Source organism: Actinophytocola sp., assembly GCF_050699935.1.
Lineage (GTDB): Bacteria > Actinomycetota > Actinomycetes > Mycobacteriales > Pseudonocardiaceae > Actinophytocola.
Genome location: NZ_JBOHGB010000009.1, coordinates 1 through 57671, shown reverse-complemented (window position 1 = coordinate 57671; position 57671 = coordinate 1). Strand labels below are relative to the sequence as shown.

At 69.0% G+C, this 57671-nt stretch carries 51 protein-coding genes and 1 pseudogene (1 of these 52 running past the window's edge); 31 read left to right on the top strand and 21 right to left on the bottom strand.

The genetic code is table 11. The features are described 5' to 3' along the window. A protein-coding gene (locus ACRDTB_RS05980; protein ID WP_431428947.1) for a phytoene desaturase family protein crosses the window boundary here: on the top strand, positions 1-610 show its end. Its footprint begins 911 nt before the window's first position; the window shows 610 of its 1521 coding nt (coding positions 912-1521); the start codon falls outside the window, past its left edge; the stop codon is at positions 608-610. A gap of 252 nt (positions 611-862) precedes the next feature. Here the strand turns inward: ACRDTB_RS05980 and ACRDTB_RS05975 are convergent, their stop codons facing one another. Both ACRDTB_RS05975 and ACRDTB_RS05970 read right to left on the bottom strand, forming a co-directional pair. Next, entirely contained in the window at positions 863-1114 is a 252-nt protein-coding gene (locus tag ACRDTB_RS05975) for a mycoredoxin (RefSeq protein ID WP_431428946.1), read from the bottom strand. A gap of 81 nt (positions 1115-1195) precedes the next feature. Further along, a complete protein-coding gene (locus tag ACRDTB_RS05970; protein ID WP_431428945.1) occupies positions 1196-2176 on the bottom strand; it encodes a hypothetical protein in 981 nt (326 codons plus the stop codon). Between the two features lie 156 nt (positions 2177-2332). Here ACRDTB_RS05970 and ACRDTB_RS05965 point away from each other — a divergent pair, with 156 nt between their 5' ends. Genes ACRDTB_RS05965 through ACRDTB_RS05955 form a run of 3 tightly spaced genes read left to right on the top strand, consistent with a single transcriptional unit; the run spans position 2333 to position 6785 of the window. Continuing rightward, positions 2333-4963: a valine--tRNA ligase gene (locus tag ACRDTB_RS05965; protein ID WP_431428944.1), complete on the top strand. Its 2631-nt coding sequence runs from the start codon at positions 2333-2335 to the stop codon at positions 4961-4963. After that, entirely contained in the window at positions 4964-6325 is a 1362-nt protein-coding gene (folC, locus tag ACRDTB_RS05960; protein ID WP_431428943.1) for a bifunctional tetrahydrofolate synthase/dihydrofolate synthase, read from the top strand. Positions 6326-6359: 34 nt separating this feature from the next. Next, positions 6360-6785 carry a DUF4233 domain-containing protein gene (locus ACRDTB_RS05955; RefSeq protein WP_431428942.1) on the top strand — a complete coding sequence of 142 codons (426 nt, stop codon included), beginning with the start codon at positions 6360-6362 and terminating at the stop codon, positions 6783-6785. Between the two features lie 412 nt (positions 6786-7197). On the opposite strand, the gene ACRDTB_RS05950 is transcribed toward ACRDTB_RS05955, so the two are convergent. Further along, positions 7198-7560, bottom strand: coding sequence for a GntR family transcriptional regulator (locus tag ACRDTB_RS05950; protein ID WP_431428941.1), 363 nt, complete (start codon positions 7558-7560; stop codon positions 7198-7200). Between the two features lie 71 nt (positions 7561-7631). On the opposite strand from ACRDTB_RS05950, the gene ndk reads away from it, so the two are divergent. The 7 genes and pseudogenes from ndk (at position 7632) to fxsT (ACRDTB_RS05915) (ending at position 17182) form a co-directional block, all read left to right on the top strand. Beyond that, positions 7632-8039 (top strand): nucleoside-diphosphate kinase, encoded by a 408-nt coding sequence (ndk, locus tag ACRDTB_RS05945; RefSeq protein WP_431428940.1) that lies wholly within the window; start codon positions 7632-7634, stop codon positions 8037-8039. Positions 8040-8247: 208 nt separating this feature from the next. Beyond that, positions 8248-10200 (top strand): FxSxx-COOH system tetratricopeptide repeat protein, encoded by a 1953-nt coding sequence (fxsT, locus tag ACRDTB_RS05940; protein ID WP_431428939.1) that lies wholly within the window; start codon positions 8248-8250, stop codon positions 10198-10200. 14 nt (positions 10201-10214) lie between these two features. Beyond that, a complete protein-coding gene (locus ACRDTB_RS05935) occupies positions 10215-11009 on the top strand; it encodes a tetratricopeptide repeat protein (protein ID WP_431428938.1) in 795 nt (264 codons plus the stop codon). A gap of 350 nt (positions 11010-11359) precedes the next feature. Next, positions 11360-12241 (top strand): hypothetical protein, encoded by an 882-nt coding sequence (locus ACRDTB_RS05930; protein ID WP_431428937.1) that lies wholly within the window; start codon positions 11360-11362, stop codon positions 12239-12241. A gap of 71 nt (positions 12242-12312) precedes the next feature. Beyond that, a pseudogene (locus ACRDTB_RS05925) lies at positions 12313-13188 on the top strand (tetratricopeptide repeat protein); the annotation flags it as partial. Positions 13189-13300: 112 nt separating this feature from the next. Next, the gene (locus ACRDTB_RS05920; protein ID WP_431428936.1) at positions 13301-13585 is read left to right on the top strand and encodes a tetratricopeptide repeat protein; all 285 of its coding nucleotides are present in this window, start codon (positions 13301-13303) and stop codon (positions 13583-13585) included. Positions 13586-13744: 159 nt separating this feature from the next. After that, on the top strand, positions 13745-17182 hold the full coding sequence (gene fxsT / locus ACRDTB_RS05915; protein ID WP_431428935.1) for an FxSxx-COOH system tetratricopeptide repeat protein: 3438 nt from the start codon (positions 13745-13747) through the stop codon (positions 17180-17182). A 24-nt stretch (positions 17183-17206) separates the two neighbouring features. On the opposite strand, the gene ACRDTB_RS05910 is transcribed toward fxsT (ACRDTB_RS05915), so the two are convergent. Both ACRDTB_RS05910 and ACRDTB_RS05905 read right to left on the bottom strand, forming a co-directional pair. After that, the gene (locus tag ACRDTB_RS05910; RefSeq protein ID WP_431428934.1) at positions 17207-19042 is read right to left on the bottom strand and encodes an HEXXH motif domain-containing protein; all 1836 of its coding nucleotides are present in this window, start codon (positions 19040-19042) and stop codon (positions 17207-17209) included. 41 nt (positions 19043-19083) lie between these two features. Beyond that, a complete protein-coding gene (locus ACRDTB_RS05905; protein ID WP_431428933.1) occupies positions 19084-19278 on the bottom strand; it encodes a hypothetical protein in 195 nt (64 codons plus the stop codon). 142 nt (positions 19279-19420) lie between these two features. Here ACRDTB_RS05905 and ACRDTB_RS05900 point away from each other — a divergent pair, with 142 nt between their 5' ends. From ACRDTB_RS05900 to ACRDTB_RS05890, 3 genes are read left to right on the top strand one after another with little or no spacing between them, the layout of a single operon-like run. After that, positions 19421-20347 carry an ABC transporter ATP-binding protein gene (locus ACRDTB_RS05900; protein ID WP_431428932.1) on the top strand — a complete coding sequence of 309 codons (927 nt, stop codon included), beginning with the start codon at positions 19421-19423 and terminating at the stop codon, positions 20345-20347. After that, positions 20347-21174 carry an ABC transporter permease gene (locus ACRDTB_RS05895; RefSeq protein WP_431428931.1) on the top strand — a complete coding sequence of 276 codons (828 nt, stop codon included), beginning with the start codon at positions 20347-20349 and terminating at the stop codon, positions 21172-21174. Before ACRDTB_RS05900 ends, ACRDTB_RS05895 begins: the two co-directional genes overlap by 1 nt. A 26-nt stretch (positions 21175-21200) precedes the next feature. Continuing rightward, entirely contained in the window at positions 21201-22049 is an 849-nt protein-coding gene (locus ACRDTB_RS05890; protein ID WP_431428930.1) for an ABC transporter permease, read from the top strand. Positions 22050-22158: 109 nt separating this feature from the next. On the opposite strand, the gene ACRDTB_RS05885 is transcribed toward ACRDTB_RS05890, so the two are convergent. Next, on the bottom strand, positions 22159-22569 hold the full coding sequence (locus ACRDTB_RS05885; protein ID WP_431428929.1) for a DoxX family protein: 411 nt from the start codon (positions 22567-22569) through the stop codon (positions 22159-22161). A 108-nt stretch (positions 22570-22677) separates the two neighbouring features. Here ACRDTB_RS05885 and ACRDTB_RS05880 point away from each other — a divergent pair, with 108 nt between their 5' ends. Next, entirely contained in the window at positions 22678-24594 is a 1917-nt protein-coding gene (locus ACRDTB_RS05880; RefSeq protein WP_431428928.1) for a TIGR03960 family B12-binding radical SAM protein, read from the top strand. A 13-nt stretch (positions 24595-24607) separates the two neighbouring features. Here ACRDTB_RS05880 and ACRDTB_RS05875 read toward each other — a convergent pair whose 3' ends face one another. After that, positions 24608-26146 (bottom strand): S8 family peptidase, encoded by a 1539-nt coding sequence (locus ACRDTB_RS05875; RefSeq protein WP_431428927.1) that lies wholly within the window; start codon positions 26144-26146, stop codon positions 24608-24610. Positions 26147-26424: 278 nt separating this feature from the next. Between ACRDTB_RS05875 and ACRDTB_RS05870 the strand changes: the two genes are divergently transcribed. The 6 genes from ACRDTB_RS05870 (at position 26425) to proB (ending at position 33683) form a co-directional block, all read left to right on the top strand. After that, positions 26425-27120, top strand: coding sequence for a TIGR03936 family radical SAM-associated protein (locus ACRDTB_RS05870; protein ID WP_431428926.1), 696 nt, complete (start codon positions 26425-26427; stop codon positions 27118-27120). Between the two features lie 259 nt (positions 27121-27379). Further along, positions 27380-30301: a translation initiation factor IF-2 N-terminal domain-containing protein gene (locus tag ACRDTB_RS05865; protein WP_431428925.1), complete on the top strand. Its 2922-nt coding sequence runs from the start codon at positions 27380-27382 to the stop codon at positions 30299-30301. A gap of 136 nt (positions 30302-30437) precedes the next feature. Then, the gene (rplU, locus tag ACRDTB_RS05860) at positions 30438-30749 is read left to right on the top strand and encodes a 50S ribosomal protein L21 (protein WP_431428924.1); all 312 of its coding nucleotides are present in this window, start codon (positions 30438-30440) and stop codon (positions 30747-30749) included. A 12-nt stretch (positions 30750-30761) separates the two neighbouring features. Beyond that, positions 30762-31019, top strand: coding sequence for a 50S ribosomal protein L27 (gene rpmA / locus ACRDTB_RS05855; RefSeq protein WP_075126399.1), 258 nt, complete (start codon positions 30762-30764; stop codon positions 31017-31019). 82 nt (positions 31020-31101) lie between these two features. After that, the gene (obgE, locus tag ACRDTB_RS05850) at positions 31102-32556 is read left to right on the top strand and encodes a GTPase ObgE (RefSeq protein ID WP_431428923.1); all 1455 of its coding nucleotides are present in this window, start codon (positions 31102-31104) and stop codon (positions 32554-32556) included. A gap of 17 nt (positions 32557-32573) precedes the next feature. Then, on the top strand, positions 32574-33683 hold the full coding sequence (gene proB, locus ACRDTB_RS05845; RefSeq protein ID WP_431428988.1) for a glutamate 5-kinase: 1110 nt from the start codon (positions 32574-32576) through the stop codon (positions 33681-33683). A 293-nt stretch (positions 33684-33976) separates the two neighbouring features. On the opposite strand, the gene ACRDTB_RS05840 is transcribed toward proB, so the two are convergent. Then, positions 33977-34606: a TetR/AcrR family transcriptional regulator gene (locus ACRDTB_RS05840; RefSeq protein ID WP_431428922.1), complete on the bottom strand. Its 630-nt coding sequence runs from the start codon at positions 34604-34606 to the stop codon at positions 33977-33979. Between the two features lie 116 nt (positions 34607-34722). Between ACRDTB_RS05840 and ACRDTB_RS05835 the strand changes: the two genes are divergently transcribed. Then, positions 34723-36045 carry an FAD-dependent oxidoreductase gene (locus ACRDTB_RS05835; protein WP_431428921.1) on the top strand — a complete coding sequence of 441 codons (1323 nt, stop codon included), beginning with the start codon at positions 34723-34725 and terminating at the stop codon, positions 36043-36045. A 200-nt stretch (positions 36046-36245) separates the two neighbouring features. Here ACRDTB_RS05835 and ACRDTB_RS05830 read toward each other — a convergent pair whose 3' ends face one another. From ACRDTB_RS05830 to ACRDTB_RS05780, 11 genes are all read right to left on the bottom strand, one after another. Then, complete coding sequence (locus ACRDTB_RS05830) at positions 36246-38351, bottom strand: RecQ family ATP-dependent DNA helicase (RefSeq protein WP_431428920.1); 2106 nt, start codon at positions 38349-38351, stop codon at positions 36246-36248. A gap of 149 nt (positions 38352-38500) precedes the next feature. Next, positions 38501-39790, bottom strand: coding sequence for a tyrosine-type recombinase/integrase (locus ACRDTB_RS05825; RefSeq protein WP_431428918.1), 1290 nt, complete (start codon positions 39788-39790; stop codon positions 38501-38503). Positions 39791-39805: 15 nt separating this feature from the next. Beyond that, entirely contained in the window at positions 39806-40006 is a 201-nt protein-coding gene (locus tag ACRDTB_RS05820; RefSeq protein WP_431428916.1) for a helix-turn-helix domain-containing protein, read from the bottom strand. Positions 40007-40018: 12 nt separating this feature from the next. Continuing rightward, on the bottom strand, positions 40019-41623 hold the full coding sequence (locus tag ACRDTB_RS05815; protein ID WP_431428915.1) for a replication initiator: 1605 nt from the start codon (positions 41621-41623) through the stop codon (positions 40019-40021). Next, positions 41624-42055 (bottom strand): hypothetical protein, encoded by a 432-nt coding sequence (locus tag ACRDTB_RS05810; protein WP_431428914.1) that lies wholly within the window; start codon positions 42053-42055, stop codon positions 41624-41626. A 26-nt stretch (positions 42056-42081) separates the two neighbouring features. Further along, positions 42082-43668 carry a cell division protein FtsK gene (locus tag ACRDTB_RS05805; protein WP_431428912.1) on the bottom strand — a complete coding sequence of 529 codons (1587 nt, stop codon included), beginning with the start codon at positions 43666-43668 and terminating at the stop codon, positions 42082-42084. 318 nt (positions 43669-43986) lie between these two features. After that, a complete protein-coding gene (locus ACRDTB_RS05800) occupies positions 43987-44241 on the bottom strand; it encodes a hypothetical protein (protein ID WP_431428911.1) in 255 nt (84 codons plus the stop codon). Next, positions 44229-44876 (bottom strand): hypothetical protein, encoded by a 648-nt coding sequence (locus ACRDTB_RS05795; protein WP_431428910.1) that lies wholly within the window; start codon positions 44874-44876, stop codon positions 44229-44231. Before ACRDTB_RS05795 ends, ACRDTB_RS05800 begins: the two co-directional genes overlap by 13 nt. Further along, positions 44869-45135: an AMED_5909 family protein gene (locus tag ACRDTB_RS05790; protein WP_431428909.1), complete on the bottom strand. Its 267-nt coding sequence runs from the start codon at positions 45133-45135 to the stop codon at positions 44869-44871. Before ACRDTB_RS05790 ends, ACRDTB_RS05795 begins: the two co-directional genes overlap by 8 nt. Then, positions 45132-45455, bottom strand: a complete 324-nt coding sequence (locus ACRDTB_RS05785; RefSeq protein ID WP_431428908.1) for a hypothetical protein — start codon at positions 45453-45455, stop codon at positions 45132-45134. Before ACRDTB_RS05785 ends, ACRDTB_RS05790 begins: the two co-directional genes overlap by 4 nt. A gap of 147 nt (positions 45456-45602) precedes the next feature. Further along, the gene (locus ACRDTB_RS05780) at positions 45603-46070 is read right to left on the bottom strand and encodes a hypothetical protein (protein WP_431428907.1); all 468 of its coding nucleotides are present in this window, start codon (positions 46068-46070) and stop codon (positions 45603-45605) included. A gap of 159 nt (positions 46071-46229) precedes the next feature. Here ACRDTB_RS05780 and ACRDTB_RS05775 point away from each other — a divergent pair, with 159 nt between their 5' ends. After that, positions 46230-47006, top strand: a complete 777-nt coding sequence (locus ACRDTB_RS05775) for a hypothetical protein (protein ID WP_431428906.1) — start codon at positions 46230-46232, stop codon at positions 47004-47006. Continuing rightward, positions 47003-47404: a VOC family protein gene (locus ACRDTB_RS05770; RefSeq protein ID WP_431428905.1), complete on the top strand. Its 402-nt coding sequence runs from the start codon at positions 47003-47005 to the stop codon at positions 47402-47404. Before ACRDTB_RS05775 ends, ACRDTB_RS05770 begins: the two co-directional genes overlap by 4 nt. 105 nt (positions 47405-47509) lie before the next feature. Here ACRDTB_RS05770 and ACRDTB_RS05765 read toward each other — a convergent pair whose 3' ends face one another. Further along, the gene (locus ACRDTB_RS05765; protein WP_431428904.1) at positions 47510-49024 is read right to left on the bottom strand and encodes an ABC transporter substrate-binding protein; all 1515 of its coding nucleotides are present in this window, start codon (positions 49022-49024) and stop codon (positions 47510-47512) included. A gap of 26 nt (positions 49025-49050) precedes the next feature. Further along, a complete protein-coding gene (locus ACRDTB_RS05760) occupies positions 49051-50862 on the bottom strand; it encodes an AAA family ATPase (protein WP_431428903.1) in 1812 nt (603 codons plus the stop codon). 1352 nt (positions 50863-52214) lie between these two features. Between ACRDTB_RS05760 and nadD the strand changes: the two genes are divergently transcribed. From nadD to ACRDTB_RS05725, 7 genes are all read left to right on the top strand, one after another. After that, positions 52215-52802 carry a nicotinate-nucleotide adenylyltransferase gene (gene nadD, locus ACRDTB_RS05755; RefSeq protein ID WP_431428902.1) on the top strand — a complete coding sequence of 196 codons (588 nt, stop codon included), beginning with the start codon at positions 52215-52217 and terminating at the stop codon, positions 52800-52802. Positions 52803-52866: 64 nt separating this feature from the next. Beyond that, complete coding sequence (gene rsfS / locus ACRDTB_RS05750; protein WP_431428901.1) at positions 52867-53268, top strand: ribosome silencing factor; 402 nt, start codon at positions 52867-52869, stop codon at positions 53266-53268. Further along, positions 53265-53879 carry a histidine phosphatase family protein gene (locus tag ACRDTB_RS05745; RefSeq protein ID WP_431428900.1) on the top strand — a complete coding sequence of 205 codons (615 nt, stop codon included), beginning with the start codon at positions 53265-53267 and terminating at the stop codon, positions 53877-53879. The genes rsfS and ACRDTB_RS05745 overlap by 4 nt, the downstream gene beginning before the upstream one ends. Positions 53880-53883: 4 nt before the next feature. Further along, entirely contained in the window at positions 53884-54627 is a 744-nt protein-coding gene (gene octT, locus ACRDTB_RS05740; RefSeq protein ID WP_431428899.1) for a diglucosylglycerate octanoyltransferase, read from the top strand. A gap of 6 nt (positions 54628-54633) precedes the next feature. Continuing rightward, positions 54634-55491 carry a DegV family protein gene (locus ACRDTB_RS05735; protein WP_431428898.1) on the top strand — a complete coding sequence of 286 codons (858 nt, stop codon included), beginning with the start codon at positions 54634-54636 and terminating at the stop codon, positions 55489-55491. Positions 55492-55632: 141 nt separating this feature from the next. Next, positions 55633-56613, top strand: coding sequence for a helix-hairpin-helix domain-containing protein (locus ACRDTB_RS05730; RefSeq protein ID WP_431428897.1), 981 nt, complete (start codon positions 55633-55635; stop codon positions 56611-56613). After that, positions 56610-57671: ComEC/Rec2 family competence protein (locus ACRDTB_RS05725; RefSeq protein ID WP_431428896.1), on the top strand; the 1062-nt coding region annotated here is incomplete at its 3' end. The genes ACRDTB_RS05730 and ACRDTB_RS05725, both read left to right, overlap by 4 nt.

Here is a 57671-nt window from a genome sequence, read left to right as displayed (position 1 = left end):
GGACGGCGCCCAGTTGAAGATCAACGTGCTGTTGCGCCGGTTGCCGCGGCTGCGCAGCGGCGTCGACCCACGTGCGGCCTTCGCGGGCACGTTCCACGTCGATGAGTCCTATGTAGAGCTCGAGGACGCCTACCGCGTGAGCGCCGCCGGTTCGATCCCGGATCCCTTGCCGGGTGAGATGTACTGCCACACCCTGACCGATGAGTCCATTGTGGACAAGGGCCTGCACACGCTCACGCTGTTCGGCCTGCACCTGCCCGGCGCGCTGTTCGCCGCCGACAACGCGGGCCTGCGGGATGCGTTGGTGGCTCGGTACATCGCCGCCCTGAACCGCCACCTGGCCGACCCGCTGGAGGAGTGCGTGGCGACGGACGCGGACGGCCGACCGTGCATCGAGGCGCGCACTCCGCTGGACCTGGAGGAGGAGCTGGCCATGCCCGGCGGCCACATCTTCCACGGCGACCTGGCGTGGCCATACCGCGCCGACGCGGGCCCCTGGGGTGTGGCGACGGAGGTGCCGAACATCCTCGTGTGCGGCAGCGGCGCCCAACGCGGCGGCGGCGTGAGCGGCATCGCCGGCCACAACGCCGCGATGGCCCTCCTCACCTGACCGACCACTCCCTGACCGACACAAGCGCCACTCGCGGCCCCAAGCTGTCCACAGCCCGGCCAACCCCCTTTGACCAGCCCACATCTCCGATAGACTGGCTGCGAGGGGTGCCCCCGGAGAGGGTGGGGGCCGCGGATCACGGGCTGGCTCACTAGGCCGGCTCGTCGGCAAGGCGCGGCGTGTCGGCGGGGCTCGGGGTCGGGTGGCGGCGGGACCCTTGTCGCGGCGGGACTTCGGGCGCGTGGCGAGAAGTCAGGCGGCGAGCTGGTCCTTCACCTGGGCGAGGGTCGGATTGGTCAGGGCGGTCCCGTCCGGGAAGTGGACGGTCGGCACGGTCTGGTTGCCGCCGTTCACGCTCATCACGAACTCCGCCGCGCCCGGCGTCCGCTCGATGTCCACCTCGGCGTATTCGATGCCTTCGCGGTCCAGCTGCGACTTCAGCCTGCGGCAGTAGCCGCACCACGTGGTCGAGTACATCGTCAGCCTGTTCGGAGTCTTGGTCATCGCACGCTCCCGAGGGTGGCAGGGTCCACCGTTCATAACGCGCGCAGGCGCCCGGACATGCCCGGGCCTATGTGAGCACGGTCACTGTGGACAGCCGCTCGTGGACGGGAGCGGGCTCGCCGGGTCGAAGTACCTCGCGGGCTTGCGGTTCGGGCTCGAGGTCACCGTGCGCTCCGTGACGGCCGGCGCCAGGTAGCCCTTGCGGTAGGCGTCGCAGCCGATCGAGTACGCGTACCCCGTCGCGTCGCCGTACCACAGGCCACGGCTGCCCGGCGTCCACCGATCGCCGGAGCGCAGCACGTAGTCGACGTCCGCGCGCACCACGACCAGCACGTTCATCGCGTCCACCAGGCGTGTCGGCCCCTCCGGCTCGAAGGCGTACACGAACACGTAGTTGGTCCGTACCACGAGCTCTCCGGCCTCCCCGGCCAGCACGGACATCTCGCCGTCGACCTTCGGCTCCACCGCCAGCAGCACGTTCCCCTTCGCGATCATGCTGACGAGCGACTGGATCTCCGGCTCCCGCCCGCCGGTGAACAGCGGCGCGAGCTGCCGGCGCGCGTCCGGCGCGAGCTTGGCGAGGAACCCCTCCGGGTCGTGGTCGATGAGCATCCGGCGGTCGAGCCGGCTCGCCACGAGCACGTCGCGCACCAGCTCCGTCGCGGTGGCGACCTCGTCGGCGGTGAACCCGTTGACCGCTTCGGCGGCCGGCGTGGCGATCCCATCGGCGCCGTTCGCCCAGTCGGCGGCCGGGGTCGACTCGAACGGGTGCGCGACGTCGAGCATCGGCCCCGGGCTCGCCGCGGCCGGGGGGTCGGCGTCCGGCTTCGCCGCCGGCTCGTCGCCGAGGAGGCGGTCCATGGTGCCGGTCTGGACCAGCAGCAGGAGCCCCGTACCCAGCGCGACGACGACCATCCCCACCGCCAGCAAGCGGGCGTGCCGGCGCCGCCGCGCGCTGCGCAGCAGCTGCCGCACGTCGGCGTTGGCCGTCGCACGTCGCGCGGCGCCGGTCCACGCGGCATCGTCGGCAGCCGGATCAGCTGCTGGCGGGCGAGGGTTCACCTGCTCCCCAAGTGTGCCGTTGTTGAGTCGTCAACCAGGAAAAACAAGGTCTCTCAGACAATCAGCACATCGATTCGACCGTTCGCGGCGTTAACAACCACCGTCGGGGGGAACTCGAGTGCACGCCGGTCAGCGCGGTTCGTAGACTCTGCGAGCGTGACTGAAACCTCATCGCGACGGACCACCGACCTACCTCCGGCCTGGGAGCCGGCGGCGGTAGAGGCGGACCTGTACCAGCGATGGGTGGACGCCGGCTACTTCGGCGCGGACCCGCACGGCGAGAGGCCCGCGTTCTGCATCGTCATCCCGCCGCCGAACGTCACCGGCAGCCTCCACATGGGACATGCGCTCGAGCACAGCCTCATGGACGCGCTGACCCGCCGCCGCCGCATGCAGGGCTACGAGACGCTGTGGCTCCCCGGCATGGACCACGCCGGCATCGCCACCCAGAACGTCGTCGAGCGCGAGCTCGCCGGCGAGGGCAAGTCCCGCCACGACCTGGGCCGGGAGGCGTTCGTCGACCGGGTCTGGGAGTGGAAGGCCCAGTCCGGCGGACAGATCCTCAACCAGATGCGCCGGATGGGCGACGGCGTCGACTGGAGCCGCGAGCGGTTCACCATGGACGACGTCCTGTCCCGGGCCGTGCTGACGATCTTCAAGCGGCTGTTCGAGGACGGACTGATCTACCGGGCCGAGCGGATCATCAACTGGTGTCCGCGCTGCCACACGGCGTTGTCGGACATCGAGGTCGAGCACTCCGACGACGAGGGCGAGCTCATCTCCATCCGCTACGGGGACGGCGACCGCTCGATCGTCGTGGCCACCACGCGCGCCGAGACCATGCTCGGCGACACCGCGGTCGCGGTGCACCCCGACGACGGGCGCTACCGGCACCTGATCGGCACCGAGGTCGAGCTGCCACTGACCGGCCGGATGATCCCGGTCGTCGCGGACGAGCACGTCGACCCGGAGTTCGGCACCGGTGCGGTGAAGGTCACCCCGGCACACGACCCGAACGACTTCGAGATCGGCCAGCGCCACCAGCTGCCCGCGCTCACGATCATGGACGAGCGCGCGGTGATCACCGTGCACGGCCCGTTCGAAGGCCTGGACCGGTTCGAGGCGCGGCCCGCCGTCGTCGCGGCGTTGCGCTCGCAGGGCCGCATCGTCGCGGAGAAGCGGCCCTACGTCCACGCGGTCGGGCACTGCACCCGCTGCGGCACGGTGGTCGAGCCGCGGCTGTCGCTGCAGTGGTTCGTCAAGGTCGAGCCGCTCGCGAAGGCCGCCGGGGACGCGGTGCGGGACGGCCGGACCACGATCCACCCGCCGGAGCTCGCCAAGCGCTACTTCGACTGGGTCGACAACATGCACGACTGGTGCATCTCGCGCCAGCTGTGGTGGGGCCACCGCATCCCGGTCTGGTACGGCCCCGACGACAAGGTCGTCTGCGTCGGGCCGGACGAACAGCCGCCCGAGGGCGAGGGCTGGCAACAGGACCCCGACGTGCTGGACACGTGGTTCTCCTCGGCACTGTTCCCGTTCTCGACGCTGGGCTGGCCGGACCACACCGCGGACCTCGAGCGGTTCTACCCGAACCACCTGCTGGTCACCGGGTACGACATCCTGTTCTTCTGGGTCGCCCGGATGATGATGTTCGGCCTGTACGCGATGGACGGCGTGCAACCGTTCGACCACGTGTTCCTGCACGGTCTGGTGCGCGACGCCACGGGTAAGAAGATGTCCAAGTCGCGGGGCAACGTCATCGACCCGCTCGACTGGCTCGACCGCTTCGGCGCGGACGCCACGCGGTTCACCCTCGCCCGCGGCGCCAACCCGGGGGCGGACATGGCGATCTCCGAGGAGTGGGCGGGCGGCTCACGCAACTTCGGCAACAAGCTGTGGAACGCCACCAGGTTCGCGCTCATGCAGGGCGCGACCGTGGCCGGCGAGTTGCCGGCGCGCGCGGCGCTCACCGACGCCGACCGCTGGATCCTCGACCGCACGGACGCCGTCGTGTCCGAAGTGGACGATCTGTTCGAGGGCTACCAGTTCGCCAAGCTGTGCGACGCGCTCTACCACTTCACCTGGGACGAGCTGTGCGACTGGTACCTCGAGGTGGCCAAGGTCCAGATGGCCGACGGCGGCGAGCGGGCCGAGGCGACGCGCGCCGTGCTGGGCCACGTGTTCGACATCGTGCTGCGCCTGCTGCACCCGCTGATCCCGTTCGTCACCGAGCGGCTCTGGACCACGCTGACCGGCCGCGAGTCCCTCGTCGTGGCGACCTGGCCGACGGCCGACCGGCACCCGGCGGACCACGACGCGGCGCGCCGGATCGCCGGGGTCCAGAAGCTCGTCACCGAGATCCGCCGGTTCCGGTCCGACCAGGGGCTCAAGCCCGGCCAGCGGGTGCCGGCCCGACTGTCCGGTGTGGACGCCGCGGGCCTTTCCGCGTTGGCGCCGGCGGTGGCCGCGCTCGCCCGGCTGGAGGAGCCCGGCGAGGGTTTCACGACGAGCACGTCGCTCGAGGTGGCGCTGGCCGACGGTACCGTGCACGTGGAGCTGGACCTGTCCGGCACCGTCGACGTCACCGCCGAACGCAAGCGGCTCACGAAGGATCTGGCGGCGGCGGAGAAGGAGCTCGCCGGCACCGACGCGAAGCTCAACAACCCCAACTTCACGGGCAAGGCGCCGGCCGAGGTGGTCGCGAAGATCAAGGCACGACGCGAGCTCGCCGCCGCCGAGATCGATCGGATCACCGCGCGCCTCGACCTGCTGCCCGGGGCCTGAGTGTCTACAGTGGATGATTCCGGCTGGGACGATCTCCGGCAGGTCGAGGCGGAGCTCAACACCCGCTGGCCCGAGTCGAAGATCGAGCCGTCGCTGACCCGGATCGCGGCGCTCGTCGACCTGCTCGGCGACCCGCACCGGACCTACCCCGTGCTGCACGTCGCCGGTACCAACGGCAAGACGTCGGTGGCCCGGATGATCGACGCGCTGCTCACCCGGATCGGCCTGCGGGTCGGCCGGTTCACCAGCCCGCACCTGCAGCTGGTGACCGAGCGGATCGCGGTCGACTCCGCGCCGATCGCGCCGGAACGCTACGTCGAGGTCTACCGGGACGTCGAGCCGTACGTGGAGATGATCGACCGCGGCGCCGAGGTGCGACTGTCGAAGTTCGAGGTGCTCACCGGCATGGCGTTCGCGGCGTTCGCCGACGCGCCGGTCGACGCGGCGGTGCTCGAGGTCGGCCTCGGCGGGACCTGGGACGCGACCAACGTGGCGGACGCCCGGGTCGCGGTCGTCGGCCCGGTGGGGGTGGACCACGTCGAGTACCTCGGCACGGATGTCGTCGGCATCGCGCGGGAGAAGGCCGGGGTCATCAAGGCGGGCTCGATCGCGCTGCTCGCCGAGCAGGCCCCGGAGGTCGCGACTGTCCTGTTGGAACGGTGCGCCGAGGTGGACGCCACCGTGGCGCGGGCGGGCATGGAGTTCGGCGTGCTGCGCCGCGACGTGGCGGTCGGCGGGCAGCTGCTGAAGCTGCAGGGGCTCGGCGGTGCGTACGACGAGATCTTCCTGCCGCTGCACGGCCCGCACCAGGCGGCCAACGCGGCGCTCGCCCTCGCGGCCGTGGAGGCGTTCTTCGGTGCCGGCGCGCAGCGTTCGCTGGACGCCGAGGCGGTCCGCGAGGGCTTCGCGTCGGTGACCGCGCCCGGCCGGCTGGAGCGGGTGCGCTCGGCGCCGAGCGTGTTCGTCGACGCCGCGCACAACCCGCACGGCGCCCGCGCGCTCGCCGACGCGCTCGAGTCCGACTTCGCGTTCCGCAAGCTCGTCGGCGTCGTGGGTGTCATGCGGGACAAGGACGCTGCGGGCATCCTGTCCGCGCTCGAGCCGGTGCTGGCGGAGGTCGTGATCACGACGAACTCCTCGGAGCGCGCGATGGACCCGACCGGGCTGGCGGACGTCGCTACCGAGGTGTTCGGCGTGGACCGGGTGAGCGTGTACCCGCGGCTGGACGATGCCGTCGAGGCGGCGATCGGGCTGGCCGAGGAGGACGCGGAGGAGCCGCTGTCCGGCGTCGGTGTCGTGATCACGGGCTCGGTGGTCACCGCCGGCGAGGCGCGGGCGCTGTTCGGCAAGGAGCCCGCGTGAGCCCAGGGAGGTCAGCGGCGGAGTGGAGCGGGCGATGAGCGCGGCGAGGGAGAAGGCCGATCCGCTGAAGTCCTTCGCCGGAGTCATGGCGATGACGCTGCTGCTCGAGATGATCGCGGTGCTGCTGTCGATCCCGGTGGTGGCGAACCTGGGCAGCGGCATGGACACGTGGCAGGGTGTGCTGGTCGGCGCGCTGGCGCTGCTCCTGCTGCTGACGTGCGCCGTAGTGCGCAAGCCGTGGGGAATATGGGTCGCGGTGGGCCTGCAGGTGGTGATGATCGTCTGCTGGGTGGCGCTGCCCGCACTGGGTGTCCTCGGGCTGATATTTGGTCTCGTGTGGACGATCCTGCTTTGGATGCGTTGGGACGTGGCCAAACGCATGGCCGAAGGTCGCCTCCCCAGCCAGCGGCCCACGGAGTCGGACGAGTCCGCGAAATCCGCTGAGTCCACAGAAGACTGATCGACGGCTCCCGCCGTCCACAGGCAAGATCGCCACCGGCCCGAAAATGTCCGCCCCCGCCGGTACAGTGGAAACAGGGGGACCCCCTGAGGTTGTCCACAATGCCAGCGGGTGTCCACAGATCCATGTCAGCTCCCGGAATCGTCAGTGCTCGCCGGTAGGCTGGAAAGCAGGGGACCCCCTTGCGGTTGTCCACAATGTCGACGGGTGTCCACAGATTTGTGTGAGCGCGTCGGGATTGTCGGTGCCTGCCGGTAAGTTGGATGTTGGGGGCCCGGCCTTCGCCAACCGGTGGCCATACACGGGCTGACGTGACGCGCCCGCCACCGGGCAATGGGCGCCCGCTCTGCGTCGGCGTCGACCCGCAACACCCGCGATCGGCCACGAGGCGCCGGCGACGGGTGCCGGCGGCTCAGTGGAGTGCGGCGCGGACCGCCTCGAGGGCCTCGCCGGGGTCGATGCCCAACGCGTGTGCGGTGGCCGCGTACTCGGCGGCCGCCTGCCTCAGCGCCACCCGGCTGCGCGAGCCGAGTGCGCTGACGAACGTCCCGGCCCGGCCGCGGGTCTCGACCAGCCCGGCCTCCTCGAGCTCCCGGTACGCCCGGGCGACGGTGTTCGCGGCCAGGCCCAGGTCCGTGGCGAGCCCGCGGACCGTCGGCAGCCGGGTGCCGACGGCCAGCGTGCGGTCGCTGATCTGGCGGGCCAGTTGGGAACGCACCTGCTCGAACGGAGGTTGCGGCGAGTCGGTGTCGATCGTGATCAGGGCGGCTGGCACGGCCATCACGGTAACGGTTCTGGGCCGGACGCTAGGCTGCGGCCGTACCACGGTTTCAATGAAGGAGTGTCGTGAGCGAGCGTACGTTGGTCCTGGTCAAGCCGGACGGTGTCAGCCGTGGGCTGGTCGGCGAGGTCATCTCCCGAATCGAGCGCAAGGGCCTGACGCTGGCCGCCCTGGAACTGCGCAACGTCGAGCGCGCGGTGGCCGAGCAGCACTACGCCGAGCACGCCGGCAAGCCGTTCTACGAGTCGCTGCTCGAGTTCATCACCGGTGGCCCACTGGTCGCGATGGTCGTCGAGGGCGAGAACGCGATCGCGGCGTTCCGGCAGCTGGCCGGCGCCACCAACCCGGTCCAGGCGAACACCGGCAGCATCCGCGGCGACTACGCGGTCGAGGTGCAGTACAACATCGTGCACGGCTCGGACTCGGCGGAGTCGGCCAAGCGCGAGATCGACCTGTGGTTCCCCGGCCTCTGACGTGACCAAGGCGGCGGGCCGGAGACGATCGGCCCGCCCGCCGTGGTAGCCGTCCAAGGAGCGACATATCCGGGCGACGTCGTGCCTTGGCACGGTTTCGTGCCAGAAGTGTCCGCCCTTTGACCACTGTCCCACCGGCCGAAGTCGTGATGAAATCTACTGGTCTGTGGTCCGGTCGACCGCGACATCGGAGGGGAGGGGATGGCCAGTGCCGGAGCTGCCGCTGCACCGGACAATCGTCGTCGTCGATATCGCGGGGTTCACCAATCCCGCGCGCACGTCGACGCACCAGGACGAGATGCACGACAGCCTGTACCGGATGCTGGCGCAGGCATTCGTCGAGGCCGGCGTCAACCTCAGGGCGGACGATTGTGTCGTCGCGGACCGGGGTGACGGTGTTCTGGTCCTGCTACCACCGGATATTCCCAAACGGCTGCTTGCCGATCGACTGCCGGACAGGCTGGAGGCGGGGCTCAAGAGGCACAACGCGATTCACTCCGAGGCCGCGGTCGTGCAACTCCGCGTGGGGCTGCACGACGGCGAGGTCCGGTTCAACGAGCACGGCGCGGTGAGCCCCGCGGTCAATTTCACGTTCCGCATCGTGGAGGCCGAGGAGGCCAAGAACGCGTTGCGCAGGTCGAACGCGACGCTGGCGATAATCGCCTCCGACCACTTCTACGACGAGGTGATCCGCCAGGACCCGGGAGCCAACCCCGACCAGTACACGCGGATCGCGGTCGACGTGAAGGAAACCAGTTCCTCCGCGTGGCTCCTGTTGCGCGGCCACCGGATGACCGGCCCATTGCGGTCCCCGGGACCGGATGGACTGGAACAGCAGCAGAAGGTCTTCACCAGAATCGACATTCAGCGCCTGCTCGTCACGGTGTCGGAGATCGACGGTCGCTTTCGCGACGTGGAACCGGGTGACCCGCTCGTGCTGCGTGCCGCCGACGGCGCCCGGCCGCCGATTCCGACCGCGGTGCCCGGCACCACCGGCGGCGACGTCGAGCCCGCGGAACCGCGTCTCCCGGACGTATGGCCCGCTGGCGACGAGACGACCACGTTGTCAATCTCGCCACCGACCCCCGGCGAGCAGCTGCTGACCCAGGCCCGGGACGAGCGGGTACCGGTGGTCTGGGGTGAGATTCCGACCAGGAACCTGCTCTTCACCGGACGGGCCGAGCTCCTCGACCGGCTCAACCAGCGGCTGTCCGAAGGCGGGACCACGGCGGTGCTTCCCGCCGCGCTGCACGGAATGGGCGGGATCGGCAAGACGCAGATCGCGGTCGAGTACATCTACCGGCACCTCGACGACTACGACGTGGTGTGGTGGATCCAGGCCGCCCAGATGTCCCAGGTGCGCAAGGCGCTCGCCGAGCTGGCCCAGCAACTCGGCCTGCCCGGCTCGTCCGAGGTGCACACCGCCGTGCCCGCCGTCCGCGAGGCACTGCGCCTGGGCGAGCCGTACTCGCGGTGGCTCCTCGTCTTCGACGCCGCGGAAAGCGTCGACGTCATTCGCGAGTACTTCCCGGCCAACGGCCCCGGTCAGATCCTCATCACCTCACGCAACCCGGAATGGGCCACGGTCGCCAGCCCGCTCGAGATCAGCGTGTTCCGGCGTGAGGAGAGCATCGCCCTGTTGCGCAAGCGCGGGCCGGACATCACCGACAGCGAGGCCGACGAGCTCGCCGAGAAGCTGGGTGACCTGCCCCTGGCCGTCGAGCAGGCAGCGGCGTGGCGGTTCGAGACCGGAATGCCCGTCAGCGAATACCTGAGACTGTTCGACGAGAAGGTCGCCGAGATTCTCAGCACGTCGGCGCCGATGGGGTACGAGATGCCCGTGGCCGCCGCCTGGAACGTGTCGTTCGACGTGCTGGAGCAGCGAAACCCGGCAGCACACCAGCTACTCCAGGTGTGCGCGTTCTTCGCACCCGAACCGATCACCCGTACCCTCTTCAACGGGGTTCGCGGCATTCGGATGTCGCCGGAGCTGGAGGCCGCACTCCGCGATCCCATGCACCTCGGCCGGGCCATTCGCGCCATCCACCAGTACAGCCTCGCCAAGATCGACCACCGGACGAACACGCTGCAACTGCACAGGCTCGTGCAAGTGGTGCTCAGGAACCGGATGAGCGAGCAGATGACAGCGTCGACACGCTGAACACCCAGAGCGGGATGTACATCGACCGCCGCGAGCTCGGCGACTACAAGCATGCTCGCGACGAGCACGAGCGAATGGCGCGGCGAGTGCGTGAGCTGCTCGGCGAGGACAAGTTGGACACCCTGCGCCGACTCGGTTATCTCACCGTGGCACGACGAAAGGCCGGCGACCACGGTGGCGCCATCGAGCTGTCGAGGCACGTGATCGAGTTGTTCCGGCGCCGCTACGGGGACGACCACCCGAGTGCCATGGCGTGTGCGGTCGGGTATTCGATCGACCTGCGGCACGCGGGGGAGCTGGACGCGGCGCGCAAGTTGGGGGAGCAGACCTACGAGCGGTATCGCGTCAACCTCGGTGAGCGTCACCCGCACACCATGGCCGCGGCGGTCGATCTCGCGGTGGTGCTGCGGTCGCGCGGCGACGCGGCCGGCGCGCGGCAGCTCGACGAGCGGTCGCTGGAGGAGCTGCGGATCGCTCTCGGCCCGGATCACCCGTACGCCATCGTGTGCGCGATCAACCTGGCCAGTGATCTCGCCGAGCTGAACGACCACGAGGCGGCGCTCTCCGTCGGAGTCGAGGCGTTGGAAAGGGCCCGGAGGGTGCTCGGCAACGATCACCCCACTGCACTGGCGGCAAGCCTCAACGTCGCGCTCGACCTGATGTCGGTGGGCCGTGAGGCGGAAGCCGCGAGCCAGTATGCGGGAACGGTCGAACAATACCGGCGTGCGCTCGGGGAGGAGCATCTCGCGACGGTCGATGCGACCCGGCAAATTCGAGCCAACTGCGATATCGATCCACTGCCCACCTGATCGGTCTCCATTGTCGAAAACCGCGACCGCGGAATTCGATGCCAGCCCTTCCGGTCGCGGGGCCGGCACGGGCCGCGGTTGTGTCCCTGTGGGACGCTCGCACGCCTGCGCTCAGCCTTCTGTGTGACAGGCTGACACGCTGACCGCCGGCATCTGTCACATAGTCTGGTCGCGGGGATCCCTGATGCTGCAATCACCTTGTACACCAGGTGATCTCGAGTACGATTTGAGCACGACATGCGACGCTGGTCGACCGTATTGATCGTGTGAGCCCAGGGCACTAGGCCGCGCGGCGCTGGGGCGCGCGTTCGACGCTCCAAACGAGACGCGTCTGGTCAGAAGGGATCGCTGTGCCCAAGCAGTCGCCGGCAACGGATTACGCGATCGCGTTGTTGCATGTTGCCAATTCTACCGGCGGGGCGAATTCCCCGGACGAGAGCCGGGAAATAGCGCCCGCCGTCATCGACCACGTGCTGCGACCGGCTTTGGCCGACTCGGAGATCGACTGGACGCGATGCACGGCGATGGTTCAGGGCGACCGGATATCGATTCTCGCTTCGCCGGACGTGCCGAAGACGGCATTCGTCGAAGTGCTGCCGAACCGGTTGACGGCGGCCTTGCACCGGTATGCCGAGACCGTCGAAATCGGTCCGGCCACGCGATTTCGCCTCATGCTCGATACCGGCGACGTGTCGGGCGAGTCGTCGGGCGCCGACTCGGCCGTGGATTCCGCGTCCCGGCTTCTGGACGCCGTCGCGGCGGAGCCGGAATCGGCGCGGTCCGCGGGCGGGCTCGACGTCGTGCTGAGCAGCCGCCTTTACCACGAGGTCGTCGCCGGGGATTCCGGTGTCGAGTCGTATCGCAAGGTCACGGTGTCGGACGGTGACGGCTCAGTGGAGGTCTGGGTACGCAGTGCGGACGCGGCGGACGCCTCGTTGGCCTGGCTCGACGCGCTGCCGACCGAACACCCGGCGATCCACGAGTTCCTCCAGCGGTGCGCCTTCTTCGGCTCGGCGCCGATCGTGCTCGCCTGGTTCGCCGGCACCGGGACCGCCGCACCGACTCCCGCGGAGCTGAGCGCCGCGCTGCGGGCGGGGATCGAGCGGGGCCTGGTGACCGTCGACGACCCGGCCGGTGCGGTCCGGATCCATCCACTAGTGCGTGCGGTGCTCCGTGGCCGGATGACCGCCGAGCAACGGGAAGGCGCCCGCCTCGACGATGCCGGCTGCTGACCGGTCTCGACCCGCGTGACCCGACCTCCCCCGGGTCCTGGCCGCGCTACCGGGAGCTCCTGCCCCACGTCGTGGTGCCGCACCTGGCAGACGTCGACGCACACGCCGGCCGTGCGCTCGTGGTGAACCTGGCTCGCTACCTGTACGTCAGCGGTCGCCAGCAGGAGGCCGCCGATCTCGCGGCGCGCGCGTGGGAGGCGTGGGGCCGGGCCGACGAGACCGGTCCGCACAGCCTCGACCTGGCCAGCTACCGACGTCTGTTCCTGCGGGCACTCGGCCGTTACGAGGACGCGGCCGAGATCAACCAGCGCACGCTCGCCGTGCGCCGCGAGGTGTCCGGTGAGGGGGCACCGGAGACCATCCTGGCGCGGTTACGGGTCGCGGTGGACATGCGGACCCGAGGCGACTTCCGCGCCGCCCGCGACCTCAACGTCGCGATCCACGAAGAGACCGGCCGGTTGTTCGCCGAGGACGACCCGATCAGGCTGCAGACGGCACACGACCGCGCCGTCGTCACCCGGCTGTGTGGCGACTACCGGGCCGCGCTCGACCTGGACACCACCACGTGGCAGCAGCGGTCCGCCGTGCTCGGCGAGCGAAGCACGGACACGCTCAACACCCGCAGCGGCATGTTCATGGACCGCCGGGAGCTCGGTGAGTACGAAGCGGCGCTCGACGGGCACCGGAAGGTCGCCGGCCTGCTTCTCGACCTGACCGGCGACGCCGCACCGGGCACGCTGCTGCGGCAGGCCTACCTCGCCGTGGTGCTGCGCAAGGCGGGCGACCACCCGCGCGCGCTCCGCCTGTCCGGCCGGACGTACGAGCTGCTGGCCCGGGCGTACGAGGCCGACCACCCCGGCACGCTGGCCTGTGCCGTCGGCCACGCGACGGACCTCCGGCACGCGGAGCGGCTCGAGGAGTCACACGAGCTCGGGAAACGCGCCTGCGACGGGTACCGGCGCGCGCTCCGCGAGGGCCACCCGCTGATCTCGGTGGCGGATGCCAACGCGGCGGTGACGCTGCGCTCGCGCGGCGACGCGGCGGCCGCTCGGGAGCTCAATGAGCATACGCTCGAGCAGCTGCACACCTCCCTCGTCCCTCGGCGAGGACCACCCCCACGCGATCGCCTGTGCGATCAACCTCGCGAGCGACCTGTCGGACCTGGGCGACCTCGACGCCGCCGTGAGCACGGGCACCGACGCACACGAGCGGGCCGAGCAGACCCTCGGGGCGGACCATCCGATCACCCTCGCCGCCCGGCTCAACCTCACGACCGACCGCGCGCGGGCAGGCACTCGGGTTGACTGCGACCTCGATCCCCTGCCCATGTTCGGGTGCGGCTAGCTTGCGGGCCGTGAACGGTGCGGCCCGCAAGCACCGTTCCGGAAGGCAATTCATCACGCCTGTCTGCCACCTTGACCGCTGTCCAGCCGGCCGAAGTCATGATGAAATTAGTGACTGCCGGTGCGCGCCGACCACGAGGTCGGACGGGAGGGATGGCCAATGATGGAGCTGCCGTTGCACCGGACGATCATCGTGGTCGATATCGCGGGGTTCACCAGTTCCGCGCGCACGTCGACGCACCAGGATGAGATGCACGGCAGCCTGTACCGGATGTTGGCGCAGGCATTCGTCGAGGCCGGTATCGACCTGACGGCGGACGATTGTGTCGTCGCGGACCGGGGTGATGGTGTTCTGGTCCTGTTATCACCTGATATTCCCAAGCGGCTGGTGGCCGATCGACTGCCGGACAGGTTGGAGGCGGGGCTCAAGAGGCACAACGCGATTCACTCCGAGGCCGCGGTCGTGCAACTCCGCGTGGCGCTGCACGACGGTGAGGTCCAAATCAACGAGCACGGCGTGGTGAGCCCTGCGGTCAATTTCACCTTCCGCATCGTGGATGCCGAGGACGCCAAGAACGCGTTGCGCAGGTCGAACGCGACGCTGGCCATCATCGCGTCCGACCGCTTCTATCAAGAGGTGATTCGCCAGGATCCGGCAGCCAACCCCGACCAGTACACGCGGATCGCGGTCGAGGTAAAGGAAACCAGCTCGTCCGCATGGCTCCTTCTGCGCGGGCAGCGCGGGACCGGCCCGCTGGTTTCGGATGGCTTGGCACACCGACCCAGGACCTTCACTCGAGTCGACACTCAGCGTCTGCTGGTCACGGTCACGGAGAATGATGGTTTTGCCGGCGAGGTGGAACCGGGCTATCCCGATCCAGACTCACTCGTGCTGGGCGATGGCCACCGGCCCGCGACCGGCGATCGGACACAGCCGGCGATACCGGCGAGTAAGAACAGCACCTCGGTTGAAGAGGTCGGGCCGGCGCGGGTGTCGCACCCGGAGCCTCGCCACCCCGGCGGCACGCCGGCTACGCTGCCCATCCCATCGCCGGTCCACGGCGAGCAGTTCCAGGCCCAGACTCGTGATGAGCGGGTACCGGCGTTCTGGGGCGACGTGCCACCCAGGAACATTCTCTTCACCGGGCGGATCGAACTCCTTGACCGGCTCAGGGAGCGCCTGTCGGCCGGCCGTACGACGGCTGTGCTTCCCGCCGCGCTACACGAAATGGGCGGTATCGGGAAGACGCAGGTCGCGGTCGAGTACGTCTACCGGCATCTGGACGACTACGACATCGTCTGGTGGATCCAGGCCGCACAGATGTCCCAGGTGCGAAAGGCACTCGCCGAGCTGGCGCGACAACTCGACCTGCCCGGTTCGTCGGAGGTGCACACGGCGGTCCCCGCCGTTCGGGAGGCACTGCGCTCGGGCGAGCCGTACTCGCGGTGGCTGCTGGTCTTCGACGCCGCGGAAAGCGTCGACGTCATTCGCGAGTATTTCCCGACGAACGGTCCCGGCCAAATACTCATCACCTCACGCAACCCGGAATGGGCCAGGGTCGCCGATCCGCTCGAAGTAACTGTCTTCCGTCGCGAGGAGAGCGTCGCCCTACTGCGCAAGCGTGGGCCCGACATCTACACCCGCGACGCCGACGAGCTCGCGGAGAAGCTGGGTGACCTGCCCCTGGCCGTCGCGCAGGCTGCGGCGTGGCGGGCCGCGACAGGGATGCCGGTCAGCGAATACCTGAAACTGTTCGACGAGAAAGTCGTCGAGATTTCCAGTAGGCCGGCGCCGGCGGTGTACGAGATACCCGTGTCGGCCGCTTGGGACGTGTCGTCCGACGTTCTGGAGAAACGAAACCCGGCTGCCCACCAGCTTCTCCAGGTGTGTGCGTTCTTCGCGCCCGAACCGATCACTCGTACCCTCTTCAACGGGGTTCGCGGCATTCGGATGTCGCCGGAGCTGGAGGCTGCACTTCGCGATCCCATGCACCTCGGCCGGGCCATTCGCGACATCAACCGGTACAGCCTCGCCAAGATCGACCATCGGACGAACACGCTGCAGCTGCACAGGCTCGTGCAGGTGGTGCTCAGGAATCGGATGAGCGAGGAGATGCGCCACGATCGGCAGCACGTCGCGCATGTGTTGCTGGCCAACCTGGACCCCAACGAGCCGAGGTCGTCCAAGTGGTGGCCGCGGTACCAGGACATCTGGCCGCACGTCTACTCCTCCGACCTAGTCCAGTGCGACGATGCGTGGGTCCGGCAGCTCGTCATCAACCTGATGCAGTTCCTCTACTTCTGGGGCGATCACTCGGAGGCCGCGGAGCTCGCCGCCCGCGCGCTTGAGCGGTGGCGGGTGGCGCTCGGTGACACCGATCTCCAGGTGCTCGAGGCCAGCAGTTATCTGGGCCTGTACCTGTGGGCCCTAGGACGGTACTCCGAAGCAGCGGAGCTGAACTTGCGCACCCTGGAGGCGCGCATGAGGGTGTCCGGGCAGGACAGTGAGGAAACGATCATCGCCGAGCTGCGGGTCGCCGTGGACGTGCGCACGGCCGGTGATTTCCTGCGTGCCAGAGAGCTCAACGAGCGTATATATGAAAAGGCCCACGCGCTGTACGGTGGCGACGATCCCGTCACGCTGCAGACGGCGCATGACCTCGCGGTCAGCATCCGCTTGTGTGGTGACTACCGCAGGGCGTACGAGCTTGACCGGAAGACGAGCGAGCGCCGCGCCGAGGTCCTCGGATATGACAGCGTGGACACGCTGAACACTCAGAGCGGAATGTATATCGACCTTCGCGAGCTCGGCGACTACAAGCGTGCCCGCGACGAGCACGAGAAATTCACGGAACGGGTGCGTGAGCTACTCGGTGAGAACAGGTGGCGGCAGCGGGACAAGGCTGACACCCTTCGCAGGCTCGTCTACCTCGCCGTGGCGCGGCGGAAAGCGGGCGATCACCACGGTGCGATCGAGCTGTCGAAGCACGTGATCGAGTTGCTCCGGAACCGATACGGGGACGACCATCCGAACACGATGGCGTGTGCGCTCGCGTATTCGATCGACCTGCGGCATGCGGGCGACCTGGACGAGGCGCAGTCGTTCGGGGAGGGGACCCACGGGCGGTATCGCGACAACCTCGGCGAGCGGCATCCGCACACCATGGCCGCGGCGATCGATCTCGCGGTGACGTTCCGGATGCGCGGAGACGCGGTCGGGGCTCAGCAGGTCGACGAGCGATGCCTAGAGGAGTTGCGGATCGTGCTCGGCCCGGACCATCCGTACGCCATGGCATGCGCGATCAACTTGGCCAGTGATCTCGCCGCATTGAAGAATCGGGAGGCAGCACTCTCGCTCGGTGTCGAGGCGCTGGAGAGGGCCAGGCGCGTGCTCGGCAGCGATCACCCCACGGCACTGGCGGCAGGACTCAACGTCGCCCTCGACCTGAAGTCGGTGGGTCGTGAGGCGGAAGCCAGGAGTCAGCACGCGGCAACGATCGAGCGGTACCGATATGCGCTTGGCGAAGAGCATCCCGCGACAATCGGTGCCGATCAGCAAATACGGGCCAATTGCGAAATCGATCCGCTACCCAGCTGATCGGGCATCCTGGCTTGGTGAGAGTCAGCAGCCGGACCTGCCGATCCAGTCCGCCAGCTCCTCGGGTGCCGGTGGCGTTCCGGTTCGGCTCCTGATGCTGCGGTGCACCGCTCGGACCAGCTCCGGACACCGCAAGAGCGCCCGCGCGGCGTCCGCGCCCGGTTCGCGTGCCGACAGCGCGAGGCCGAGGCCGACCCAGGAATCGGGCCGATTGCCGTCCTCGGCCAGTTCACTTCGGTAGCCATGGATGGCTCGGTCGTTGTGGCCTGACACGTAGGCCACGTCCGCCCGTGTGGCATCGGGGACCATCAAGGTGATCTCCTCGGGATCCGGCTCGGCCACGGCGAGGCCGGCGCGGATCAGGTCGGTGCGCGCACCGCACCACGAGCCGTCCGGGATCGGCGTTGGCGTCAGTCGTCCGTCGGGCTCCGTGAGGCTCGGACGTTGCCGCCCGACCACCCACGCGTCGGTGTAGCTTTGCACGGTCCGGGCCGGTGGTCGCAGGTGCCGGATCCGCCACCCGGCATGATGATCCGCCGCCGCGGCACCAGCCAGCTCGGCCATGCCGGCCGGCACCGGCTCGTCCAGCCATGGCCGCAGTCGTGCGGTGATGCTGTCGAGGAACCGTTGCCCCGCCTCGGTGAGGTGTGGGTCACCGGACAACGACCGCAGCACACGCCAGGTCCCGTCGCGCCAGTAGGCGTACTCGAAACCGGCCCTGCGCTCGGCCTCGCCCGGGTCGTCTCGGCCCAACGCTCGCCAGAAGGCGGTGACGCCGAAGAACGCGTGGATGCCGCTCAGCACTCCGGCGATGGGCCGGGGGTCGTCCCGCCACAATGTGTAGAACCGCTCGGCGGGATCGTGCTCGTACAGAGGGATCATGTGCAGCAGTCCGCCGAGCAGGTTGTGGTGGAACTCGTGGACCAGCGTCGCGGCGAGCGTGGCGGCGTCGGCAGGCTGGGCGATGATTGCGCTGCCAAACGCTTCACCGGTCGACGCGCTCAGAGTTCGCAACGGGACTGCTGGGCGTGGGACCAGCGAGTGGAGACCAGTGGCGAAACCGGCCGCGAGATCCGGCAGGCAGCGGCTCACGATGTGCCACGCTTCGTTGAGCACGTGCTGCCAGCCATCGACGTCCGCACGCGCGATTCGTTGTGGCGGAACCGGTTCGTAGAGTCCTCGGTAGGGGTCGAGGTCGTCCAGCCGTACCGAGAGGGCGAGGTGTCCGGAGCGGGTTGCCAGCGTGCGCATGCCCCACCAGTTCGTAGCGTCCCCGGCGTGGTCGCGTGGGAGGCGCACGGTGGTCGCGGCGTTGCTGATCTCCACGACGTCGCGGTCGACGTGCACGTCGGCGACCGAGTACGGCGTATCGGCGGCCAGGCGCGCCATGCCCACGGTGGGGATGATGGCCCCGCCGTCCCACACCGGTACACGGAGGGCGAACGAGAGCCCGCCCCGGATCGCGACGGCCGCGGCGAGCGCATGCAGGTGGCCCACGTGCATCCACAGCGGGCACACACCGGTGATCTTGTCGCGTAGCAGCCTGGTGACGTAGCCCGCCCAGGCACCGGTGTACGGGTGTGCGAGCAGCAGGTCCATTGCCTCCGGTACGACGCGCTCGGCTCTCGCGAGCAACTCCCACACGTCGTCCGGCGCCGTCAGCGGGCCGACCAGCGTGGGGTCCTTCGTCAGCTTCTCGTCCAGAGCCCGCAGTAACAGCAGCCGCCGGCTGCGTTCCGCCTGTTGAAGTTGCTGGATCACGGTGGGCTGGGCAGAGCCACTGGCCAGATCGTCGATCGCGGACCGGGAGAGGTGATACGAGGCGAACCCGCAACCTTCGTGGTGCTCATCGGTAGGCACGGCTGCACCCTCGGCCATGCTATGTCAGGACCACGTCGGGATCAGTCGATCCCGTGGGCTTGGGAACAACCAGCGATCGACTTGGTTGGTCGGCCGGTCTGCTGCACGACACGATCCAAGGCTACCCGAACCTGCGCGCTGTCCAGTTTGCGCAAGGTTCCCAGCGACACCGCGCCGAGATCGATCAAATCAGAGGTGAAGCTCGTTTCGACAGGTTCGGGAGAGTTCGTGTTCACGGAATCCCCCTCCTCTCCTGTGGTTCGAGCTGGCGAGTCCAATCATGTCTCATGACGCACAGTGAGAGGAAGGGGCCTCCCCACCGCCGGGTGAGGAGACAAGTGTTCGGGAGTTGTCAGGGCCCAGACGTAGCCTGCAGGCGTGGGAGATGAAGGTGCGCTGGTGCAGGCGCGGGGGCTGGTCAAGCGCTTCGGCGAATTCGTCGCGGTGCGGGGGATCGACGTCGAGGTGCGGCGCGGCGAGGCGTTCGGGTTCCTGGGGCCCAACGGTGCCGGGAAGTCCTCGACGATGCGGATGGTCGGCTGCGTGTCCCCGCGCTCGGACGGCGAGCTGCGGGTGCTGGGCATGGACCCCGACCGCGACGGGCCGCGGATCCGGGCGCGGCTGGGTGTCGTGCCGCAGCAGGACAACCTCGACTCCGAGCTGACGGTCCGGCAGAACCTGCACGTGTACGGCCGCTACTTCGGCCTGTCGAAGTCCCACCTCCGCGCGAAGGCGGCCGAGCTGCTCGACTTCGCCCAGCTCACCGAGCGGGCCGAGGACGAGGTGGAGCCGCTGTCGGGTGGCATGAAGCGCCGGCTCACGATCGCGCGCTCGCTGATCAACGACCCCGAGCTGATGCTGCTCGACGAGCCGACCACCGGCCTCGACCCGCAGGCCCGTCACCTGCTGTGGGACCGGCTGTTCCGGCTCAAGCAGAACGGCGTCACGCTGATCGTCACCACCCATTACATGGACGAGGCCGAGCAGCTCTGCGACCGCCTGGTCGTGATGGACGGCGGCCGCATCGTCGCCGAGGGCAGCCCGGCCGAGCTGATCGGCCGGTACTCCACCCGCGAGGTCCTCGAGCTGCGCTTCCCGCCCGGTGACACGGCCGAGCACCCGCTCGACGGGCTGGCCGACCGCACCGAGGTGCTGCCCGACCGGATCCTGCTCTACGCCGGGGACGGGGAGGCTGTCCTGGCGGCCGCCCACGCCCGCGGGGTGCGGCCGGTGTCGAGTCTGGTGCGGCGCAGCACCCTGGAGGACGTGTTCCTGCGGCTGACCGGAAGGACGCTGGTGGACTGATGACCCGAACGTCCGAAGTGGACACGATGTCGCGGAGCACGGGCCGGGCGCTGGGTACGGTGCGTGCCGCGCTGATCGTCGTCGAGGGCCTGTGGACGTGGTACAAGCGCAACTGGCGGGCCACCGTGGTGTCCAGCGTCGTGCAGCCGGTGCTGTTCCTGCTGGCGCTGGGGTTCGGGCTGGGCTCACAGGTGGAGCCAGGCGAGGCCACGGGCGGCCTGCGCTACGTCGTGTACCTCGCGCCGGCGCTGCTCGTCGCCACCTCCGTGCAGATCGCGGCGTTCGAGTCCACCTACCCGGTGCTCTCCGCGTTCAAGTGGCAGCAGACCTACCTGGCGATCGCGGCGTCGCCGATCTCGCCGGCGCAGATCCTGGCCGGCCAGCTGAGCTGGATCGCCATCCGGCTGGTCACCTCCGGTGCGGCCTATCTCGTGGTGGCGGCCGCGTTGGGCACGCTGACCGGGCCGGGGGTGCTGCTCACCCTGGTGGTCGCGGTGCTCACCGGGATGTCGTTCGCGGCACCCGTGGTCGCGTACGCGGCCACGCTGGAGTCCGAGGGCCAGCAGTTCAACGCGCTGTTTCGGTTCGTCGTGATGCCGATGACGCTGTTCGCCGGCGCGTTCTTCCCGGTCGAGCAGCTGCCGGCGTGGCTGCGCCCGCTCGCCTGGGTCACGCCGATCTGGCACGGCACCGAGGTCGGCCGCGACGCCGCGTTCGGCACGCTGGCCTGGCTGCCCGCGCTCGGCCACGTCACGTTCCTCGTGGCCGTGACCGGTGCCGGCGTCTGGTACGCCGTCCGCAGCTTCCGCCGGAGGCTGGCGCTGTGAGCGGGAGCGGAGGAGCGGGGCGCACCATGAACCCCGCGACCGGCACGCCGCACGACGTCGAGGCTCCGCCACGGGCCGGCCTGCTGCTGCGGGTGCTGCCGACGGGCCTGTACGCGGGCCGGGCGCGGGTACTGGTCGAGCGCTCGCTGCTGGTCAACCGCCGCGCGTGGCTCGCGGTGGTGTCGGGCTTCTGCGAGCCGTTGTTCTACCTGTTCGCGATGGGCGTCGGCTTCGGCCAGCTGGTCGGGGACGTGGTCGGCCCGGGCGGCGAGCCGATCGGCTACGTCGCCTACGTGGCGCCGGCGCTGCTGGCGGCGTCGGCGATGAACGGTGCGGTGTACGACGCCACGTTCAACATCTTCTTCAAGTTCAAGTACGCCAAGCTCTACGACGCGATGCTGGCCACGCCGCTGGGCCCGCTGGACGTGGCTATCGGTGAGATCGCGTGGGCGTTGCTGCGTGGCGGGATGTACGCGTTCGGCTTCCTCGTCGTGATGCTGTCGATGGGCCTGATCGCGTCGCCGTGGGCGGTGCTCGCGCTGCCCGCGTCGCTGCTGATCGCGTTCTCGTTCGCGGCGATCGGCATGGCGTGCACGACGTTCATGCGCTCGTGGCAGGACTTCGACCTGGTGCAGCTGGCGTTGATGCCGATGTTCCTGTTCTCGACGACGTTCTTCCCGCTGACGGTCTACCCGGGTCTGGTGCAGGTCGGCGTCCAGTGCCTGCCGCTGTACCACGCGATCGAGATCATGCGCGGCCTGAGCACGGGCCACGTCGACGGCTCGATCCTCGGCCACCTCCTGTACTTCGCGGTGATGGCCGTAATCGGCGTCGTGGTGGCGTCCCGCCGGCTGGGCGTGCTGCTGCTGCGTTGACCCCACCGAGTCTGGGTCGGCGCGGCGGCGGGCCGAGCACTATTCAAAACAGGCCCGCAGCGTGCCCGGGCGCTGCTGATAAGGAGTGTTCTGAATAGTGCTCGTCGACTCAGAACAGGGGGCCGGTGATCGTGACGCCCATGTCCGCCCCGTACCCGGCGTAGAGCGCCATGATGAGCAGCGCCGCGCCGGCCAGGCCCATGTCCTTGAGGAACTGGACCATTTCCATCTGCTTGGCCTGCGCGTCGGTCTCCTTCCAGAACGGGTGCATCAGGACCGCGGTCGAGACGAGGAAGACGACCAGCAGGAGCGCGCCGAGGTCCAGCCACAGCCCCAGCAACACCATCAGCCCACCAACGATGATCAGCACGCCACTCGCCTGCACGGCGAGCTTGGCCTGCGGCACGCCCTTGCTCGTCGCGTACCCCGCCATGGCCTGTGCCTGGGTGAGGTGGCCGAAGCCGGAACCGAGGAAGAGTGCGACGAACAGGATGCGTCCGATGAGGGCGACGATGTCCACGGTGACCTCCACGAGTCAGGGACAGATGGTCGACTGTTCAACTATCTCGCTTCGCGATCACCGGCGCAACCGAGCCGCGCCGGACCGCGAGTTAGGCTTGCGGGCACTATGGAGTCCGTCTTTTCCAGGCTCGAGCCGTTGTTGCCCAGGGTGTCCAAGCCGGTGCAGTACGTCGGCGGGGAGCTCAACGCCACCGTCAAGGACTGGGACACCGCCGCCGTGCGCTGGGCGCTGATGTACCCGGACGCGTACGAGGTCGGCCTGCCCAACCAGGGTGTCATGATCCTCTACGAGCTGCTCAACGAGCAGCCCGACGTCCTGGCCGAGCGGACGTACGCGGTGTGGCCCGACCTCGAGGCGCTGATGCGCGAGCACGGCGTGCCCCAGTTCACCGTCGACGCGCACCGGCCGGTCGGCGCCTTCGACCTGCTCGGGGTCAGCTTCGCGACCGAGCTCGGCTACACGAACCTGCTCACCGCCCTCGACCTCGCCGGCATCCCACCGCACGCCGCCGACCGCACAGACGACCACCCGATCGTCATCGCCGGCGGGCACGCCGCGTTCAACCCCGAGCCGATCGCCGACTTCCTCGACGCCGCCGTGCTCGGCGACGGCGAGGAGGCCGTCCTCGAGATCACGGACCTGGTTCGCCGCTGGAAGCGGGAGGGTTCGCCCGGCGGCCGGGACGAGCTGCTCACCCGGCTGGCCGAGACCGGCGGCGTCTACGTGCCGCGGTTCTACGACGTCAGCTATGCCGCCGGCGGTGTGCTGAACCCGGTCACGCCCAACCGCGAGCGCGTCCCCGCGACCGTCGCCAAGCGCACCACGATGGACCTCGACGCGTGGCCCTACCCCAAGCAGCCGCTGGTGCCGCTCGCGGAAAGCGTGCACGAGCGGATGAGCGTGGAGATCTTCCGCGGCTGTACCCGGGGCTGCCGTTTCTGCCAGGCCGGCATGATCACCCGGCCGGTGCGTGAGCGGTCCATCGAGGGCATCGGTGAGATGGTCCACCGCGGGCTCGAGACGAGCGGCTTCGAGGAGGTCGGCCTGCTCTCCCTGTCCAGCGCGGACCACTCGGAGATCGCCGAGATCACCAAGGGGCTCGCCGACCGGTACGAGGGCACCCAGACCGGCCTGTCGCTGCCGTCCACCCGGGTCGACGCGTTCAACATCGACCTCGCGAACGAGCTGTCCCGCAACGGAAGGCGCTCGGGCCTGACGTTCGCGCCCGAGGGCGGCAGCGAGCGGATCCGCCGTGTCATCAACAAGATGGTGTCCGAGGAGGATCTCATCCGGACGGTCAGCGCGGCGTACGCGGCCGGCTGGCGGCAGGTGAAGCTGTACTTCATGTGCGGCCTGCCGACCGAGACCGACGACGACGTCCTGCAGATCGCCGCGATGGCCCAGGAGGTCATCAGGGCGGGTCGAGAGGCCAGTGGCCGCAAGGACATCCGCGCCACGATCTCCATCGGCGGGTTCGTGCCCAAGCCGCACACGCCGTTCCAGTGGGCCGCCCAGTGCGATCCGGACACAGTGGACGACCGGCTACGCAAGCTGCGTGCGGCGGTGAACTCCGACCGCGGCCTGGGCCGCAACATCGGCATGCGCTATCACGACGGCAAGCCGAGCCTCATCGAGGGCCTGCTCTCCCGGGGCGACCGCCGCGTCGGCAGGGTCATCGAACGCGTCTGGCGCGAGGGCGGCCGCTTCGACGGTTGGAGCGAGCACTTCTCCTACGAGCGCTGGACGTCCGCGGCCGCCGCGGAGCTCGAGCCGCTGGGCGTGAGCCTGGCCTGGTTCACCACCCGCGAGCGCACGGAGGACGAGGTGCTGCCGTGGGACCACCTCGACTCGGGCCTGGACAAGACCTGGCTGTGGGAGGACTGGCAGGACTCCCTGGACGCGCGGGAGCTGGAGGACTGCCGCTGGACCCCGTGCTTCGACTGCGGCGTCTGCCCGTCGATGGGCACGGACATCGAGGTCGGCCCCTCCGGCAAGAAGCTGCTGCCGCTCACCCCGGTCTGACTCGGACCAGGGCCTAACTCTCGCCCGGGCCGGGCTCGCTGACCGCGGGCTCGATCAGTGGGAGGTCGGTCGCCGGGCGTTCGGTCACCGCCGCCTCGGCGTCCACCATGCCGTGGCCGTAGAACCCGTTGTACGGCGCGTACCCGTCGCAGTAGGCGTCCTGGGCCCCGGTGTCGTCCAGGTCGTAGTCGGCCGGGCAGGGCACCGACTCAGCCTGGTCGGTCAGCATCCGCGACAGCTCGGACGGGGAGGCCTCCGGGTGCGAGCTGGCCAGCAGCGCCGCCACCCCGGTCACGTGCGGCGTGGCCATCGAGGTCCCGCAGTACCGGTCGTACCCGTCCGGCACCGTGGACAGCACGCACGACGCCTTCGCGGAGTCGGCCGAGGCGGACGCCGCCGGCGGCGAGGACGACGAGCGCGGCTCGCCACCCGGCGCGGTCACGTCGATCACCCCGAGGCCGTAGGAGCTGTAGCCCGCCTTGAGCTTGTCCGAGCCGGTCGCCGACACCGCCACCACGTCGCGCAGCCCCGCCGGAAGCACCTTGCAGCCGCTGTCCAGCGTCCGCCGGTCCACACCGGACGCGCCCGACGGGCCGTCCGCCGTCTGTCCACCCGGGTCGGACAGGTCCGCGCTCTCGTTGGTGGCCGCGGCGACCGTGAGCGTGCCCTGCCGCGTCGCGTAGTCCACCGCGCGCCGCACCGCCTCGAACACCACGTGCTCGCTGTCCCGGTTGCACGTCATCAGCCACGGGTCGACGAAGTAGCTGTTGTTCGTGACCGCCATCTTGTTGGTGGTGGCCCACATCAGCCCGCACACCGCGTACTCGGGGAAGATGAAGCCGGCGTCGTCGACCACCTTCACCGACGCGACCCGAACGCCCGGCGCCACCCCCACGATGCCGCGACCGTCGTCGGCGGCCGCGATGGTGCCCGCGACGTGCGTGCCGTGCGGCGACGCCGTCGGAACCCACGCCTTCCTTGCGGTGTCGGGGATCCCGGACAGGCAGCCCGCCGACAGCGCGGGGTCCAGCGCCGCCCGCAGGTCCGGGTGGTTGGGGTCCACACCGGAGTCGAGCACGCCGACCACGACGTTCCTGTTGCCCTGGTGGATCAGCCGCGAGCGGTCCGCGTGGATCAGGTCCATGTCCCACTGCGCGGACGTGAGGTCCACGGTGGACACCGCCGCCGGGTCCGCGGTCACCTGCGCCCGCGTCGACTCCGTCTCGTCGGCCTTGCGCGGGCCATGCTGCGGGCGCATCACCCGCTGCGCGCTGAACGCGCGGTCCGGGCCCATCCGGGTGGCGAACCGGGCGTCGGGGGAGGTGGCCACCGCGACGCCGATCTGGGGGTAGTACCCGGTCAGCGCGCCGCACGCGGCGGTGATCTCCCGGGCCGCGGCCGGTCGGGTGGTTCCGGTGCCGAACAGCACCAGATACCGCAACTCCGGCAGCGTGTCGGTGCACGCGGGCGGTTCGTCGGGTGGTTGTGCGTTCGCCACGACGCCGGTCGTGACCAGGTTCGTGGCGAGTACCACGGCTGTTACCGCTGCCACCGGTAGACGGCGCAGCAGAGGCACGGTGACCTCCATATGTTGGGGCGGCCGGCCCGGGACACCGGCTGTCCAATGCCCGGACGGTAGCCACTGGGCCCTGACCAGACAAGCTCATCGCCGGAATTGAACCTGGGGGTACCGTGCCAGCAGGGGCGCTCTGGCACCACCGGAGTAGCCACATCCCACCAGAAGGAGTAACGCTGACCAGGCAGGACCGGCCCAATCCCTCCGCCCCGGCGGTACGGAAGCTGCGGCTGCGCTACGCCAGGCGTGGCAGGTTGCGGTTCACCTCCCATCGCGACGTCGCCCGCGCCTTCGAGCGGGCGCTGCGCCGGGCGCGGGTGCCCATGGCGTACTCGCAGGGCTTCAACCCGCATCCGAAGATCTCCTGGCTCGGCGCGGCGCCGACCGGGGTGGCGAGCGAGGCCGAGTACGTGGAGATCCAGCTGGTCGAGGTCGTCGAGCCGGCCGACCTGGTCGCGACGCTGGACGGCGCCATGCCGGCCGGCCTGGACGTGCTCGAGGCCGTGGTAGCCGTGGGCGGGGACTCGCTGGCCGACCGGCTGGAGGCGAGCTGCTGGCGGATCGAGCTGTCCGGGGTGCCCGCGGCGGACCTGCGCGACGCCGCCGAGCGGACGCTGGCCGCGCCGGCCGTCGACGTAGAGCGCCTGACCAAGCACGGTATGCGCACGATCGACGTACGCGCCGCGATGGTGTCCGCGACCGTGCATGACGAGGCCCACGCGTCGGACCCGCCACCGCCCGGCGTGCCGTGTGGGATACTCGACGTGGTCGTGCGACAGACAACACCTGTTGTTCGACCGGACGACGTGCTGAGCGCGCTTCGCGTCGTCGCCGCTCTGGAACCGCCGGTGCCCGCGAAGGCGACCCGGATGGCCCAGGGACGGCTCGACGACAGCGGAGGCCTGTCCGACCCGTTGGCCCCGGACCGGGCGGTACACCCGGCGGGCTGACAGCTCGGCGGACGCTCGGGGAGCGAGCCCCGCTCGGAGCGACGTTGTGACTGACCTGCCGTGACCGGCCGGCGAGCGAGTGCTCGGCGGCCACATGGCGAGAGGCGAGGATTCCCGCCGCCCAGCGGCGGAACGACAACACGCTTCACCGAAGGAGCACGGTGGAGCTGGACGACGAGGCCCCCGTGCGGCCGCGTCCGCGAGGGTCGGTGCCCAGGCGCCGGCCACCTGCGGACGCGCCCGGGGGCGAAGGAGCTACATGTCGGATACGACGAAACCTGCCGGGAAGACCGGCGGGGATACCACCACAACCATCTCCGCCGCGCTGGCCGACCTGCCCGCCCGGATCCGCATCCACGCGCTGGCCAAGCTGCTCGGCCGCAACAGCCGGGAGGTCCTGGCCGTGGTCACCGAGGCCGGGGTGACCGGTCGCAGCGTGCAGTCGAGCATCGACAAGGAGGTCGCGCTCAAGGTCGCCGAGTCGTTCGGCGTCCCGGCCGAATCCGGCGAGCCGGTCACCGAACAGCGGGCCGAGGCGCCCGGTCAGCCGCCCGCCCGCCAGGTGCCGCCGACGCCGGTGTTCGCGTCCGCCGCGCCGGTGTTCCGCCCGCCAGAGCAGGTCGCCCCGCCGTCCCGGCGGGAGCCGGAGCCGGCGGACGTCGAAGCCGAGGAGACCTCGGACGAGGGGCCCGACACCGACGAGGACACCGGTGACGACTCGCGGCCGCGCCGCCGGCGGGGCCGCCGTGGTCGCGGCCGGGGCAAGGGCGGCCAGGGCGAGGACGGTGCGGACGGCGAGGACCGGTCTGACGAGGACAGGGCGGACCAGCCGGGCAAGGACGACAAGCCGGCCGACAAGCCGGAGAAGTCCGACCGGCGCCGCGGCAAGGCCAAGGCCGACGACGCCGACGCGGAGGACGACGCGGACGACGCCGACGAGACCGAGTCCGCGAGCCGGCGCCGCCGTCGTCGCCGGCGGCGCAAGAGCGGCACGGACGACGAGAACGGCCCGACCGAGGACGATCCGCCGAACACGGTGGTGCACGTCCGCGAGTCGCGCGGCGGCGAGGACAAGGCCGACTCCGACGGCCGCGACGAGGTACGCAGCGTGCGCGGCTCGACCCGGCTGGAGGCCAAGCGCCAGCGACGCCGTGACGGCCGGGAGGCGGGCCGGCGGCGCGCGCCGATCCTGTCCGAGGCCGAGTTCCTGGCCCGGCGCGAGTCGGTCGACCGGGCGATGGTGGTCCGCGAGCGCGGCGACCGGATCCAGATCGGCGTGCTGGAGGACGGCGTGCTGGTCGAGCACTTCGTCACGTCGTCGGGCAGCGGCTCGCTGGTCGGCAACGTGTACCTCGGCCGCGTGCAGAACGTGCTGCCCTCGATGGAGGCGGCGTTCGTCGACATCGGACGCGGCCGCAACGCCGTGCTCTACGCCGGCGAGGTCGACTGGGACGCGGCCGGCCTCGAGGGCAAGGCCCGCAAGATCGAGCAGGCGCTGTCCACCGGTGACAGCGTGCTGGTGCAGGTCACCAAGGACCCGGTCGGTCACAAGGGCGCCCGGCTGACCACGCAGATCTCCCTGCCCGGCAGGTTCCTGGTCTACGTGCCGGCCGGCGGCGCCACCGGGATCTCGCGCAAGCTGCCGGAGAACGAGCGGCGGCGGCTCAAGGACGTGCTCAAGCGGGTCGTGCCGGAGGACGCGGGCGTGATCATCCGCACCGCGTCGGAGGGCATCAGCGAGGAGGAGCTGGCCCGCGACGTGCGCCGGCTGCAGGCGCAGTGGCAGGTCATCCGGGACCGGACCCGGGGCGCGAACGGCACCAAGAAGGTCACCGCGCCCGCGCTGGTCTACGAGGAGCCCGACCTGCTGGTCAAGGTCGTGCGTGACCTGTTCACCGAGGACTTCTCCGCGCTGGTCATCGAGGGCACGAACGCGTGGGAGACCGTCGACGCCTACGTCCGGCACGTGGCGCCGGAGCTCGCCGACCGGGTTCGCAAGCACGTCGGCAGGAACGACGTGTTCGCCGAGTACCGCATCGAGGAGCAGCTGCTCAAGGCGCTCGACCGGAAGGTCTGGCTGCCCTCCGGCGGGTACCTGGTGATCGACCGCACCGAGGCGATGACCGTCATCGACGTCAACACCGGCAAGTTCACCGGGTCCGGCGGCAACCTCGAGGAGACGGTCACCCGCAACAACCTGGAGTCGGCCGAGGAGATCGTGCGCCAGCTGCGGCTGCGCGACATCGGCGGCATCATCGTGATCGACTTCATCGACATGGTGCTGGAGTCCAACCGCGACCTCGTGCTGCGCCGGCTCACCGAGTGCCTCGGCCGGGACCGCACCCGCCACCAGGTCGCCGAGGTGACCTCGCTGGGCCTGGTGCAGATGACGCGCAAGCGGGTCGGCACCGGCCTGCTGGAGGCGTTCGGCACCACGTGCGAGCACTGCAAGGGCCGCGGCGTGCTGGTGTCCACCGAGCCGGTGGGCAAGCCGGCCGGACCCAACGGCACCGGCCAGCAGGGCGGGCGCCGCTCCCGCGGCCGCGGCGAGGACCGGGAGGCCGCCAAGGAGGCCAAGGAGGCGGCCGCCAAGGAAGCCGCGGCCAAGGAGGCCGCCAAGGCCGTGCGCGACATCGCGAAGGCCACGAGCAAGGCGAACGGCGAGGCTCAGCCGGACGACACCGAGCCGTCGTCGTCCGCATCCGAGCCGTCCCCGGAGCCTGCACGGGCCGCGGAACCGGCCGCCGTGGACGCTGCCGCCCCTGCCGTGGCGGGACCGGCCGTCGTCGACTCCGCCGCTTTGGAGCCGACCGCAGCGGCGGAGCCCGGCCCGGTCACGAGTCCGGCGCCCACCGGACGGGCCCGGCGCCGCTCGCGCCGTAATGCCGGCGAGCCGACCACGACAGTCGAGTCGCCCGAGCCCGCGGTGTCGACCGTCCCGGCCGGCGCGGACAGCTTCACCAAGACCGGCGGCCGCAACGGCGGTGTGCCCGAGCAGGCGACCGAGGGCGCGCAGGACGCCGAGCCCACCGCGGACCAGGCCGAACTCGAGCCCGCGGCGGACGGTTCGGCACCGCCGGAGTCATCCGCGTCGCCGGTGTCGTCGCCCCCGCGCCGGCCGGTGCGGCGGGGGGCCTCGCGGCCCGCGGGACCGCCGGTACACGCCTCGAACGATGGCTGACCCCGGTGTGACCCTCGATTTCGCGGCCACGTACGCTGGTAGTCGGCCCGCCGAACGGTGGGCCGACTCGCGCGCGGCATTGGCACCCGCGCAGCCCTCTGTTTCGAGAACCGAGTAGCAGGAGAGTTCCGTCCCGATGTACGCGATCGTCAAGACCGGCGGCAAGCAGTACAAGGTCGCCGTCGGCGACATCGTCGAGGTCGAGAAGCTCGACGGTGAGCCGGGAGCCGAGCTCTCGTTCCCCGCGCTGCTCGTCGTCGACGGCGAGAAGGTCACCACCGACGCGGCGAAGCTGGCCAAGGTGTCGGTGACCGGCAAGGTCGTCGAGCAGACCAAGGGCCCGAAGATCCGCATCCACAAGTTCAAGAACAAGACCGGCTACCACAAGCGGCAGGGGCACCGGCAGCGGCTGACCCGCGTCGAGGTCACCGGCATCAAGACCAAGTAGGAGCTGACAGCAATGGCACACAAGAAGGGTGCGTCCAGCTCCCGCAACGGGCGCGACTCCAACGCCCAGCGCCTCGGCGTGAAGCGGTACGGCGGCCAGGTGGTGAACGCGGGCGAGATCCTGATCCGCCAGCGTGGCACCAAGTTCCACCCCGGCGTCAACGTCGGTCGTGGTGGCGATGACACGCTGTTCGCCCTGGCCGCGGGCGCGGTCCAGTTCGGCGAGAAGCGCGGTCGCAAGACCGTAAACATCGTCCCGGTCGAGGGCTGACGCCCGGCGACTGGAGCGAGACCCCGTAGGGGCGGGCCGGCGGAACCGCGGCCCGCCCCTTGTGTATGTCTGGAAGGTTTCTGTGTCCCGATTCGTCGACCGCGTGGTGATCCACGTGTCCGCGGGCAACGGCGGCAACGGGTGCGCCTCGGTGCACCGCGAGAAGTTCAAGCCGCTCGGTGGCCCGGACGGCGGCAACGGCGGCAACGGCGGCGACGTCGTGCTCGCCGTCGACTCCGGCGTGCACACGCTGCTCGACTTCCACTTCCGGCCGCACGCGCGGGCGTCGAACGGCAGGCAGGGCCAGGGCAGCAACCGCGACGGCGCCGCGGGCGAGCCGCTCGAGCTGCGGGTGCCGGACGGCACGGTCGTGCTCACGGAGGACGGCGAGGTGCTCGCCGACCTCACCGGCAACGGCACCCGGTTCGTGGCCGCACGAGGTGGCCGTGGCGGGCTGGGCAACGCGGCGCTGGCGTCGAAGGCCCGCAAGGCGCCGGGTTTCGCGCTGCTCGGCGAGCCGGGTGAGGCGCGTGACCTGGTACTCGAGCTGCGGTCGGTCGCCGACGTCGGGCTGGTGGGCTTCCCGTCCGCGGGCAAGTCGTCGCTGATCTCGGTGCTCTCCTCGGCGCGGCCGAAGATCGCGGAGTACCCGTTCACGACGCTGGTGCCGAACCTGGGCGTGGTCACCGCGGGCGAGTTGACGTACACGATCGCCGACGTGCCGGGCCTGATCCCGGGCGCGTCGCAGGGCAAGGGGCTCGGCCTGGACTTCCTGCGGCACATCGAGCGCTGTTCCGTGCTGGTGCACGTGGTCGACTGCGCCACCTACGAGCCCGACCGCGACCCGCTGTCCGATGTGGACGCGCTGGAGGCGGAGCTCGCCCGCTACACGCCGGGGCTCGGCGGAAGCCTCGCGTCCCGGCCTCGGGTGATCGTGCTGAACAAGGTCGACGTGCCCGACGCGCGCGAGCTCGCGGACCTCGTGGAGCCGGACCTGTCGGCACGCGGGCTGCCCGTGTTCACGGTGTCGACGGCGAGCCGGGAGGGGTTGCGCGAACTGTCGTTCGCGCTGGCCAAGGTCGTCGAGGAGGACCGGGCCGCGCGGCCGCCCCTGGACGCGTCGCGGATCGTGCTCCGCCCGCCGGCGGTGGACGAGGCGGGCTTCACGGTGGTCGAGGACCCGGAGGAGCCTGGCGCGTTCATCGTCCGCGGCGAGCGTCCGGAGCGGTGGGTCCGCCAGACCGCGTTCGGCAACAACGAGGCGGTGGGCTATCTCGCCGACCGCCTCGCGCGCCTCGGCGTGGAACAGGCGCTGGCCGAGGCGGGCGCGAAGACCGGTTGTCCGGTCACCATCGGGGACGTGACGTTCGACTGGGAGCCCTCGACCCCCGCGGGCGTGGCCGTGCAGTTCCAGGAGCGCGGCGACGACCCACGGCTGGATCGCGATGCCCGGGTCGGGGCCGCGGAACGCAAGGCGGCCAAGCGGGCCCGCCGCGAGTCCCCGTCCGATCCCGCGTCTACCGAGCAGTCGTCGTGAATGACCAGGTCGCCGTCCTGTCCGACACCCGGGCCCGGATCGCCGCGGCCCGGCGGGTCGTGGTCAAGGTCGGCTCGTCGTCGCTGACCACCGCGTCGGGTGGTCTCGACCCCGCACGCCTCGACGCGCTCGTGGACGCCCTCGCCTCGCGGCGGCACGCGGGCAGCCAGATCGTGCTGGTCTCCTCGGGTGCCATCGCGTCCGGCCTGGCGCCGCTGGGGCTCACCCGCCGGCCGCGGGACCTCGCCACCCAGCAGGCGTCCGCGAGCGTCGGTCAGCTCGCTCTCGGCCACGCGTACGTGGCGTCCTTCGCGCGGTACGGCCTGAACGTCGGCCAGGTCCTGCTCACCTCGGACGACGTGGTTCGCCGCGCGCACTACCGCAACGCGCAGCGGACCCTGTCCAGGCTGCTGGCCCTGGGCGTGGTCCCGGTCGTGAACGAGAACGACACCGTTGCCACGGAGGAGATCCGCTTCGGCGACAACGACCGCCTGGCCGCACTCGTCGCCTACCTCGTAGGCGCCGACGCCCTGGTCCTGCTGTCCGATGTGGATGGTCTGTACGACGGTGACCCTCGCCGCGGCAATGCCACCCGCATCACCGACGTGATCCACGAGTCCGATGTGGACCATGTTCGGGCCGACGAGCAGACCTCCGACCTGGGCAGTGGCGGCATGGCCTCGAAGCTGGCATCGGCCCGACTGGCGTCGACGGCCGGCGTTCCGGTGCTGATCGCCGCGGCGTCCGATGCCGCGGGGGCCCTGGGCCCGGCCCAGGTGGGCACGGCGTTCGCGGCGGGCGCCCGCCGGTTGACACCGCGGCGCTTCTGGCTCGCGTATGCCGCCAACCCCACGGGCCGCCTGCACCTGGACGACGGCGCGGTCGCGGCCGTGGTGGGCCGCCGCCGTTCCCTGCTGGCGGCCGGCATCACGGCGGTCACCGGCGACTTCGACGCCGGTGACGTGGTCGAGCTGGCGGATGCCGCCGACCGCACGGTGGCCAGGGGTGTGGTCGCCTTCGACGCGGCGGAGCTGCCGACCCTGATCGGCCGCAAGACCCACGACCTGGCCCCGGAACACCGACGGGAGGTCGTGCACGCCGACGACCTGGTTCCGCTCCGCCTTTGACCGGGGTCCACGCCGACGTCCATGCCCGACGTCCACGCCCGACGTCCACGCTCAACGCCCACCGCACACCGGCCGCTTCACGGTCACCGATCACGCCTGCGCCTGACCGCCGCCACCACTCGACGCGCCCCGGTCCCGCCGCTCACATCCGGCCGTCGCGTCGACCGGTCGCCACCAAGCTGGACCGGTCCCCGAGCCTGTCTGACCGGGGTTGGCCGCGCCCGTCCGAGACGGGCCGGCGATTCCCGCCGCCCTCGTGGCCACTGTCGACCGCTGATCTTGCCGACCGCCGTCTATGTCTGGCCGCCGCCGAGGTGGCGGACCAGCCGCGCGAGCTGGTCGGCGTAGTACCGCGTGAACTCGTCGGACTCGGCCTGCGCTCCATGGATGGCACTTGCGATGCGCGGCAGCGTGACCGTCGCGCTCGCGGCGGCGAACAGGGCCAGCAGCAGGCACGCCGGGTCCAGGTCCGCCGGTAGCTCACCCGCCTCCTGGCGGCGCCGGAGGTCGGCGACCTGTGCCTGGAGGAACCCGCTTTCCTGACCGGTGTCCGGCGGGGCGTCGCCCGGGGACAGGTTCGCCCAGGCCATCAGGCGCGCTCCGTCCCGGTCGTGCAACGTGCTCATGGTGTACCCGGCAACCACCTCGTCGAGCGGCAGGTCGGCACTGGACAGCTGTGCGCTCACCTGCTGCCACTGGTTGTTCAGCTCTGCGTAGAGCCCCTCCTTCCCACCGAAGTAGTACGAGATCAGCTGTTTGTTCACGCCCGCCCGTTCGGCGATGTCGCTGACCCTGGCACCGGCGAACCCCTTGGCGCCGAACTCGGCCTTCGCTGCTTCGAGGATCCGTGCGCGAGTGCGCTCGGGGTCGCGCTGCCGCTCGCCGGGGCCTGGGGTGCGGCGCGGGTTCCGGCCGGTCGTCATGTGGTCACAGTAGACGATCAACGCGATGGATGACAATTTCAATCTAACGGTTGACTTAATCAACTGAATGGATGATTATTGCTCCTGTCTGGTTCGTCGAGATGGGAGGTCGAGCAATGTCCAAGCGTTTCCGCGTAGCGATCGTCGGCGGTGGCACCGGTGGGTTGTGCCTTGCGCAGGCGCTGCACAGGGCCGGTGTCGAGGTGTCGGTGTACGAGCGCGGCCGGCTGCGGACCGACCGCCTCCAGGGCTACCGGGTGCACATCAACCCACACGGCGCACAGGCACTCCACGAGTGCTTGCCGGCCGAGCTGTGGCAGGCGTTCGAGGCCACCTGTGGCACGTCGGGCAACTCGTTCGGTTTCGTCACAGAGCAGCTCCAGGACCTCCTGCTGGTCGAGGACGAGCTCACCTCGGGCGCCGAGCGGGATCCGGTCACCGCGCACCACTCGGTCAGCCGCATCACGCTTCACCAGGTACTGTCCGCCGGCCTGGATGGCGTGCTGCACCTCGGCAAGGAGTTCGAGCGGTACGAGCGGGCCGACGACGGCTCGGTGACCCTGTACTTCGCCGACGGCACCACCGCCACCGCCGACGTGCTCGTCGGTGCCGACGGTGCCAACTCGCGCGTGCGCGGCCAGTACCTGCCGCATGCCGAGCGGATCGACACGGGCATCCGCGCGATCGCGGGCAAGTACCCGCTCACCGAGGAGACCAGGCGGCGGTTGCCGACCCGGCTGGTCACCGGTCCGAACAACGTGATCCCGCCCGCCGGCTGCGGCATGTTCGTCGCCCCGCACGAACTCGACGCCGACCACGCGCCGACAGCTGACGGCATCGGTGGCAACGACGAGACCGCCACCGAGGACGCCGTGCTGTTCGACAACACCGGCAGCTACGTCATGTGGGCCTACGCCGCCAACGGCGACCGGTTCCGGCACGACGAGGCCGAGCTGTCCACTATGGATGGTGAAGGGCTGCGCGACCTGGTCGGCCGCCTGGTCAACGGCTGGCACCCGTCCTTGCGTCGGCTCATCGCCGAGTCGCCGGCGCGGAGCGTGTCGCTGCTGCCGATCCGCACCTCGGTCCCGGTCCCGCAGTGGGAGACGACGACGATCACGCTTCTCGGCGACGCGATCCACAGCATGACCCCGTTCCGCGGCATCGGCGCCAACACCGCGCTGCGCGATGCGCAGCTCCTCGCCAGCAACCTGATCGCCGCGGCCCGTGGCGACACGGATCTCCTCACCGGGATCCGTGACTACGAGACCCAGATGATCGACTACGGCTTCGCGGCCGTCCGGACGTCGTTGCGCAGCGCGGAGCAGGCTGTCTCCGCGAACCGCGCCGGCCGCTCGGCGTTCAAGGCGGCTCTGCGACTGTTCTCGGTGATACCTCCTCTCAAGCGAAAGGTCTTCAGCGAACTGGGGAACAAGTGACACCGGTTCGCGGCTGGTCGACACGACCTACCCGCGGGACCGCGCCCGTTTCGTGGCTGCGGCAGTGGTTGGGCGGCCCCCTTTCGGACGGCCCCTTTCAGGGTGTCGTTCACCGTCAGCCGGTGATCCGCCACCACACTCACCCCGCCGCTCCGACGTCGCGAGCAGGACCTCGCCACGCCGGAGCACGGGTGGTCGGGTCAGGTTGTGGTGGCCAGTGCGAACGGGAGCACGGCCGGGGCGCCCGCGTCGCGGAGGAGCTTCGCCGCCACGGTCGCCGTCCAGCCCGTGTCCACCCGGTCGTCCACGAGCAGCACCGGACCGTCCACAGTGGATAAGCGGTCGGCCAGTGACGCGCCCACTCGCACAGCACGCCAGACCTGTGCCAGGCGGCGGGCGCTGTTGGCCTGTCGCTCGCCGGCGTCGCGCACGTCGAGCTCGCCCAACAGCGGCAACCTGCCGATCGTGGAGATCCGTTCGGCGAGGCCCGCCACCAGCTTCGGCCGGGTGACCGAGCCCATCGAGATCACGCCGACCGGGCGCTCCTGCCAGCCCCACGAGGCGAGCACCGCGACGCAGCCGTCGACCACGTCGTCCGGCACCGGGCCATCGGCCGCGGCTCCCGGCGCGAACAGCTCGCGTAACCGGTTGCCCCAGCCGATGTCCGTGAGACGGCCGAGCGCACGCCCCGGTTCGGCCAGCTCACCGGCGCCGAGCTTGCCGGAAAGCGGAACGTCGAGCGCGGCCATCCCGCTTGGCCACATACGGCGCGGCTCCACGTCGACCCCTGGCCTTCGTAAACGCTCCCGGGCCTTGGTGACCGCTTCCCCCGACACCTCCGCGCTCCACCGGGGTCCGGCACAGTTGTCGCACCGGCCGCACGGCGCCGCGTGCGGATCGTCGAGTTGGAGGAGCAGGTACTCCATCCGGCACTTGCCGGTGCGCTGGTACTCGAGCATCGCCCGCTGTTCGGATCGCCGTGCGCCCGCGATGCCGACGTACCGTTCCTCGTCGTAGTCCCAACCTCGGCCGGTGGCGACCCAGCCGCCCTTCACCCGGTGCACGGCGCCGTCGACGTCGAGCACCTTCAGCACCATGTCCAGTCGGCTACGGGACAGGTCGCACCGCGGCTCGATGGCCACCGTGGACAGTGGTCGGTCGGCCTCGGCCAGCACGTCGAGCACCTGGCGCACAACGCGCTCGGGCGGGAATGCCAGCGATGCGAAGTAGGCCCAGATGTCCTGGTCCTCCGTGCCGGGCAGGAGCAGTACGTCCGCCCGATCCACGCCACGGCCGGCGCGGCCGATCTGCTGGTAGTACGCGATCGGCGAGGGTGGTGCGCCGAGATGGATCACGAAGCCGAGGTCCGGCTTGTCGAAACCCATGCCCAGGGCCGATGTCGCGGCGACCGCCTTGATCCGGTTGGCGAGCAGGTCCTGCTCGATGTGCTCCCGGGCGGTCGGATCGGTCTTGCCGGAGTACGAGGTCACGGAGAAACCCTGCCCTCGCAGGAACGCGGAAACGTCGTTCGCCGCGGCGACCGTGAGCGTGTAGATGATCCCGGACCCGGGCAGCTTGTCGAGGCTCTCCGCGAGCCAGGCGAAGCGGGCCTGCGCGGTCGGCAGGTGCAGCACACCCAGGTGCAGGCTCTCCCGGTCCAGCTCGCCACGCAGCACCAGGGTGTCGCGGGCGCCGAGGTCGAGCTGGTCGGCGACGTCCCGCACGACCCGGTCGTTGGCGGTGGCCGTGGTCGCCAGAACCGGCACACCCGCCGGCAGCTCGCCCAGCAGCGTGCGCAGCCTGCGGTAGTCGGGCCGGAAGTCATGACCCCAGTCCGAGATGCAGTGCGCCTCGTCGACCACCAGCATGCCGGCGGACGCGGTGAGCTCCGGCAGCACGGTGTCGCGAAACTCCGGGTTGTTGAGCCGTTCCGGGCTGACCAGCAGCACGTCGGTGCGCCCGGCGAGGACGTCCTCCTGCACCTCGTGCCACTGGTCGATGTTGGCCGAGTTGATCGTGGCCGCCTGCACGCCGGCCCGGCCCGCCGCCTCGATCTGGTTGCGCATCAACGCGAGCAGCGGGGAGACGATCACCGTCGGGCCCTGGCCCAGCGCCCTTAACAGTGCTGTCGCGACGAAGTAGACGGCTGACTTCCCCCACCCGGTGCGCTGCACGACAAGCGCCCGCCTGCGGTCGACGACCAGGGCCTCGATGGCGGTCCACTGGTCCTCGCGGAGCGCGGCGCCGTCGCCGGCGAGAGCGCGGAGGTGTTGTTCGGCTGAGTTTCTGAGGGCTTGCTGGTCCACACCTCCACACTGGCGCATGGCGCCGACAACGGCCAGGAGGAACCCGTGCGAATGGTCCATTCGCTCGTACTTCTGCGCTGACCTGCGAGTATGGAGTTGGTGACCTTGGTAGGCCGTCCTCAGGCCGTCTCAGCAGGTCACGACGCGGCCTACGCGGCGCCGGGGATCACTCGGGGCTTGAAGATCTTGTCTGACGCTCGACGGGCGCTCTCGTGGCTGGAGGGCATCAGGTGCGTGTACACCTTGAGGGTGAAGGCCGGGTTGGAGTGACCGAGGTACTCAGAGAGTGCCTTGATCGACACGCCTTGTTCAAGCAGGGTCGACGCGTAGTAGTGGCGTAGCGCATGGGTGCCATCCTGATGCTTGACGTACGTGAGCCCGGCTGCTGTGAACGCTGGTACCCAGATGTCGGAGTGGAAGGTCTGCGCTTGCCAGAGCCGGGCGGAATGGGGGTTCTGGAGTATGCGTCGCCGGATGCCGTCGACGGCCTTGTTGATCAACAGCCTCGCAGAGACCAGCTCGCCGGCTGGGTGTACCCAGGGAAGGGTAACGACGAGTGGTTCGTACTCGTCCACGTAGTGATCAATTGATCGTTCCAGCCTCTCACCGAGGGGCACTATGCGCGTCTTGCCGCGCTTGGGAGGAGCGAATGTCGGTTGACCGTTGATCCATCGGACTTGCCGAACAATGTGTGCCTCGCGCTTACGCCGGTCGATGTCGTCAGGGCTGAATCCGAACGCTTCCATTTGTCGCAGGCCGAGGCCAGCACCAAGGTGCGCAACGATCTTGTAGGGGTGCGGCAACGCGTCCTCTATCCTCCATAGCTTCTCGTCCTCCCAGGGCACAACCTTGCGGATCACCGGCTTTGGCCGTTTGATTGACTTCGCCCTGCACGGGTTTTCCGAGATCTTTCCGTCGTCTACTGCTGCACTCAGGATGGATGAGAGCAAATCAAACATTGACGCGCGGTATGTGGCTGAGAACAGTCTCTTGCCGCCCCGTGTCTGCATCCAGCCCAGCCATTCGCGTACGCGATCACGGGTGATCTCTACGAGATCGCAGTCGCCAAAGAAGTCGAACACCATTCGTTCAAGTTTCGACTGAAGCGTTTGTTGAGTCCCTGGATCGTCTGAGCCTCCCTTTAGGTAGTCAGCGACGTACGCACGCAGCCGCACCTTCCCGGCGTCAGGGTCTACGTATGTACCCGTGAGCGCGTCAGTCTGCACCTTGGCCAGGAACGCTTTCGCTCGCCCGAGTTTGCCGTCTGGGAAGCTCTTGGACCTCTCTCTTCGGTTGACGTAGTAGCGGACTCGGTACCGCAGACCCTTCCCATACAGGTCGGTCTTCTCGCGTACCGGTTTGCCCTTCTCGTTGAGAACGACTTCTCCGGTGTCGGTGGTCTTGTCTCGCCACCAGCGGTCCTCCACGTGTCCTGCCATTGTTGATCGTCCTCCTTACGCCGCGTCTAGTTGACTTTGGTTGCGCACCCATTCCATGACGTCGCTCGCCAGGTAGCGCACGTGTTTTCCGAGCCGTGAATAGCGAGGACCTTCTTCCTTGTGCCGCCATTCACGGACCGTCTTGGCGGGCACCTTGAGGAATGCCGCGACATCGTCGGTGTCCCATAAGGGGGTGAACATGTGGTTGTTGGTCATGTGCCCACCCCCTCAGGCCGCTGCCGGTCGAGTTGCCAAAGGATCTGGGGGTGGTCTGCCGGCCGCGAGTAGGGCCTTGTCGTACTCGGCTCTCCACTTGATCCGCTCTGCGATCGCGTGCATGAGCAGGTGATCTCTGGGCGGCTGATGCGGGTCGCCAGGCTGAACCTTCTGCCACACCAGCCGTGACCGGTCCGGTTCAGGCTTGCTGATGCCGACCTCAGCCAGTGCGGCCATGACGAACGCCTTGCGGTCGGCGCGGTGGTCGGCGAGCGTCTTGCCCGACCACTTCCGCGACACCAGCACCCGCCGGCCCGGGAGCCCGAGCGTTGTGCGCCGATGTGCCCGGGACTTGCACCGTCCCGGGTGCGTGCGCGCGTTCACACCGAGCGGTTGGATGCCGTAGAGCAGCCATACTGCACAGCGCGGCGAGCACGGCGTGATGCGCAGCTCGTCGTGTAGTCGGTCATGGTGGGTGCGTTGCCGGTCGGTGGCTGCCTCGATCACCTCACCCGTGCTCTTGGTGAGGTACTTCGTGAGATAGCCGATGTGCCGCCCGGCTTCCTCCGAGCCGCCGAGGATGCCCTTGGAGTGCACCTGCTGCCCGAAGGTCACGACGTGCGCCGGCTCCCCCGCCTCGTCGAGCGCCTCATCCCAGGTCGGCAGTGGACGGCGGCTGTCAGGGTCGACGAATCGGCCTTCCTCCCACACCGGAACCCGGTCCCCGGCGTAGACCAGCTCTTCATGCGCTGGCCACCAGACTTGGTGGTAGGTGGCTGCGGTGACCTGCCGCAGCACCTCATGCGGCACGCTGCCCCGGATCGCGGCGTGCAGATGCGGCGCTACCCGCTTCTGCGGTTCGACGGTGGCGAAATACTGCACGTCCCAGCCCACGACCCGCCGCAGGTTCTGCCACCACCGGTCCACGAGCGCGGCGAAGTGCACCGCATCCCGAGCCGCCCGCCGGTAGTCATACGCGCGCGGGTCGACCGGCGTGCCGTCATCCCGGACCCGCCCGTAGCTGTCGCAGGTGAGCGTGACGAACATGGACGGCCGGTACCGACCGGCGAACTCCCGCCCAAGAGTGCGGTTCTCGACCCGCCGCCGGGGCAGCTCCGGCGCGTCCTGCCGCCGCTTCGTCGATCGCTTCACCGTCCGCCTGCCGGGCCCCTCGGGCGACGGCAATCGGCCGCGCATGCCGAGTTGCCGAAGTTCGGCGTCGACGGAGCGGATTTCGTCGAGCAACTCGTCAGCCTCACCCGCACCGGCCGTCGACGCCTCCTGGTAGGCGGCCACGAGGTCCGCGCGCAGCTCGAGCAGCGCGGTGTGATCCGCCGAGGGCTCGTCCGGGACGAAGTCGGGTTCCTCGGTGAGGTGCCAGCCCTCTCGGCACTGCGCCATCCGCAACGCTCGCGCCTTGCGTGCGCACGGCCCACACTGCGACTCCACCGTGGACCCGCACGGTATGGGGATGTAGCGCAGTTCCCCGGTGTCGAGGTCCCCGACCTCCATCGCGAACGGGCGGACACAGACGCCGTGCTGTTCGGCGGTTGCGGCGATGACGTCCGTGGCGAGGGGTTGTTGCATCCGCGCTGCGCGGGTCTGGTGTTCGTTCATCTAGGCCACCTCCCGTTCGTGCTGTCCATGTCGGAGGAGGTCCAGCAAGGTGAACAGTTCGTCGATGGACACGCCTTCGGCCTGACCGGTGGCCAGTGGCACGAGGCCCTGGCAGTCGGTGAAAGAGCCGCCGCCGTAGACCTTCATGCGGACGCCGCTGGCCGTGCGACCGAGGATCGAGACGTGGAGCCGACCGTCGGTGGTGTGCTGCCACGTGGCGGTCACGTCGGCGAGCGTGTAGGCCCACAGCAGAACGTTGCCGAGGTGCTGAACCAGGTCGGCGCCGCCCTCGGGTTGGAGCCAGATCTCCCGAACGGACGCTTCGAAGCTCAGCGACACCGGAGCCGGCAAGACCCGGTCACGCACGTGTGCGCGGAACGCGCTGAGCATCGAGCCAACAGTGGAGGTCCTGGCAAGAATGTTCGTGGTCATAGTGAGTAGTCCTTTCGTTTGGGGGCTCAGGCGGCATCGCGCGGCGCGTGGAGGTGATCTGTCCGAAGTGGATGGACCGAGCCCATGCCGTCGGGAACCCCGGCTGTGACAAAGGTTTCGAGTTGCTTGATGGTTTCGTCGGGCACCCAGCCGCCCCGGATGCGGAGGGGTTCGCGGATGCCTTCGCCGAACAGGTAGCCCACGCCGGGTTCGGATTCGCCGATCCGGTTCGCCCATGCACCCCGGTCGTACGCTTGGTCGCCGAGCACCATGCCGACGTGCGGCTTGGCCGCCACGCGCAGGCAGATGCGACGCGGGAAAAGCTCGCGCACCGGCACGGTGTCCTTTGTGGGTTCCTGGACGTAGCCGCGCACCGTGTAGCCCAGCGCCCGGCCCTGCGTGGTCAGCAGTGCTACCCGCTCGGTGATCTGCTCGCGGAGTTTGCGGTCGCCGATGTAGCGGATGAGTGCGCCGATCTCGTCGAACTCGACTATCTCCAACGGGTTGTCCCGCGAGATCGGCACCGTGCGCAGCCGCCCGGCGAACTCACGCTTGCGCTTGTCCGCCCCGTCGATCAGGTCATCGAGCAGCGCGAGCGCATCCTTGCCCGTGACCGCATACCGGGCGAAGAGACGCCGCCCGTAGGCCAGCTCCATCCCCTTCGGATCGATCCCGGACAGCCGGACCAGGCCGTCGCGGATGGCCGGGGCGATCGAGACCAGTGGGCACCACATCTGCGCACCCTTCCCCGCGCCCGTCACGCCGGCGTGCAACGTGTGCGACCCGACCAAGGACTGATGCCAGTCGGTGCCGTAGTCGGTGCGCCCGCTCCACACCTTGCGCAGATCGATCGCGGAGCCGGGTACGTCGACCAGGGCGGCCAGCTCGGGACACGACACGGTCTCGGCGAGCAGGTTCCGCCGCTGAAAGTCGATCGAGACCACGCGCGGCCGCAGTTCCCGCACTTGGCACCGCTCGACTCCGCGTGCCACAGCCAGTGCTCGGGCGGCTTCGTCGAAGTCCTCCGGCTTCTGTCCCGGCACGAGCCGCACCCGCACCTCATCCCACGACGCACCAGACCGCACCCCGAGCACACGCGGCACCTGGTCCGCCCGCTGTTTGGGCTGCCTCCGAATCTTGTTGCGCCCCAACGGGTTCGCCGTCAGCACGATCGGCCGGTCCGCATCCTGGACGGTCAGCCCGCACGCCCGCAGCCACTTCGGCAGCCGCCGGGCATAGAGGGTCCAGCGCAGCCACCACGACCGCAGCCAACGGCCGGCCCACCCCTCGAACGACTCGTGGTGCTGCCACTGCCACACCAGCAAACCCACGGCCACCGCGACAAGCAGGAGAGTGACGGGGAGCCAGCCCCACCACCACACCAACGCGCCGACCACGGTCAGACCGAGGGTCGTGCGCCAGTGAGTCACCGTGGCCTTCGCCACCGTGTAGCCGGCCTTGACCACCAGCCACAGCGCGAGCAGCACCATGGCCACCGTCGCCAGCGCCTCCAGCACCGCGGCGAGTGCCTTACCGATCTTGTTGAGCACCCACACCACGACGACGACCGCGCCGCCGACCATGAGCAGGTGCATGACCGCCTGGGTGTTCATCGGCGCTCACCCGGCCGAGGAACGAACTCCAGCGCGAGGAACCCGTTGCAGCGGTCGCAAGTGGTCTCTCCTGGCCACAGGCGCGCGAACCGCTGGCACCGCGCACAACGTTGAACTCGATTGGCTGCCCCGTCTGGCGGGGCCGTATCAGAACGGTCTAGCCTGTTCACTGTTCACCTCCGGGTGGACAGCGCAGGAGCGGAAAGGTTGGGAAGCCTGGGAATCCGCTTCTGCGCCTACGTGATCAGCACGGCGGATGACGGCGTGCGCCATCGCCACACGACCCGCGTGTGTTTGTCTACTTCGGACTACTGATTGCTAACTGGCCGTGTTCACCTCATCGTCAGTGACCAGCCGCGCGTAGGAGATGCCGTCGCCGTACCGAGCAGTGACCTTGCAGATGACCCGGATTCGGCCCTCACGCATCGGGTCGATGCCGTTGACCGCGTTGCGCACGGTGCCTTCGGCAAAGGTGTCCTCACCGAGCAGGTTGCACTCGGCGGTGAGCCGGCGGACCGTCCAGTTGTGCTCGGCCAGCCACGCGCGGATCACCGCCCGGTTCAGCTTGGGCATGGATCCACCTCCGCCAGCTCGTCGAGCTCGAGAAGGGTGCAGTCGCCCAGCTCGCGGACCAGGCTCACCGCCCGCACCCACCGAATGGCAGGGTCGTCGAACGACACCGTGACCCCACCAACCGGACGCGGTCGAGGCCCGCCGGTGTAGAGGCCGCCATGCACGCCAGCGACCTCGTACCGGCCCGCTCGGACCAGGGCCGCACCCTGGCGCAGCGCCGGACACACCCGCGCCGACAACCGCACACACGGCACGCACACGGGCGGCTCGGTGACTCCCATCCGGTTCGGCCAGCCGGGCCAGTCCTGCCGGTGATCTTTCAGCAGGAACAGCACGCCGTCCGTGGTCCGATCCGCCGGTCCGGCGCACACCTGGCACAGCAGCCGCCGCATGGCCCGCCGTTGCCGCGCCGGGTGCACCTTGCCGAACATGGGTCGGCCCACACCCGGGCGGAACGGGCGCCGCGACCACAACACCCCGCGCGCATCCCGATCGGCCATCGACTCGTCGACATACGCGATGCCACCACCGGGCACCTCCACCAGCGGGTGTGACGGCCCGTCTTCCTCGCTCCACGCGGTGATGTAAGGCGCCACGACCTGCCGGCCGCCAGCGGGGAGCGTCACACTAGGCATCGCGGTTTGCACCTCCCTGCGTGGACTTGCGCAGGTGATCCTCGATCTCGCGCGCCTTGCGTGCCTCCCGCGCCGACCAGTACAGCGCCTCGTGGTGGTGCCAGCGGTCGATCTCGGCCACCTCCGCGTATACGGCGGCACTGCGCCTGTAGTAGGCCAGCCATACGTCGGGTCCGTCCTCTGGCGCCGGCCGTTCGCGGCTCAACACGACATGCGCCTGCTTTAACTCGACCGGCGTCGGGCGCTTCGTCTTGCTCATTGCGTCCACGCACCCGGATCGCTCTCCATCACTCGCGCGCCGGTCGGACGCACGACCTGTGGGTGCGGTCGCCGAGTCGAACCGTTTACACCACCGTGGTGCTTGGCGCGCGCCGTCCAGTCCTTGGCCTGCTGTTCGAACGCCTGGGCCGCCGCGACCAGCGCGGCCACCATCCACCACGGCAGATCCGACGCCGCTGTCATCTCCCGCCACACCGCGGCGACGTCCTGCGACGCCCGCGCCATGTGCCGAGCGATCGCCCGGTCGCCGGGTTCGGCCGTGGTAACCCTCTCCGAGGCCGAGCCGTACTCGCGGTACACGGCCTCCCACCTGCGAACCAACCTTTCCGACACCATCACCACACCTGAGCCTTTCCGCCGAGGTGGGGCCGAGAGGCCAACCGGCCGGCCACAACGCCGCACCGGTCAGCCCCTCGGATCGACCACGCCCGGCACTCATCTCGTGCCTCACGCGGCCTTGCTCGTCGAATCGGAACCCTTGCCCGCCGTGCGCGTCCCGCCTGCCGAGCCAGCAGCGGTGCCGGCTGCCTTGAAGCCGGTCGCCCGGAACACGTACGACTGGTACTTGAACTCGCCGTTGCCGGCCACGCGCGGCTCCGCGGTCATCCCGTCCAGCTCGACCGGCCGCACACCCGGCAGCACCTCAGACGTGGCCGGCACCGGCTGCACATCCGCCAGGAACGTCACCTCGAACGAGGCCCGCTTGGCGTTGCGCTCATCCGGGTCCGTGACCGTGCCCTTCCACTGCCGCTTGCCTGTCACCTCATCGACCCGCTGACGCACCGGCCGACCCGCTGCCCTGTCCTCTCGTGATTGGTATTCGTTGTCCGGTGCAATTTCGCCCATGAGCACAAGCCCCTGCGGAAACGCGTCGGCGAACTCGATCGGGAATCGATGTCCCCGTTGAATTGCCATTTCGTGTGTACCTTTCTCGATCTTTGCCGCCCGGACATCGAGCAGCTAGGTACACGGTCGGCGATCTTGCGTCTCGTCGAGACACCAAAACAGTCCCGCTTAGCCTCAGCTTGTCTCCGTGAGTCTCGTTCTGTCTCGTTTATGTGCTAGTATCGTCTCGTGACCAGCAGTGACAGCGACGCAAGCCATGAGGTTCCGCTGCTCAAGGTGCTCTTGAAGGCGCGGCATCTCCAGGCGTACAGCTCGTTTGCCCGCGAGTACCGAAAGGTTGCCGGAAAGCTCGACCGCACGCTAGCGGCCACGGAGCCAAGCAAGGCGCAGTTCTATCGATGGCTCTCTGGCGAACTCATCAACATGCCGCATTCCCAGCATTGCCGTGTCCTGGAGGCAATGTTCCCAGATTGGGGCGTCGAGCAACTGTTCCAGCCGTACAGCGGGAGCCTCGATTTCGTACCGAAGCCTGGTACGCCAGCTCCCGCCCCGGCGCCGCCGGCGATCACTCCGGTTCGGCAAGCCAGCACGAGCGACGTGGCCAGTCACGACCTCGACCTATCCGGCGACTGGTGGTGCGCCTGGCAGACATCGAAGGACGATGTGCCCCGCATCGACACCCACACGCTGACGGTCCGTCAACATGGAGACCAGCTCCAGCTCGACGCTGTCAGGGCACCGGCCGAGGGAAGCTACACCTGGCACGGCGAACTACGCATATGGGACAACGAGGCCCTCATGGGCTGGTACCGATCAACCGAAGGGGCCGTGCGGTCCAAGGGCACAATGTACCTCGCGCTTCATCCGCACGGTGAGCACGCCTGGGGCCGCTGGACCGGCATGAGCTACGACGGCGTCGTAGTCACCGGGTGGGGTGTCATCGCTCGCACCGAGGAACTGGCTAACAAGGTCGCTCAAGACCTCGTGGACACCGGCAAGCCATGAGTCCGCACGTCAGCCGGGTAGCCCACTTCGTCATCGACGTCGGTGACCTCGACCAGGGCACAGCCTTCTGGTCCGCCGCCCTCGAAGCCACAGAGGAACCGCTCAACCCGGCGAGCAGCACAGTCTACCGCCGCCTCCGCTTACCCGACTCCGAGATACGTGTACTCCTCCAACTCACCGTCGACCCAAAGGTTAGCAAGGAACGGATGCACCTCGACCTCGAAACCGACGACGTAGAAGCCGAAGTTCACCGCCTCGAAACCCTCGGCGCAACCCGCTGGGACCACCAGCGCGAGCGAGGCCACGACTTCTGGGTAATGCGAGATCCGTGGGGGAATGAATTCTGTGTTCTTCAGACGGAATTTCCTGACCTGCTTGCCCAGCGCCGACTACCGTAATCAAAATCTCCGTCGAAATGAAGAGCTACGATTTCCGACTCTCTCCGGATTCGAACAACTGACAGGGACTGGAGTTCGGCTGCGCAGTTGGCTAGGTATCTGGGCTTATGTTGTCGGGGTGATGTAAGGTTCGGCTGGCTCGGGGTCGTTCGAATCCGGCAGGCGCACGATGGGTACGTGCTTGCCTCCTGGGTTACCGCCGCGGTTCTCGTTGAACTCCAGTTTTCCTGTCGCTCCTGGTACCGCTTCCTGACCGTTGAGCAATAGCAGGTGCTCGCGCACATCCGTTGGGGAAGGAGCAGTGTTCGTCCATGTGTTGGTGATTCGGACGGCGCGGATGGCAGCGATCATGGCGTCGTGGTTCGTGACAGCGTAGCCGTCATCAAGCGCTTCGGGAACACCACCCACGAGACTGCTGAAATGTGAGTGGAATCTCTTGAAGCCCTCGGGCGCCTCGACTTCGCCTCTCGGCCACCCCGGATCGTAGCCGGTAGCATGTAAAACTGCCATGTTTCCGATTCGTAAAAGGTGCGAAATTCCTTTGGTGCCGCGCGGATTCGGTCCGAGATCGACAAAGACAGCTGTGATGAACCGATCATCTCGGCATGGTCGCTCGGCTAGCGACTCGAGAAACACGTCGAAGTCGGGAGCGCGGCCAGCGAAGAACACCATGTCCGTCCTGGCTAGGCAGATGTTCTGTGTGATCTGATCGAAAACGCGCGGGCCGCCGTGTACGAATGAGCCACCGGGAAAAGGTTGCTTGGACGAGGCCATGTAATCAGCTAGCTGAGCCTCAAAGGCAGCTCTTAAAGTAGTGGAGAAGGTGTCTGACGTTTCGCTGTCGTAGACGAGGATTCCTCTCTTGAGTTTCTGTTGGTTGTCCAGGTAATGACGTATAGCGGTGGCGGCGTCGGTGTTGCTTGGAGCTGCCCGGATCAGACCGGGAATATGAGCGCTGTCCAAGCCGTCGGCCATCGTCGTTCCGGTCACCATCGGAATTCCCGCGGCGGAGAGTTTCCGCGCTGCGTCCGTGGTGCGAGTGGTACTGATGCCTTGACCCATCACGACTGCCAGGGGTATGTCGTCGTCGGTCATGTCGACCAGTTCGTCCACGGCCACTTCCCAGCCCAGCTGGGTGCTGCCCTCGTTGGCCAGCATGAGCTGGATCAAGCGCTGCGGGTCGCCCAGTTCATGGGTGCGGTTCGCTCGGTGCTGTGCCACATAGGCACCCTCGAGTCCGTGGCGCACCTGGTCCTGGTTAAGGGGGCTGGTATCGGTGGTCGTCAGGGTCGACAGCAACGCGATCTTGACTGCGGGCGTGCCCCGCGTTTCGTGCCGTTCGGTCACCCAGTCGTTCTCGGCCTTGATGGCTTCCTGGATGTTTCGGAATTCCGGATCGAATTCATAAGACCCGTCGGTGACCCCGACGCACTCGCCTGCCACATCGCGTAGATCGGCGTATGGGTTGACGCTCCCACAGGGGATGACCGGCTCGAGCACGCGGACACCGACGGCGATCAGCACTGCGGTTAGTATGACGACAATCGGAATCCGCCAGCGGCGACGCCGTTCCCACTTCTTCATTGGCTCCGGCTTTGGGATCTCATCTTGTTGCGCCATGGCTGCGGCCTCCTTCCGGTATCGTGCTACGACCAGTCGTGCGCAAGTGCCTTGTGTCGCTCAGCCTCGTTTTGAAGGTCCATCGGACGGTCCGCATCGGAGGCAATTTGCTTGTAGTCCGCAACGATCTGCTCGTGTAGTTCCCTGCGATTTGGTGGCGTGCTGGGATCATTCGCCAACCACAGTCCAGCTACCAGTCGGGCCGTCTGGCGAAGATGCAACACACCGTCGTCGACCACGGCCCCGGCCAGATCGACCTGCCGATCGTACGGCGACCTGGTATCCCGGGCATTGTGTTGGCTCTGACGGGGCGCCGTCGTGACGAACTGCAGCAGTTCGAGCCAGGGCATTTCGAGGTCATGTGCGGACAGATGCACGGCGAGCCGATGAACGACCGCGTCGAAATCACCATGGGCGAGCGAGTAGTAGAGTTCATCGGCGAGATTGATGCGTTCGCGGTGCATGTCACTCAGCAACCGGCAGACGGTCGGCCAATCAAGATCCGGTGGCTCGACGCTTCTTTTACCCAAGCGACGTAATAACAGTCGGCGCAGAACCTTGTGTGCCCCGGCCTGGTCGAATTCATTCCAGAGTCCAGTCTCGGAAAGGAATTGTGGGTCGATGTGGGTGCTACCTATATGGGTCCTGGCCAGCCAGTCGGCGTCCTGTTGTGTACGGGCCACCGCACACGTGGCGAGTTCGTCCAGTTGACGGCCATTAAGTCGCGGCAATATATTCCTCAGTTTATCAAGCTCCTGCTGCTCGACAGTTTTTCCGTCATCGTCGAGATGCACGGCCAGGAGCGTGTCAAGCCCGGCAACTACGGCCTCGGGATGGTGGATGGCGGCCGTCGTAATGGCCGAGGCAGTGGCCGGGTAGCCCGAGGTAAATTGATGTAGGATCTTGGTAAACCTGTGGTCGACATTATTCGGAAGATCCTTCGTGAGCCATTCTATTTCCGGTTCGGTGAACTCCGGAATGCGATGCTGCTCTAGAAAGTCCCCGTGCCGCTTTGTGCGGCGTGTAACCACAACTAGGAACGGTTCTGCTGCTACATTGGCGATCTGCAATTCGTTTCGCAAGCTGCGTAAGTGCCCCAGCAGTGCGTCACCGACTTCCGTATCCGCGTTATCGAGCAACACAACAACGTTGTACCAACCCGGCTTGGCAAGTCGGCCCCGATTGAACGCGGCGCGCACGTCTGCGAGAAGTGCTTCTATCAACCACTTGTCGCGCGACCCGTTGCTCAGACCCTCGAGCACGTCGACGGCTTTGTCATGGAGTTGCTGATCGCGATGACCCCACCATTTCATCGGTCGACGGAGTAGCCACAGCAGCAGTCTTCGGCTTAGCAGACGAGATGCCGTCACAATTAACCAGCCCAGTAGCGTCTGAAACAATTCCGGTAATGTCCGTGCGCCGTCCATAATTGCATCGGCAGGGCGGCCAAATGCGTCGCCAGCATTTCTTGGGTGCACATAGAACTCGCGGATGATCGAGTCAACTAGTCTACGTTGGACAAGTCGCGAACTTCCGTCATTACTAGATTGGGATCTAATAGCGACTAGGCCTATTTCTAAACGGCGAAATCGGAGCCTTCCGATAGCAGGGCAGTATCTGCCCAACTGACGTTTGATGTCAGAGAGAAGTTTGGGTATATCATCTTTCCTGTACCGCTCGCACTCTACCAGCGCCCGGGGTGTTCGCTGGCCAAGCTTTTCTTCCAGCTGGCGCAACAATGTGGTTTTTCCGATTCCCTGTGGGCCGTAGACTACGACGATCGGTGGTCGCTCGTTGTCGCGTTCGGGCGCCTTGAGATACCGCTTGAACTTGGGCACGACGGCTATCCTAGGGACCGCGCGATAAGTTCGACTACTAGGCACCATTCGCCCCCTCCACGATTACTAATGTTGACGATGCTGCCCATGCGTCATCGGAGACCATCGATGTTGGCCACGTGACGACGCCGATGCCGCTTTTGCCACTAGCAATCATTACGTTCACGTCCAGCTCAAACTCCATAGTGTCCTCCGTGAGGCGCGGACCTTGCCGTCAGGCAGCGTCAGCAAGGCTGGAGCTTATCGGGCATGCCGCTAGCAGGCTCGGCGCGGACTAGCAGCTCGCTCCTTCGCAGCCGAACCGAGCTTTTCTGTGAAGCCAACCCCAGTGCACAGCGTTGATAACACTATAGAACGCCGGCAGGTGATCTCCAACGTTCGCCAGATGATTGTTCCCGGTTCATGTACGACTGGATCCCGCGGGCACGTCATCCTTGGTTCGGCGGGCGCCACCAGGACCACCAAACGTTCGCGTCAGTTGAACCAATTGGAGTCAACAGGTTCGCCGTCTGTTAGTCAGGCGTGGGCCAGGGTTGGTGCGCCGTGCGGTAGCTCGTTGTCTCGGTAGCTGCGTAGTCGTAGCTCAGTGATCAGCTCAGTGTGATCAGCTCAGACGCTGCCGAATCCGGCTCTATGAGTATCAAGAGCGGCGCGCAAGCGCGCCGCGTCGGCCGGACGGCCTGCCGCTCCGCTCACGGCCGCCGGCCGCCCACTTACGTTGACCCGCGGCTTGCTCAACGAGCCAGCATGGCACCAGCGCGTCACGAAGGCCGGCCCCTCACGAGGTCCCTGATGGTTTAACACCGGCCCGCCGGCATCAATGGCGCTTCGCGTCGCTCCGCGATGGGCTGCGCCCACCATTGACACCGACGACCCGGCGCTAACTGCGGCCAGGGCGAGGGGAACGGCGGCGACCAGACGCCGTCTCGCTCAACCTGATCAAGTCGGCCGCACATCCCGGAGGAACGCACCATGCCGCTCAGCCCCTACCAGCTCGTCCTGTGGACTCACCATGCACTCACGCAGGCGTGGCGACCCACAGGCATCCTCCAGCCCCTCCAGACACACGACAGCCCCCGGCGGAGGACTGCCAACGGCAAGGGCTCCGACAGGGGCCGGAACACCCGCTCGAAGCCGCCGGTCAAGATCGCGGCCAGGCCGTCTACAGGCCGTCAGATGTCGAGTCGGGTCCGGACGCAACAGGGCGCAACGAGCAAGAACGAGCAGATCAGCACAAGTGCACGGGGTAACACCCCGAGGTCGTCCCGGCCACGCCGTGCGAATGGTCCATTCGCACGGGTTCGTCCGTCGCGTGGGACCCGCGGAGCCCGCCTCACGTACGCTGACCAGCTATGTCAGGGCGGAGGATCGGGATCATGGGCGGCACGTTCGATCCCGTGCACAACGGACACCTCGTGGCGGCGAGCGAGGTACAGGCCGGTTTCGACCTCGACGAGGTGATCTTCGTACCGACCTGCCGGCCCTGGCAGAAGAGCCATCGCGACGTGAGCGCGGCCGAGGACCGGTACCTGATGACCGTGATCGCGACCGCCTCCAACCCGCGGTTCTCGGTGAGCCGGGCGGACATCGACCGAGGTGGCACCACCTACACGATCGACACGCTCCACGACCTCCGGGCCGCGCACCCGGACGCCGAGCTGTTCTTCATCACCGGCGCGGACGCGCTGGAGCAGATCCTGTCGTGGCGGCAGGCCGACGAGCTGTTCGCCCTGGCCCACTTCGTGGGCGTGACCAGGCCGGGTTACCGGCTCGGCGGCGATCATCTGCCCGGCGGCTCGGTGAGCCTGGTCGACGTGCCCGCGATGGCGATCTCGTCGACGGACTGCCGCGCGCGGGTCGCCGCCGGTCAACCCGTCTGGTACCTGGTGCCGGACGGCGTGGTCCAGTACATCTCGAAACGCAACTTGTACAGCGCCTAGTCACCTGAGCGGACCCGGGTACTCTCGTAGGGCTTGCAGGCAGGTTCGACGATCGAGGAGTGACGTGGTCGCAACGCACGACGCACGCGAGTTGGCACTGGTCGCCGCCAACGCCGCGGCCGACAAGAAGGCCAGCGACGTGATCGTGCTCGATGTCTCCGAGCAACTGGTGATCACCGACTGTTTCGTCATCGCGTCGGCACCCAACGAGCGGCAGGTCGGGGCGATCGTCGACAACGTCGAAGAGAAGATGCGCGACGCCGGCACCAAGCCGGTGCGCCGCGAGGGTGCCCGCGAGGGTCGGTGGGTGCTGCTGGACTTCGTGGATGTCGTCGTGCATGTCCAGCACGCGGAGGAGCGGGCTTTCTACGGCTTGGAGCGGCTGTGGAAGGACTGCCCGCGGATCGATTTCGACCCGGCCGCGGCCATCGCCGAGCCGGGTGGCAACGACGGCAGGCCGACGTGACCTTGAGCCGGCTCGTGATGTGGCGGCATGGCGAGACCGACTACAACGCGACCGGCCGGATGCAAGGACATCTGGACTCCGTTCTCACCGATGTCGGCCGCAACCAGGCGCGCTTCGCGGTGCCGGCGCTCGCCCGGTTCTCGCCGGACATCGTGGTCACGTCCGACCTGCGGCGGGCCATGGACACCGCCACCATGTTCACGGAGGCCACCGGCGTCCCGCTGCGGGTGGACAAGCGGCTGCGGGAGACCAACCTCGGTCTCTGGCAGGGCATGACGAGCGCGGAGGTCGACGAGCAGTGGCCCGGTTCGCGGCAGGTCTGGCAGACCGACCCGACGTGGACGCCGCCCGGTGGCGAGTCCCGGCTGGAGGTCGCCGCCCGGGCCGCGGAGGTGGTGGCCGACCTCGACGAGTCGGCCGAGGAGACCGCCGTGCTCTGCGCCCACGGCGGCCTGATCACGGCGCTGACCGGGCATCTTCTGGAGCTGCCGATCACCGCGTGGGCGAAGCTGGGCGGTATCGGCAACTGTCACTGGACCGTGCTGGCCAGGCGCGGTTCGAGCGGGTTGGCCTGGCGGCTGCAGGTGTACAACGCCGGGATCACCGGCTGAGCTGATGCGCGCGCCGACCTTGCTGATGTTCGGGGACTCGCTGAGCTTCCACGGCCCGGACGGTCCCTACCCGGCCGACGACGAGCGACTGTGGCCCAACGTCGCGGCCGCCGCGCTCGGTGGCCGCACCGAGCTGTTCGCGAGTTCCGGATGGACCGCGCGGGACGCGTTCTGGGCGCTCGCCGGCGATCCACGGGTGTGGTCGATGCTGCCCAAGGCGGACGTGCTGGTCCTGGCCGTGGGCAGCATGGACACCCTGCCCTCGCCGCTGCCCACCTACCTGCGTGAGGGGCTGCGCTACCTGCGGCCGGACGCGCTGCGCCGGTTCGTGCGGACCCAGTACCTGGCCGCCCAGCCGTGGCTGGCCAGGATGACCCGCGGCCGGCCGGTGGCGCTGCGGGCCGAGCTGACCGTGCGCTACCTCGACAAGACGCTCGGGTCGATCCGGGCGCTGCGGCCAGACCTCCCGGCGGTGGGCGTGCTGCCGCCGGTGCACCGGGCCGCCTCCTACGGACTCGTGCACACCGGGCGGATGGAGGCCGCGCGGGCGATCCGGGCCTGGGGGGAGCGAGTCGATGTTCCGCTGGTCGACCTCGCGGAGTTGGTCCGCGAGCACGTGCTGAGCGGGCGCGGCAACCCGGACGGGATGCACTGGGGCTGGGAGGCGCACGAGCGGGTCGGCAAGGCGCTGGCTGACGTCGTCGCGCCGTTACTTGCGGGGAATCCGGACGGGCACCACGTAGGCTGACCGACCGTGCCGGTCGCCGTGGTCACCGATTCCAGCGCCTACCTGCCGGACGGCTTCGCCGCCCGGCACGCCGTGCACGTCGTGCCGCTGCACGTGCTGATCGAGGACCGGTCGGGGCTGGACGGGGTGGACATCGGGCCTTCCGAGGTCGCTGCCGCGCTCACCAGCCGCCGGCCGGTGACGACGTCGCGGCCGAACCCGGACGAGTTCGTGGCGGTGTATCGGCGGCTGCTCGACGAGGGCGCGGACGGGATCGTGTCGGTGCACCTGTCGCGCGAGCTGTCGGGGACGTGGGAGTCGGCCCGGCTGGCGGCGCAGGAGGTTGGCGTCGACCGGATTCGGGTGGTGGACTCGCGGACCACCGTGATGGGGCTGGGGTTCGCGGTGCTGCGCGCGGCGTCGGCGGCGATCGGCGGCGGCTCGGGCGCGGTGGTCGAGAACGTGGCGGTCGAGGCGGCGGGGCGGACGACGGCCTACTTCGTGGTGGAGACCCTCGAGTACCTGCGGCGCGGCGGTCGGATCGGGTCGGCGGCGGCGTTTCTCGGGACCGCGCTCGCGGTGAAACCGTTGCTGCACGTCGAGGACGGCCGGATCGTGCCGCTGGAGAAGGTGCGGACGACGCATCGGGCAGTGCTGCGCCTCGTGGACCTCGCCGGGGAGGCCGCGACGGCGACAGGTGCGGCGGCCGTCGAGTTCGCGGTGCATCACCTGGGGGCGCACGAGCGTGCGGCGGAGCTCGCCACGCTGCTCGACGAGCAGATCTCCCCGGCGTCGGGCTGTGTGGTGTCCGAGCTGGGCGCGGCCATCGGCGCACACACCGGCCCCGGGGTGCTCGGCGTGGTGGTGTGTCCCACCGATCGGTGAACCGATCAGATTCGCACCTCCCACCGACAATTCCGTGTCACTGAAGGGAGAACCGCGTCGGTTGTCCACAGCCGACGCGTTTGTCCACAGCAGAGGGTCAACCGGCGCGACCCGGGCGCGGCCGGGCATAGCGTCGAAGGCGTGATCGACACGACCTCCCGACGCGACCGGCGTGGTGTCCGCGCCCGCCACCGGCTCGACCGTCTGATCAGCCAGGCCCGAGCCGACCGGCCGGCGGACACCTCGGCGCTGCCGGTCGACCAGCCCTGGCTCGACGTCTCGCTCGACGCACCCCCGCGCGGTGCCGCCGACCCCGGGTGGTGGCCGGATGCCGGACCCTTGCCATCCGACACCCCTGCGGAACCGCCGGATCTCGAGCCGGATCCACTGCCGCCACGCGACTCCGGGCGTGTGCTGCTCGGTGCTCCGCCGCCGGCCGCCGAGCCCTGGTGGCGTGGGCGGCTCAACCGGCTGCGCGAGCGCTGGCTGCCCGCTCCCGCCGACGCACGTCCTCGGTGGCGGCTGGCCGCCGTCGCGGCCGCGGGCGCCGTCCTGCTCGGCGTCGCGGTGGCGGTCGGGCTCGTGATGTCGGGCTCGAACGACGCGCCCGAGGTGCCACCCGCACTGCCGGCCGCCTCGGCCGGCGAGTCCCGGGCATCGGGTGCGACCTCGTCGGCGCCCGGTGGCGGGTCGATCGTGATCAGCGTGGTCGGCCGCGTGGCGAAGCCGGGGCTCGTGACGCTGCCGGACGGCGCGCGGGTGGCGGACGCTCTCGAGGCGACCGGTGGGACGGCGCCCGGTGTCAACGTCCGCGGCCTCAACCTCGCCCGCCGGCTCGGTGACGGCGAGCAGATCTATGTCGGCGTGCCGACCCCACCGAACGCCGAACCGGCTGGCGGGGTGTCCGCGCCCGGCGAGCCGGGGGGCGGACTTGTCGACCTCAACTCGGCGTCGCTCGCGTCGTTGGACACGCTGCCCGGGGTGGGGCCGGTGACCGCGCAAGGGATCCTCGACTGGCGTACCCGGCACGGCCGCTTCGCGTCCGTGGATCAGCTGCAAGAGGTCGACGGCATCGGGCCGACCAGGTTCGCCAGGCTCAAGGACCTGGTGGTGGCCCGGTGAGTGTCCGCGATTTCGACCTCACCGTGGCGCCGGACTGGCGGCTCGTGCCGGCGGCACTCGTGGTCTGGCTCGCGACGATGCTCGGCCTGCTCGCCGGCTGGTGGTGGACCGCGATCGGAAGCGGCGCCGCGGTCACCGCCGGAGCGATCATGCTGCTGGCCGCGCGACACCGGCCGGAGCCGGTGCGGTGGTGGCGTCTCGGCGTGGGGTGGTCGCTGCTGATCTGCGCGCTGCTGGTCGGTGTGGCCACCACGGGACGGCTGCGCGAGGCGGCCGGCGATCCGCTCCGGGAGCACGCGAGTGCCGGCGCGTCGGGCGTGTTCCGGGTGACGGTCACCGAACGCGCGCGGCCCGTGTTCTCCGCCGGGTTCGGCGGTCAGCGGGGCGGAGTGCGGGCGGTCGTCGTACCGGCGCGGGTGCGCGACTCGGTGGTCGCGGGCGCGGCCGTCCCGTCGCACGGGCGGGTCGTGCTGATCGCACCTGTGGACCGCTGGTCGGTCCTGCTGCCCGGGCAGGACGTCACCGCCACGGGACGGCTCGCGCCGACGCGGCGGGACGAGCTGGCCGTCGCCGTGCTGCGGGTGCGTGGGCCGCCGGACGACGTGACCACGGCGGCCGTGTGGCAGCGCGTCGCGCAGTCGCTGCGGACCGGGTTGCGGGATGCCTCGGGCGTGCTGGACCCGGAGCCGGCTGGACTCCTTCCCGGGCTCGTGGTGGGCGACACCGACGAGCTGTCCCGGCGGGTCGAGCAGGAGTTCAAGACGGCCGGCCTCGCCCACCTGCTGGCGGTCAGTGGCTCCAACCTGGCCATCGTGTGCGTCGCGGTCCTGTTGCTGCTACGGGTCTTGCGGGTCGGACCGCGGGGTGCCGCCGCGGGAGCAATGGGCGCGCTGGTGGGGTTCGTCGTCCTCGCTGGGCCCGAGCCAAGCGTGCTGCGGGCCGGCGTCATGGGCGCGGTCGGCCTGCTGGCTCTCGCGATCGGACGGGAACGGGCGGCCTTACCGGCACTCGGGACCGCGGTAGTGCTGCTGGTGCTGTGGGACCCCGCGATGGCGGTG

What these genes read in the sequence shown, in the direction of transcription:
- ACRDTB_RS05800 (WP_431428911.1), bottom strand. Translation starts at nt 44,241, where the DNA reads ATGCCCAAGCTGAACCGGGCGGTGATCCGCGCGTGGCTGGCCGAGCAC.
- rplU (WP_431428924.1), top strand. Translation starts at nt 30,438, where the DNA reads ATGTACGCGATCGTCAAGACCGGCGGCAAGCAGTACAAGGTCGCCGTC.
- ACRDTB_RS05790 (WP_431428909.1), bottom strand. Translation starts at nt 45,135, where the DNA reads ATGAGCAAGACGAAGCGCCCGACGCCGGTCGAGTTAAAGCAGGCGCAT.
- ACRDTB_RS05975 (WP_431428946.1), bottom strand. Translation starts at nt 1,114, where the DNA reads ATGACCAAGACTCCGAACAGGCTGACGATGTACTCGACCACGTGGTGC.
- ACRDTB_RS05920 (WP_431428936.1), top strand. Translation starts at nt 13,301, where the DNA reads ATGAGCATACGCTCGAGCAGCTGCACACCTCCCTCGTCCCTCGGCGAG.
- ACRDTB_RS05770 (WP_431428905.1), top strand. Translation starts at nt 47,003, where the DNA reads ATGAGTCCGCACGTCAGCCGGGTAGCCCACTTCGTCATCGACGTCGGT.
- ACRDTB_RS05765 (WP_431428904.1), bottom strand. Translation starts at nt 49,024, where the DNA reads ATGGCGCAACAAGATGAGATCCCAAAGCCGGAGCCAATGAAGAAGTGG.
- ACRDTB_RS05955 (WP_431428942.1), top strand. Translation starts at nt 6,360, where the DNA reads ATGAGCGCGGCGAGGGAGAAGGCCGATCCGCTGAAGTCCTTCGCCGGA.
- ACRDTB_RS05895 (WP_431428931.1), top strand. Translation starts at nt 20,347, where the DNA reads ATGACCCGAACGTCCGAAGTGGACACGATGTCGCGGAGCACGGGCCGG.
- ACRDTB_RS05835 (WP_431428921.1), top strand. Translation starts at nt 34,723, where the DNA reads ATGTCCAAGCGTTTCCGCGTAGCGATCGTCGGCGGTGGCACCGGTGGG.
- ACRDTB_RS05805 (WP_431428912.1), bottom strand. Translation starts at nt 43,668, where the DNA reads ATGAACACCCAGGCGGTCATGCACCTGCTCATGGTCGGCGGCGCGGTC.
- ACRDTB_RS05820 (WP_431428916.1), bottom strand. Translation starts at nt 40,006, where the DNA reads ATGACCAACAACCACATGTTCACCCCCTTATGGGACACCGACGATGTC.
- ACRDTB_RS05780 (WP_431428907.1), bottom strand. Translation starts at nt 46,070, where the DNA reads ATGGCAATTCAACGGGGACATCGATTCCCGATCGAGTTCGCCGACGCG.
- ACRDTB_RS05865 (WP_431428925.1), top strand. Translation starts at nt 27,380, where the DNA reads ATGTCGGATACGACGAAACCTGCCGGGAAGACCGGCGGGGATACCACC.
- rpmA (WP_075126399.1), top strand. Translation starts at nt 30,762, where the DNA reads ATGGCACACAAGAAGGGTGCGTCCAGCTCCCGCAACGGGCGCGACTCC.
- ACRDTB_RS05810 (WP_431428914.1), bottom strand. Translation starts at nt 42,055, where the DNA reads ATGACCACGAACATTCTTGCCAGGACCTCCACTGTTGGCTCGATGCTC.
- octT (WP_431428899.1), top strand. Translation starts at nt 53,884, where the DNA reads ATGCGCGCGCCGACCTTGCTGATGTTCGGGGACTCGCTGAGCTTCCAC.
- ACRDTB_RS05880 (WP_431428928.1), top strand. Translation starts at nt 22,678, where the DNA reads ATGGAGTCCGTCTTTTCCAGGCTCGAGCCGTTGTTGCCCAGGGTGTCC.
- ACRDTB_RS05795 (WP_431428910.1), bottom strand. Translation starts at nt 44,876, where the DNA reads ATGCCTAGTGTGACGCTCCCCGCTGGCGGCCGGCAGGTCGTGGCGCCT.
- ACRDTB_RS05825 (WP_431428918.1), bottom strand. Translation starts at nt 39,790, where the DNA reads ATGGCAGGACACGTGGAGGACCGCTGGTGGCGAGACAAGACCACCGAC.
- ACRDTB_RS05935 (WP_431428938.1), top strand. Translation starts at nt 10,215, where the DNA reads ATGTACATCGACCGCCGCGAGCTCGGCGACTACAAGCATGCTCGCGAC.
- ACRDTB_RS05815 (WP_431428915.1), bottom strand. Translation starts at nt 41,623, where the DNA reads ATGAACGAACACCAGACCCGCGCAGCGCGGATGCAACAACCCCTCGCC.
- ACRDTB_RS05890 (WP_431428930.1), top strand. Translation starts at nt 21,201, where the DNA reads ATGAACCCCGCGACCGGCACGCCGCACGACGTCGAGGCTCCGCCACGG.
- fxsT (WP_431428935.1), top strand. Translation starts at nt 13,745, where the DNA reads ATGATGGAGCTGCCGTTGCACCGGACGATCATCGTGGTCGATATCGCG.
- ACRDTB_RS05840 (WP_431428922.1), bottom strand. Translation starts at nt 34,606, where the DNA reads ATGACGACCGGCCGGAACCCGCGCCGCACCCCAGGCCCCGGCGAGCGG.
- nadD (WP_431428902.1), top strand. Translation starts at nt 52,215, where the DNA reads ATGTCAGGGCGGAGGATCGGGATCATGGGCGGCACGTTCGATCCCGTG.